This is a genomic window from Kitasatospora sp. NPDC042419, assembly GCF_056437345.1.
In genome coordinates this window covers 1-55275 of record NZ_JBWKAW010000004.1, presented here as the reverse complement: position 1 = coordinate 55275, position 55275 = coordinate 1, and the positions used below count along the sequence as shown (strand labels likewise).

The following is a 55275-nucleotide window of genomic DNA, read 5'->3' as shown; positions in this document are numbered from 1 at the left end:
GTTCCCCTTCCTGCCCGGCGACCGGCTGCTGATCTACACCGACGGCGTGATCGAGGCCCGGGACACCGAGCGTCGGTTCTACCCGCTCACCGAACGGGTCACGGACCGGTGCGCCGACCGCCCGACCGCCCTGCTGCACCACCTGCGCCACGACCTGCTCGCCCACGTCGGCGGCCGGCTGGACGACGACGCGGCGATGGTCGTCGTGGAGCGGGTCGACTGAGATCCGGGCGGGCGGCGGGCGGGCGGGCGGCAGGCGGGCGGCGACAGGCGCCCCGGCCGGGGCGCCGCTCACGGCCGGTACGGCAGCTGCGGCACCTCGAAGCAGGTGGTGGTCATCGACTCCACCTGGGTGACCCAGCCGCCACGCCCGTCCTCGGCGGAGTCCTGCCACCGGGCGGCGTCCAGGCAGGCCCGGGTGAGCCCGGTCGGCGGGGGCTTCGGGACGAACGAGGCGGGCAGGAGCAGCCCGTTCGCGTCGTACGGCTCGGCGCGGTTCATGAACCGTTCGACGCAGACGCGGGTGAGGTCGGCGCCGCAGGAGTCCATGGCGTCGGTGAGCCACTGGGCGCCCGCCCAGCCCTCCAGCTCCCAGGCCGACAGCAGCGGCTCCCGGTCGGGGAGGTAGCGCGCCATCGCCGCCCGGAACGCGGCCACCGCCGGGTACCGCACGTCCTCGTAGTTCAGGGAGGAGGAGGTCGCCCAGAGCACGTTCCGGCAGGTGGGCGAGGCCCGGTAGTCGGTGCGGACGCTCTCCGACCAGTTCTGCACGTTGGTCACCTTGGCGGTGACGCGGGTGCCCGCCTCGTCGAGCGCCCGGCAGAGTGCGGCGTTGCCCCGGCTGTCCATGGCGTCGAAGAGCAGCTGCGAGCCGTCGGCCCGGACGGCGGCGGCCACCGCCTGGAAGTTGGGCAGCGCGAAGTCCACCGTCTGGGTGAGGACCCGGTACCCCTCGGCCTCCAGGCCGGCCCGCAACTGGGCGGCGTAGCGGGCGGAGTCGGCCTGGTTGTAGGCGACCACGGCGGCGCTGTCCGCACCCAGCCGCTCCTTGAAGAAGCGGAACACCTCGGTGGTCTGGTAGAGCGTGCCGTTCCAGCCGACGGCGTTCCCGTCGCGGGGCGCGCTGCTGCCGTAGATCCCGTACAGGTGCGGCCAGCGCTCGTACGCCGTGCCGATCGGCTGGCCCCCGACGTCCGGCACGCCCTTGCCGCTGACGTACGGGGCCCCGGCGTAGTCGAGGACGCTGCCGGAGACGAAGGCGAAGACGTGGGACTGGTCGATCAGCCGGTGGACGCAGTCCTGGTTGCCGATGCCGCTGCCGCCGTCGTCGCAGGTGACGAGCTTGACGGTGCGGCCGTGCAGGCCGCCGCGGTCGTTGAGGTCCTGGAAGAAGGCCTGGGCGCCGTAGCGCGGTCCGCTGAACACCTCGCTGCCGACCGGGCTGGTGAGCGAGGTGACGATGCCGATCCGGATCTCGGTCGGGGTGACACCGGTGTCGGAGGCCGGATTGCCGGTGCCGGAGGTGCCGGAGGTACCGCCGGACGTACCGCCGGATGCGCCGCCCGGGGTGGGGCGCGCACTGAACGCCTGGTCCGGCAGGCGGGTGCCGCAGCCGGTCGCCAGGATGAGGCCGAGGACGACGGCGAGCACGAGGGCGAGGGTCCGGGGCGGGGTCGGGGTCCGGGGCTGGGTCGGGGCGACGGCCGGTGCCCGGGCCGTGACGGCCGGCGCGCGTCGGCGGCGGGCGGGCCGCCGACGGGTGGAGCCGTCGGCGGCCCGGGACCGCGGGACCGGGGTCAGCTGCATCCGGGGATCGGGCTGCCGCCGGCGCCGGCGGCCTGGACGAGCAGACCGCACATGGTGGAGCGGGAGACCTTCCAGGTGCCGTTGTCCAGCACGGCCTGGCCGGTGGCGGCCGGCTCGACCACGTTGCCCTGGAGCGACAGCTCGTAGGTGACGGTGGCCTCGGTCGGCGAGGTGAACGCCACGTTCGTCACCTTGGCCTGCACCTGGCCGAGGCGCGGGTCCTGCGAGAAGCCCTCCAGCACGGGGAGCAGCACGTCACCGTTCTGGAGCAGCGTGACCTTCTCCGGGATCGGCGTGCTGGGGTCGAAGAACTTCTGCCAGTTGGCGGTGACCTCGTTCGTCGCCGTCGCCGGGTCGGCGGGCGCGGTGCCGCCGGCGGTGGCGCTCGCGCTCCCGGACGCCGAGGCCGAAGCCGACGGCGACGCCGAGGCGGATGCCGTACCGGAGGCCGAGGCGGACGGCGACGAGGTGCTCCCGGACCCGGAATCACTGCTGCTGCACCCCGCGACCGTGCCGGCCAGCAGCAGCGCGAGCAGGATGCCCGCCGACCGCAGGACCGGGCCGCCGCCCCGACGGGTGCCGCTCTGCCACACGTGCATGGTGTTCCTCTCGGCTGCCGGGCGGCGTCCGCTGCTGGGGTCGGTCCGCCGGTCTCCGGATGCTGTTCCAGGCCGATCCTGGAAACGTCGCAAGTGACACCATGAAGGCGGATCCATGGACGAATCGCAATCCGGGGAACAAAACGCCCGGTCCGTCACGGACGGAGCACCGCCCGGCCGTCACGGCTTCGGCATGCCGGACGCCGCGTCCCGGGCGGTGCGCACCGCCCGGGAGAACCGCGAGTGGCCGGGCTGGGTCCTCGCGGTGGTCGGAACGGCGCTCTGCGTGCTGGGCTGGTACGGGGTCTCCGGCGAGAGCTTCGCCGAGCAGCAGATCCCGTACCTGGCCTCGGCGACCATCCCCGGTGCGGCGCTGATCGTGGCGGGCGTCGTCCTGGTCGCACTGCGCTCGCCCGGGCGGTCCGGAGCGCCACCTCCGCCGGGCGCCGCGCCGCCCGTGGGCGGGGACGGTGGCGATGCCGGTGGCGGCGCCGGCTCGGGCTCCGGACCACCGGTGGCGGGGACGGAGACGGACCGCCGGATCGAGCAGCTCTACACCCTTCTGGTCGAGCCCGCCCCGGCCGAACGGGCCGCACGGACTGCGGGGGCCGAAGCCGGCACCCCCGGCTCCCCGGCCGCGGGCCCGGGCCCGGGGCCGGGTCCGGGTCCGGGCCCGGGTGCCACCGGGCGCCTGCTGGCCGTACCCGCCGGAACGCTCTACCACCGCCCGGACTGCGTGCTGCTCGTCGGCAAACCCGCCGTCACGCCCGTCGACGCGGCCGCCGTCCGGGCCCGCGGCCTCACCCCCTGTCGCCTCTGCGACCCGCCCGCCCCCGCCGGAGCCACCACTGCCCCCGCCGTAGCCACCACCGACGAGCCCGATGAGTCCGCCGGCCCCGACGGCCCCGACAGCCCCCACGAGTCCGGCGCCTCGGGCGGTCCCACCCGTCCGGATACCCCTGCACCGCCGACCGGCTGACGGGAGCTGCCCCGGTGCTCACCCCCGCCTTCCCCGCGTCCGTCACCGACGCCCTCGACCGCACCCACCTCGTCCACCTCGTCCACCTCGCCGAGTCGACCGGCCCGACCGGCCCGACCGATCCGACCGGCCTCACGATCGACCTGGCCCTCGCCGGCCTCACCGTCGGCAGTGCCGCCGCGCTGAGCGGCATCGGCCTGGTCGTCTGCCACCGCGCCACCGGTGTGCTCAACCTCGCCCAGGGCGCCCAGGCGATGCTCATCGCCTACCTGGTGCGCGACCTCGTCGTGGTGCGGCACTGGCCGGTCTGGCCGGCCCTGGCGTGCTGCCTGCTGCTGGTCGCGCCGGCCCTCGGGGTCCTGCTGGACCTGCTGGTCTACCGCCCGCTGCAACGGCGCGGCGCCGGGCCGGCCGAGACCATGGTGGCCGGGCTCGGCGTGTTCGTGCTGCTCATCGGGGTGGTGGTGATGGTCTGGGGCTCCGCGCCGCTGGCCGGGGCACCGTCCCCGTTCGGCGGCACCCCGATCGGGCTTCCCGGCGGGCACACGCTGCGGCCGGACGCGGTCGCGCAGCTGGTCGCCATCCTGGTCCTCACCGTGACGGTGGGCGCGACCACCCGGTTCACGTCGTTCGGCCTCCACGTACGGGCGGTGGTGGACGACCGGCGGCTCGCCGAACTGGCCGGGGTCGACGCCGACCGCGTGTCGGCGGCCGGCTGGGCGTTCGGCTCGTTCACGGCCGGACTCGTCGGGGTGGCTCTCGCGCCGTACCTGTTGCTGGACCCGTACGGGTTGCCGCTGCTGGTGATGGAGACGATGGCGGTGGCGGTGGCGGCGCGGCTGCGGAGCATCCCGGTGGCGGTGGTGACCGGGCTCGGCCTGGGCATCGTGCAGGCCGAGATGACCAGGCTGCGGCCGGCCGGGCAGTTGCTGCCGCTGGTCCAGGCGGTGCAGGCGAACCTGTTCGTGGTGGCGCTGCTGGTCGCCGCGCTGTTGGCCGGGCCACGGATCACGGGTGGCCGAAGCGGTCCCGGGCTGCCACCGGGGGCGTGGGTCCCGGCAGGGGGCCGCGGCGTGAAGGCCAAGGGTGCCGGGGCCGGGGGTGCCGGGGGCGGGCGGGCGGCGCGGGCGGTCTGTCTGGTGCTGCTCCTGCTGCCGCTCGGCTTCCGCGAGGACGACCTCCGCGGCGCGCTGCTGGTGCCCGCACTGGCGCTGGTACTGCTGTCGATCGTGGTGGTGACCGGGTACGGCGGCCAGATCTCGCTCGGCCAGGCCGGGTACGCGGGCCTGGGGTCGCTGGGCACGGCGCTGCTGATGTCCGGACGGATCCCGGGGTTGCCGGCGCTGCCCGCCGTACCCGCGCTGCTGCTCGCCGTGCTCGCGACCGCGCCGCTCGGGCTGCTGACCGGCTGGCCGGCCATCCGTCGGCGCGGGCTGGCGCTGGCGCTGGTCACCTTCGCGGTCGGGACGACGCTGAGCCGGTTCGTCTTCCAGCAGCCCTACGCGACCACGGGGCTGACCCTCGACCGACCCGCTTTCCTGTCCGGGGACCGGGCCTTCTACGTCGCCGAACTCCTGCTGCTGGGAGTGGGGCTCGCGGTGGTGCAGGCCCTGCACGGCGGGCGCCTCGGGCGTGCGCTGAGCGCGTTGCGCGACCACGAGCCGGGCGCGGCCGCGGCGGGGATCGACGTCGCGGGGCTGAAGCTGTTCGCGTTCGTGGCGGGGGCGGCGCTGGCCGCGCTCGGCGGCGGGCTGATGGGGATGGCCGGGCGGGCGTTCGACGCGGCCTCGTTCGACCCGGTGCGCGGGCTGCTCTGGTTCGCGGCCGTGGTGGTGGCGGGTGCGGACAGCGCGCTCGGGGCGGTACTGGCGGCAGCCCTGCTGATCGGCCTGGACGCGGGGACGGTGGCGGGGGTGTCGGCGGTCGCGGTCGGCGTGCTGGCCGCCGCGATCGGCCGGCTGCCGGGCGGCCTCGCGGGCACGGCGGCCCGGTGGACCGCGTCCGGGACGGCGTCGTGGCGGGCCGCACGTCCCTCCGGAACCGGGCGGCCGAGCGGGCCGGTGGCCCCCGGGTTGCCTCCCGGCCGGCTCACGCCGGCGGGACGGCGGGTGCGTGCGCGGCTCGCCAAGCGCCGAGCCGCCGGCCCCGCGCCCGCCGCTGCGCCCGTACCCACACCCGCACCCGCCGCCACGCCCACCGCCTCGCCCGCCACTGCGCCCGCCGCCACGCCCGAGGAGGCGGGCTCATGAGCGGGCCTCCCCGGGCCCGGCTGACGGCCCGTGGGGTGATCCGCCGCTACGGGGGGATCGAGGCGGTGGCCGGGGTGGACCTGGCCGCACCACCGGGCCGGGTCACGGCGCTGATCGGGCCGAACGGCGCGGGCAAGAGCACACTCTTCGACTGCCTCGCCGGCACCGTCCGACCCGACTCCGGCCGGGTGCTCCTCGGCGGCCGCGACGTCACCCGGCTCCCCGTGCACCGCCGGGTACGGCTGGGCCTGGCCCGCACCTTCCAGCAGATCGCCGTCTTCCCGACCCTGTCGGTGGCGGACAACGTCCGGGTCGGCGCCGAGCAGCCCGCCGGCCCGCACCGACGCGACTCCCGTGCGACAGCCGAACGGACGGCCCGGCTGACCACGGAGCGGACGGAGCGGGCCCTGGGCCTGCTCGGCCTGCGCGAGGTGGCGGCGGAACCGGCCGGCGGACAGCCGACCGGCGTGCTGCGCCTGGTCGAACTCGCCCGGGCACTGGCCGGCGAACCCCGTGTCCTGCTGCTGGACGAACCGGCAGCGGGTCTGGACACCGCACAGACCGCACGACTCATCGCCGTCCTGCGCGGCCTCGCCGACCGGGGCATGGCGCTGCTGCTGGTCGAGCACGACCCCGGCCTGGTCGCCGAGCTCGCCGACACCGTCTACGCCATGGCGGACGGCCGGGTGGTGACGGCCGGCCCGACGGCTGCGGTCCTGGGCGACCCCCGGGTTGCCCGGGCATGGGGTGGCGGGAGGAATGACAGCTGACAACTTTCAGATGGCAGATGGCAGATGACAGCTGACGGATTTCCAACTCCCAGCCCTTCCCCCGACCGCTCCCGATCCCCCTCCTCCCCCGATCCCCTCCTCCCCCGACTCCCCCACCGCCCGGAGCACCCCATGCCCGCCGAAGCCGCCCTCCTCTCGGCCCGCGTGCAGTACGGACCGCTGGAAGCCCTTCACGGCGTGGACCTGGCGATTCCCCCCGGCCAGGTCACCGTGCTGCTCGGGCGCAACGGCGCCGGGCGGACCAGCGCGCTGCACGCGCTCGCCGGGGTCGTGCGGCTGTCCGCCGGGCGGGTCGTCTGGCGGGGGCGGGACGTCACCGGGCTCGGCGTCCACCGGCGGGCCCGGCTCGGGCTGGCGCTGGTACCCGCGGAGCGGGCGGTGTTCGGATCGCTCACCGTCGCCGAGCACCTGGCGCTCGGCCGGGCCGGAACCTCCACCGGCGAGGTGCCGGCCCTGTTCCCCGAACTGTCCGGGCTGCTCCCCCGCCGGGCCGGCGAGCTCTCCGGCGGCCAGCAGCAACTCGTAGCCGTGGCACGGGCGCTGAGCGCGTCACCCCGGCTCCTCCTGCTCGACGAGCCGGACCGCGGCCTGGCTCCCGCGATGGCCGCCCGGCTGTACGCGCACCTGCTGGCCACCGCCGCCGAGGAGGGCCGGGCGGTGGTGGTGACCGCACAGGCACTGCCGCACACGCTGGACCGGCCGGGAGTCGTCGTGCACGTGCTGCACCGGGGAGAGGTCAGCTTCTCCGGGGAGCCCGCCGAGCTGAGAACGGTTCCGGACGCGGGGTGGTGATCAGTTCGCCGGGCGCCGCTGCCGCCATGATCTCGTCCAACAGGATCCGCGCGGCGTCGAGTTCACGGATGGTGTCGGTGATGCGGGCGTGCTCCCGGGCCAGGCCGGTGAGGAGTTCGGGGCAGGTCGGCCCGGGCCGCCGTTCGCCCGGGGCCGGCAGGCCGTGCAGGATCTCGCCGATCACCGCGGAGTTGAGGCCCGCCGCGAGCAGGGTGCGGATGCCGTGGACGGTGCGGACGTCCCGCTCGCCGTACTCGCGGTAGCCGCTGGGGCGGCGTTCGGGGGTGAGCAGCCCCTGTTCCTCGTAGTAGCGCAGCGCCCGGGTGCTCACCCCGGTCCTCCGGGCCAGTTCTCCGATCCGCACCGCCTGCCACCTCCTGGTCCCCCGCGCCGGGCCCGACGGTTGACTCTCACGTCGACGTGAAGCTCTAGCGTAACCGCCGTGACAGAGAACCAGTCGTACCCGACCGTCCCCCCCAACCAGCCCTTCCCCCGGCCCTGTTACCGTGCTCGGCCTCGGCCCGATGGGTCGGGCGCTGGCCGGTGCCCTGCTCGCGGCCGGCCACCCGGTGACGGCGTGGAACCGCACGCCCGGCCGGGCCGGCGACCTCACCGCACGGGGCGCGACGACGGCCGCGAGCGCCGCCGAGGCCGTCGCGGCCGGTCCGCTCACCCTGCTCTGCGTCCGCGACGACGACGCCGTGCAGGCCGTGCTCGACGCGGCCGGGCCCGCACTGCGCGGCCGGGCACTGGTCAACGCCACCTCGGTCGGCCCGGACCGGGCCCGCGCCACCGCGGACCGGGCCGCCGCGAGCGGGGTGCGGCTCCTCAACGCCGCGATCCTCAGCCCTGTTTCGACCATCGGCGGCCCGGCCGGGGTGATCGTGTGCAGCGGCGAGGAGGAGGTGTTCCGCGCCCACCGCCCCGTACTCGCCGCGCTCGCCGGGACGGTGAACCACCTGGGCGCCGACCCCGGCCGGGCGGCCGCGTACGACACGGCCCTGCTCGACCTGTTCTGGACCACCGCGCACGGCTGTCTGCACGCCTTCGCGCTGGCCCGGGCCGAGGGCATCGCCGCCGCCGAACTCGCCCCGTACGCGCAGGGGTTGTCCCAGATGCTGCCGACCCTGCTGGACGATTGGGCGAGGTCCGTGGACGAGGGCCGGCACCTCGGCGACCGGAGCACCGTGGCCTCCGCCGCCGCGGGCCTGGCGCACGTCGCCCACACCGCCCGCGCCCGGGGTCTGGACACCGGCGTGCTGGACGCCGCCCTGGCCCTGACCGGGCGCGCGGTCGCGGCGGGGCACGGACAGGCCGGGGTCTCCGCCCTGGTGGAGGCCGTCACGGGGACGGCGGCCTCCGCGCCTGCGCTTTCCCCCGCCCCTGCCCCTGCCCCTGCCCCTGCCCCTGCGGACGCCGCGGCGGGCTGACGGTCACTGGGCGAGGTAGCCGCCGTCCACCGGGAGCACGGCACCGGTGATGAACGAGGCCTCGTCGGAGGCGAGGAAGAGCACGGCGGCGGCCACCTCCCCGGGCACGCCGAGGCGGCGCATGGGGTGGAGCTGTTCGATGGCGGCGAGGTACTCGGGGCCGCCGGGTTCGTGCCGCAGGCGGGCGACCCGTTCGGTGGCGATCGTGCCGGGCGCGACCGCGTTCACCCGGATGCCCCGGTCGGCCCACTCCACCGCGAGGTGCTTGGTGAGCCCGGAGGCGACGAACTTGGCGGGCCCGTAGACGGCTTGGCCCCGCTGCCCCGCCTCGCCGGAGATCGAGGAGACGCAGACGATGGCACCGCCGGCCGCCGCGGTCATCGCCTCGACGGCGTACTTGCAGGTGAGGAACATGCCCCGGCCGTCGACGGCCATCACCCGGTCCCAGTCCTCGGCGCCGGCCTCGGTGATCTCCATCATCGGGATCACTCCGGCGTTGGCCACCAGGACGTCGAGCCGGCCGTGGCGTTCGACGGCGGCACGGACCATCCGGCGGGCGTCCTCGTCCCGGGAGACGTCGCCGACCACCGTGGTGACGGCCTGCGGCAGCCGTTCGGCCAGCCGCCGCAGGCCGTCGGCGTCGATGTCGGTCGCGACGACCGACGCACCCTCCTCGGCGAAGCGCTCGGCGACGGCTCGGCCGATGCCGTTGGCCGCGCCCGTCACCACGCACGACTTCCCGGCCAGCCGGCCGCCGGGTCCACGCGTCTCAGTCATGGGCCGGACTGTAGCGGCGCCGGACACCGCAGCCCGGCCTCCCGTCAACGCAACGCCCGGCGCGTTCACCCCTGCGGGAGCACCCGCACCGGCGGCCCGGCCGTCCGGACGTCCGGACGGCCGGGCCGCCGGGCACGGCCTCCGGGCGAACAAGCGGTCAGCCACCCTGGCGTCAGCCACCCCGGCGGTCAGCCGACGGTGAGCACGATCTTGCCGCGCACGTGACCGCGCTCGCTCTCGCGCTGGGCCTCGACCGCCTCCGCCAGCGGGTAAACCCGGTGCAGCGGCAGGTTCAGCCCGGACTCCTCGTGCAGGGCGAGCGCACCCGCCAGGGCCGGCCCCTGGTAGTCGGCCGGCTCCGCGCCACCGGTGAACCGCACACCGTGCTCGGCGGATCCCTGGATGTCGGCGATGGTCAGCACGTTCTCCGCTCCCCCCGCCAGCTCGATGGAGAGCGGCAGGACGTCGCCGAGCCCGGCCACGTCCAGGACCCGGTCCACGCCCTCCGGGGCGGCGGCCCGGACCCGCTCGGCCAGGCCGTCCCCGTAGACGACCGGGACGGCGCCCAGCTCGCGCAGGTGCGGGTGGTTGGCCTCGCTCGCGGTGCCGATCACCCGGATCCCGCGCTGCCGGGCGAACTGCAGCAGCACCGTGCCGACCCCGCCCGCCGCGCCGTGGACCAGCAGGGTCTGGCCGGCTTCGAGGTTCAGCAGGTCGAGCGAGCGCCACGCGGTCTCGGCGGCCACCGGGATCGCCGCGGCCTGCTCCCAGCCCAGTGCGGCGGGCTTGCGGGCCAGCTTGTCCGCCGACGCGAGGACGTGCTCCGCGTAGCCGCCGCCGTGGACCGCGCCGAACACCTCGTCCCCGACCTGCCACGCGGTGACGCCCTCGCCGACCGCCTCCACGACGCCCGCCACCTCGTAGCCGGTGACGGCCGGGAAGACGACCGGGAAGAACTCGGTGATCGAACCCGAACGCACCTTGTGGTCCAGCGGGTTGACGCCCGCGGCGCGGACGGCGACCCGCACCTGGCCGGCGCCGGGCGCGGGCAGCTCGATCTCGATCGGGCCGAGCACGTCGAGGCCGCCGTACTCGGCGAAGCCGATGGCCTTGGTCGGAAGGGTGCCGGGGGTGGCGTCGGTCATGGGGATCCCGTTCTCTCGCTCTGTCTCTGCCGGGGATGGCCGGGGATGGCCTGATCGGCCGGAAGGTGTCGCCGCCCCGACGACCGGATCGGCGCCGGGGTGACGGTTCAAGCCTGGTCCCCGCAGTGGCGATCTCCGGCCCGCCGTTCGGCCGGTTCCGCCTGGCCGTTCGGACAGGCCACGCCGGACAGGCCCGGACTACGCTGGACGGCATGGTGGAACAGGCACGTGTGACGGACCGGGCCCGCACGACGGCGCATGCCCGCAGAGCGGAGCAGCCCCGCACGGCGGACCAGGTCCGTGGCGGAGGCGAGCCGGCCGCGTCGGCCTGGGACCGGCCCGAAGGTGCGCTGGCCCGCGTCGTGGAGGTGCTGCGCACACCCCGCCCGGCGATCATGACGAGGCTCTCGGAAGTGCTCGCCGACCTCGTCCCCCACGTCGCGCTCGCCCAGCTCAGCGGCGTCTGCACCTATTCCCCGGCGAGCGCCTTCGGCGCCGAGGAGCTCTCCGCCCGGATCACCAGCCTGGAACTCGCCCAGCTCGCCGAGTCGGTGTCGCCCGGCCGGCCGTGGCAGGGCGAGGCGGTCCTCGCCGGACGGGCCCGGCCGGCGGTCGCGGTGGCGTCGGCACCGGCCGGCAGCAACGGCGCGCTGCTGGTGCTGGTGCGGGCGACGACCGGGCCGCTCGCTCCGCTGCCCGACCTGCCGCTCGCCCTCCTCCAGCAACTGTGGGAGCTGGTGACCACCCACTCCCACCACCGGGCCATCGACGCCGCCCCCGCGCACGCCGCCGCCTCCCGCGCCTCGGCCGGCGCCCGGGCCCGCGCGATCGCCGAACTGAGCGGCGCGCACGCCTCCGCGCTCTCGGCGATCCTCGCGCCGCTGCGCTCCGCCGCCCTGGACGACGCCACCGCCCGGCGGAACGCCACCGAGCTGGCCGTCACCGCCCTGCTCGACCTGCGCGGCGCCGCCGACCTCGACCGTGAGCTGAGCGAGGAGCCCGCGGCCACCGCGTTCGCCCGACTCGCCGACGTGCTAAGGCCCTTGCTCCGGCACAGCCCCGTCCGCCTGGACCTGCTGGCGCCGACCGCCGGCGACCGGTCCGTCCCCGCCGACACCGCGCACACCGCGCGGGCGGCCGTCCGCTCCACCGTGCTGGCCATGCTGGAGCAGGACGGACTGGGCCGCCTGCACGTGAGTTGGCAGTTCGTGGACGGCACGCTGCGCGCCGTCGTCCGGGACGACGGCCCGGGCCTGCTCACCCCCGACGCGCTCGCCGTCCACCGCACCGCCGACCGGATCGCCGCGCTGGCGGGCCGGCTGACGGTCGACGCCGTCCCCGGCTGGGGCACCACGGTGACCGTCGACCTGCCGCTCCACGTGGCAGCGGCGCCGGCCACCTCGGTGGATCCACTGGAGGGCCTTCAGCCGCGGGAGTTGGAGGTCCTCGACCAGCTCGCCCAGGGGCGCCGCAACCGGGAGATCGCGCAGGCCCTGCACATCAGCGAGTCGACGGTGAAGTTCCATGTGGCCAACATCCTGGCCAAGTTGGGCGTCACCTCCCGCGGCGAGGCCGCCGCCCTCGCCCACCGGGCGGGCCTGCCCGCGACGCCGCCGTCCCTCTACGCGGCGTCCTGACCCACGCGGCGTCCTGCCCCGGCCGGCGGACGCGGACGCGGTGGCGACGACGGGACGGGGCCGTGGGCGGTGGGCCGACCGGGCGGGGTCACGACCTCTCGACGGCGGCCTTGATCCGGCGGCCGAAGTCGGGGGCGTCCTTGCGGGCCGCCCGGAGCGCCGGGGACACGAGGAGCTTGCCGATACCGTGGCCCTCCAGGACGTTGAAGATCCGGACCCGGGTACCGCCGCCCGGGAGCGGTTCGAGGTCGTAGCCGCCCTCGGCGGTGATCAGGTTCTTGCTCTGCTCGGTCCAGCGGACGGTGCGCGGGGCGTCCAGCGCGGTGATGCGGAACTCCCGGGAGGTCTTCATCCCGGCGTCCTTCACCGTGCTGCGGAAGACCGTTCCGACGGCGGTCGGACCGTCCGGGGTCTTCTCGATCGACTGGACCCGGGGGCTGAAGTCCGGGTCGTTGCGGCCGTCGGCCAGGTAGGCGAAGACCTGCTCCACCGGGCGGTCGACCTCGACGCTCGCATCGAACATTCCGGACATGCCGACTCCTCACGGGGTGCGGTCGGGCGCCGTGACACCGTGGCGCCGTGACGCTGTGGCACTGCACGGCCAGGATTTCAGAGAGGCGGCCGCCCCGCCTCCCGGGCGGCCGCCCGGCGGAATCCGCCGAAGCCCCGCACCCCGCACCCCGCACCCCGCGCGTCCGCGCCCCCGTGCCCCGTAGACCCCCTACCGGCCGAGCCTCCGGCGGGGCAGGGCCAGGAGGTGGTGCAGGGCCAGGCCTCGGGCGGCCCAGCTCTCCAGGCGGGCGCGGTCGATCCAGTGGATCCCGTACTCGTCCCCCCAGGCCATCGCGTCGCGGGTGAGGCCGCCGTTGGTCACGACCACGGCGACGTCCGCGCCGTGCACCGGACCGGCCGTGCCCTTGACCTCGTACATGACGTGGACGCCGACCTTGGCGCCGACGGCGGTGTGCTTGGCCTGGAGGACGATCCGGCCGTGCCTGGGGTGCAGGCCGATCACGTCGGCCGCCCGGTCGCCCTGCCGGCCGACCTTGTCGGCCGTCCAGCCGTCCCGGACCAGCAGGTCGCGCAGCGCGTACTCGAAGGCCTGGTCGCCCATCGCGTCCACCTCGGCGAGGCTCAGCCGCAGGCCGGCGAGCCGTTCGGTGCGGGTGCGGTCCAGCATCGGGCGGAAGGCCGCGCCCGCCAGCGCGAGTGCCGCGACGGCGGCCAGGAAGATCCAGGACCGCAGCAGCGCCTGGGCCGCGGCGAGTACCGCCACCGCCACGGCGACGCCGACGAGCGCCGCCGCCAGCTGCTCGACCGGTCCGCGCGGCCGCCGGAACCGGGCCGCCATCACGGCGTCCCGGCGGTGGCCGGGGTGGGAGCCTGCGGCGGCGGCGCGGCGGCCTCGTCGGAGAAGCCGACGAAGTGCCCGTAGAGGTAGAACACCGCGAACGCGCCCGCGATCACCCACCCGCCGGCCCTCTTCCCACCGCCACCGCCGGACGCGGGGCGGCGCCGGTAGTGCGCCCGCACCCGGACGGGTCCCCGGTCGTCGTTGCTCGCCACATTGCCTCCCGATCGGGCCGTCGACGCCCTGTGCGCCCCGGCTCGCCCCTCGGTGTAGCAGCGGCGACCGACAGCGGACGGGCGGTATTCGGTACACGGACCACCGGGTGGTCCGGAACCGGCCAGGTGCGCCGGAGGTGTGCGCCGGTGCCCCGGTGGCGTGCGCCCGCCGTCCGGCCTGGACCGTCGCCCCGGGCGCGGGGCCGGCGTGCTGCGCGGCGCGGGAACCGGGCGCGGGAACCGGGCAGTGCCGTCGCGGCCGACCTGCGGTGACGTGCACGAACGGCGGGCGGGAGCAGCTTGGCAGGATCCACCCGGCGTGCGGACGGGCGGTGTGCGCCGTCTTCCGGCGGACACGCGCCGCCCGCGCCGAGGTCGCGCCCCTCCCACAGCCCCTCCCACAGCCCCCTCTCGCAGCCCCTCAGGCCACCGTGCCCTCCTCGGCGGCGGCCAGGATGTGCTCGGGATCGGTGAGGACGGCCCACCAGGTGCTCATGTCGTCCTCGGCGTCGTCCGGTCGCGGGGTGCGCCAGCCGACGGCGGCGTGGAGGAGGACGTGGTCCCCGGTGGCGAGGGGCGGGAGGGTCCAGCGCAGGCCCCGGTGGTCGTCGAGGTACTCGACACCCCAGTCGGGGCGGGGACGGCGGGCGTACACCTCGTCCAGTCGAGCCGCCCAGGCGCGCGGGAAGCCGGAGCCGGACGCGGCGCGGCCGCAGATCTCCTCCTCGTCGGAGCCGCCGAGATGGAGGACGGTGCCGGGGTTCCGGAGCTCGACGGCGGCGAGGCACTCGCCGCCGTCGTAGCCGCTCTCGACGTCGGCCGGCACGGCGCGGAAGGACGCGGTCAGCCGGACGCGGTCGAGCGCCGTGCGGGCGTCGAGGCTCCAGACCGCGCCCCAGCCGTTGTCGACCGCGAGGGAGACCTCGGAGGCCGGCGTCCGGACCGGGCAGAGCAGCAGTTCCAGGTCGGCGCCCGGCTGCTCCCACCGGTACAGCAGCCCGCCGGCCGGGAGCCGGTGGAGCCGCGTCGGCCTCGGCGGGACGGGCCTGCCACCGAGCTCCGCGCGCAGGGCGAGCACGCCGAGCGGTGTGGTCACCGACGGTTCGGCGGGCACGAACGGTCCGGGGAGCCGGGGGACGTGGGGCAGCAGGGCGGGCATGCCGGAAGTCTAGGCAGCGCCGGGAAGGGCCAGGCCGGACGAGGCCCGGGGCGGGAACCCGTGACCCGGAGGCCGGAAGTCCGAGGCCGGAACCCGGAACCCGGAGGCCGGAACCCGGAACCCGGAAGTCGGCGGACCAGACGTCCCGTGCGGACGGCTGTCACATTCCGGCGGGCTGCTCCGTCCTCTTGCCGACGGCGGCCGGAAGCGGCGGCCCGGCACCTGGAGGGGCGAGGACATGGCGCAGCACATCACCGTCATCGGCGGCGGTTTCGGCGGGCTGACGGCGGCGGTCTCGGCGGCCGAGGCGGGGGCGGCGGTCACCCTGTACGAGGCGCACGGGCGGCTCGGCGGGCGGGCCCGGACCGCGGAGGCGCCGTACCGGACCAACGAGGGCCCGCACGCGTTCTACCGGCGCGGGCCGCACTGGGCGTGGCTGCGGCAGCGCGGGCTGGTCGGGCCGCTGGCGCGGATCCCGGTGGCCGAGGCGCTGCGGACCCGCTACCACCGGGAGGGCCGGCTGCTCCGGCTGCCGCCGCTCGGGGTCGTGCGGCTGGCGCAGCGGCGCGGCGCCCCGGTGGGCCGGACCTTCCTGGGCTGGGCGAGCGAGGTGGCCGGCGAGCGGACCGCCCGGGAGGCGGCGAACTTCGTGGCCGTCTCGACGTTCCACCACGACCCCGGGCTGCTGTCGGCCGCGTTCGTCCAGGAGCGGCTGCGCCGGTCCGCGAGCTTCCCTCCCGAGGCGCAGTACCCGGTGGGCGGCTGGCAGTCGGTGGTCGACCGGATGGCGGAGCGGGCGCGGGAGCTCGGTGTGCGGATCGAGACGGGCGCGCGGGTCGACGAACTGCCGCGGAGCGGCGGGCCGGTGGTCGTGGCGACCTCGCTGGACGCGGCGCGGCGGCTGCTCGGGGACGAGGGCCTGGTGTGGGCGAGCGGCCGCACGCTGCTGTTCGACCTGGCCGTCCGGTCGCGGCGCGGTGACGCGTTCTTCGTCTCGGACCTCGACGGCCCGGGGTGGGTGGAGCGGTTCACCGCGCAGGACGTGAGCCTGGCGCCCGACGGGGAGCAGCTGATCCAGGCTCAGCTCCCGCTCGCCCCGAAGGAGCGGAGGGAGGACGGGATCGCCCGGGCCGAGCGGCTGCTGGACCTGGGCTTCCCGGGCTGGCGCGAGCGCGTGGTGTGGCGGCGCACGGCGGTGGCCGCCGGCCGGACCGGCGCGGTGGACCTCCCGGGCACCACCTGGCGCGACCGTCCGGCGGTCGACCGGGGCGACGGCGTGTACCTGGTCGGCGACCAGGTGGCGGCGCCGGGGGTGCTGAGCGAGGTGTCGTTCACCAGCGCGCTGGAGGCGGTGTCGCTGGCCGTGGCGCAGCGGCCGGCGGTGAGCCGGGTCGCCCGCTAGGAGAACGCCGGGGAAGGCCCCGGGAAGCCGCCGGGGAGGCCGTCGGAGAGTCGCCGGGAGGGTTCCCGGGGAAGCCGCCGGGGAGGTCGTCGAGGAGGGCAGCTGAGGAGGGCGCCGCACAGAACCGCCGCACAGAACCGCCCACGGCAGGCCGCGCGGAAAGCCGCGCAGAGACCCGCACAGAGCGCCGAGGAGGAGCGGCCGCACGCACGGGACGTCGGACCGGTCGGCTCCCCCTGCGCGATTCGACGCCGCCTACGATGGTGCGATGTCCGTAGACCCCGTGCGTTTCCCGCCCGAGCCCGTGCGCGAGGTGGAGACCTGGGTCCTCCGTCAGGCCGGCGGGTGCGGTGGCGGGGCCGCCGTCGCGACGGTCGACTTCGAGCCGGGCACCGGACCGGCCGGTTTCGAACTCGTCCTGCCGGGCGACGTCCGGTTCCGTTTCGGTGCCGCCGGCGGTGACGAGGACTACCGCCAGGTCTTCGCGCTCCTCGTCGCGTTCGACGAGGGCATGCGCGAGGTGCTGGCCGGGGACGAGCGGATCGCCGTCCACTGCCGGGCGGTCCTGCGGCGCATGGTCGTCCACCCCGTGGACTCCCATGACCGCGCGTTCCGCGAGGCCGGCAGGGTCGCGGCGCGGAGGGCCCTGGCCAGGGTCTTCGGCGCGTCCTGAGCCCGGCCCGCCCGCGCGAACCGCCACGACGCACCGCCACGGCGCACCGTCCGCGACGCACCACCCGGCAGCCCGTCGCACCGGCCGGAAATCCGTGTGCCCCGGCTCCGCAGCGCGTGTTACGGTCGTTCGTCCGGGCTCGGCCGAGCTCGGCCAGGGACCGTTCAGAGACAGGGAAGGTGAATTGTGGCCACGGTGACAGCGGCTGCGCACGTGCTGCGCGGCACCCCGAGTGTCCTCACCTCCCGGGTCCCGGTCTGACGTTCTCGCACGCTGGGACCCCTTCATCCCAAGGGTTTCCCCCATGTCTTCCTTCTCCTCCCCGTGGCACACCCGTGTCGAGGCGTCCTCCGACGTCCCGGCCGTCCGTGAGCTGACGCTGGCCGCGTTCGGCCGGCCGACGGAGGCCGACCTCCTCGACGCCCTGCGGGCCGACGAGGCGTGGATCGGCGATCTCTCCACCGTGGCCACCGACTCGTCCGGCACCGTGGTCGGCCACGTGGCCTTCACCCGTGCCTTCATCGGTGACGTCCCCGCCCTGGCCCTCGCCCCGGTCTCGGTCAGCCCCGACCGTCAGCGGTCCGGTGCCGGATCCGCCGTCGTCCGGGCCGCGCTGGACGCCGCCCGTGCGAAGGGCGAGCGGTTCGTGATCCTGCTCGGCCACCCGTCGTACTACCCGCGGTTCGGGTTCGGCCGGGCCTCGGCGCACGGGATCGTGCTCACCGTCGACGCGCCGGACGAGGCGTGGATGGCGCTGAGCCTGGACGCGGACCGCGACCCGCTGCCGTCCGGGACGGCCCGCTGGGCGGCGCCGTTCGGCATCGCCTAGCCGAGAACAATCGCCCCGGCACGTTTTCCCTCCAGATAGTTGGGATGGAAACCGTGCCGGGGCGCCACCGAGGATTCCGGTAGTCAGCTCGGGACCATTCCCCCTACCGGAGGGATCTCTCCTCGTGACAACAGCACGTACCGCACGCACTCTCCCCCGCCGGCGAGCCGCTCTCGGCACCGGCTTCGCCGCACTCCTCGCAGTCACCGGCCTCGGGCTCGGCGCGGCTCCCGCGCACGCGACTCCCCCGCCGGTGACCTGCAACCCGGATGTCGAGCACATCTGGGACGACATCACCACGGCCGTCATCACGCCGGTGATCACCGAGTTCTCCTCCTTCAACGTCGCTCCCGGAACGACCGGCCAGCAGACCAAGAAGCTCACCGAGATGACCTCGGTCACCACGAGCATCAACAACTCCGCGGAGTTCAGCGCCACCTACACGTCCACCCTGTCGAGCGTCGGCGCCAAGGTCGGGTTCCAGGTCGCCAACCAGCGGGCCAGCACCCGGACGACGGAGCTCACCCGGGTCGTCAACCTCAACGCGCCCGGCTTCTACGGGATCTACCGGGGCGTCCTGCGGGTCGACGGCGAGTGGTCCCGGTACCTCTGCGCCCGCTCCGGCCCGGGCAAGGGCTACTGGATCAACGCCAGCCAGTCCGGCACCGGCCAGTACACGACCTTCAGCTTCCCCGAGGAGGGGACGATCACCTGCGCACCGGCCGCGCCCGCGCGCACCGTCCGGGAGGCCGCCCAGAAGGAGCTCTGCAAGTAGGTGAGTTCCGCACGTCGTCGACCACCACGTTCGACCAGGAGGGGATGAACCATGGCACAGCACAGGAGCAGGGCCGCCCGCCGCATCGGCGCCGTCCTCGGCGCCACCGTCACCGTCGGCGCGCTGCTGACGGTCGGGGCTCCCGCCGCGTCAGCGGCGGACCCGATGGACGGCTACAGCTGCGAGGGCGGCGGGTACCGGATCCTCACCCCGCACACGTACGGCGACGACCGGATGGTGCTGCAGGTGTCGATGGAGCGGGGCGAGCACGGTTCGATCATCCAGGCGCCGTGGGACGGAGAGGCCGTCCAGCAGTGGCAGCTCTGCAGCCGGCCCGACCCCGCCCACCCGGGCAGCAGGTTCTACAAGCTGAAGGACCACGCACGCTGGTGGTGCCTGGCCGTCGACCGGGGCTACACCGACGACGGCACCTGGCTCCTCACCGAGGAGTGCAACTGGGAGTCGCGGGAGGTGTTCTGGAGCAAGCCGGTCCCGGGCACCGACCTGGTCGCGCTCCAGGCGCAGAACAGCAAGAGCTGGGTGACCGTCCAGGGCGGCTGGTGGTCGGCGCACGCCGTCCAGATGCAGTTCCAGGCCGACCTGTTCACCCTGCAGAAGGTCTGGTAGCCGAAGGGGGGAGCGAGGGACAGCGAGGGACAGCGAGGTCCTCCCGGCGCCGGGCAGCCGCCGGGAGGACCTCGCGCGAGGGACGGGTCCCTACTCGGGCGTGACCTCGGCCGGGGTCGCGGGCGCGACCTCGGCCGGGGTGCCGCCGGTCAGCTTGAGCAGCTCGTCGTAGCTCATCGGGACGACGGTGTGCGGGTGGCCGGCGGCGGCCCACAGCACCTCGTGGGCGGCGAGCGCGGTGTCGACGACGGTGCGCAGCGGCGCCGGGTGGCCGACGGGGGCGACGCCGCCGATGGCCTGGCCGGTGGCCTCGCGGACCTCGGCCGCGCCGGCCCGCTCGATCGGGCCGGTGCCGAGCTGCCGGGCCAGGTGCGCGGTGTCGACGCGGTGGGAGCCGCTGGTCATGACCAGCAGGGGCGCGCCGTCGCAGCGGAAGACGAGGCTGTTGGCGATGGCGCCGACCTCGCAGCCGAGGGCGGCGGCGGCCTCGGCTGCGGTGCGGGCGGAGTCGGGCAGGACACGGATCCCGCCGGGCAGGCCGGCTGCCGCGAGGGCGTCGGCGACCACCTGGCTGCGGGCGGGGAGGGAGGACGTCATCGCGCCATCCTGCCGGACGGCGGCTGGGCGTGCCCGCCCGCGCCCGACGGCGCCGAGGACGGCCCGGACGCCGGCGGTCAGGACGGAGGTGTCCCGCCCGACTCCCCAGACCACGTCGCCCCCCACCCGGGCCTCCACGTACGCGACGGCGTCGCTGTCGGGCCCGGTGCGGACGGCGTGCTCGGTGAAGCGGAGGATGTCGACGGGGTGTCCGGCCGCGCGGAGGGCCGCGGACACCGCGTCGAGCGGCCCGTTGCCCGTGCCCCGGTGCGTCGTGCCGTCGAGGGTGACCTCGGCCCAGTGCGCGCCGCCGTCCTCCCCCGTCCGCCATTCGGCGGGCAGCGCCCGGTCCAGGTAGGTGGCGCGGAACAGCGCGTACAGCTCGTCGGCGGTCACCTCGCGTCCGCTGTCGTCCGTGGACTCCTGGACCACCCGGGAGAACTCGATCTGGAGGCGGCGCGGCAGGTCGAGGCCGTGGCCGGCCTGGAGCAGGTAGGCGATGCCGCCCTTGCCGGACTGGCTGTTGACGCGGATCACCGCCTCGTAGTCGCGGCCGAGGTCGGCCGGGTCGATCGGCAGGTAGGGGACGTCCCACGGTGCCTCGCCGGGCGGGACGCCGAGGTCGGCGGCCGTCCTGGCGTGGTGGGCGAAGCCCTTCTTGATGGCGTCCTGGTGGGTGCCGGAGAAGGCGGTGTGGACGAGGTCGCCGACGTAGGGGTGGCGTTCGTGGACGGGCAGCCGGTTGCAGTGTTCGACGGTGCGCCGGATCTCGTCGATGTCGGAGAAGTCGACCATCGGGTCGACGCCCTGGGTGTACAGGTTCAGCGCGAGGGTCGACAGGTCGACATTGCCGGTCCGTTCGCCGTTGCCGAAGAGGCAGCCCTCGACCCGCTGGGCTCCGGCCAGGACGGCCAGTTCGGCGCAGGCGACGCCGGTGCCCCGGTCGTTGTGCGGGTGGACGGAGAGGATCACCGAGTCCCGCCGGGCCAGGTGCCGGTGCAGGTACTCGATCTGGTCGGCGTAGACGTTGGGGGTGGCGATCTCGACGGTGGCGGGCAGGTTGTGGATCACCGAGCGGTCGGGGCTCGCGTCCCAGAGCTCGGTGAGGCCGTCGCAGAGCTCCAGGACGTAGTCCGGCTCGGTCAGGTTGAAGACCTCGGGCGAGAACTGGAACCGCAGGCCGGGTCGGTCGCCGGCGCGCCGGGCCATGTGTTCGGCGGCGCCGGTGACCAGCGCCCGGACCTCCTCGCGGCTGCGGCCGAGGACGACGTCGCGCCAGACGGGGGCGGTCGCGGTGTAGAGGTGGACGACGACCCGCGGCAGTCCTTCGACGGACTCGAAGGTGCGGTCGATGAGGTCGGCGCGGGCGGCGGTGAAGACGACGACGGTCACGTCCTCGGGCACCGCGCCGGGGGTGGTGGCGAGGCGGCGGACGAAGTCGAAGTCGGTCCGGCTGGCGGAGGGGTAGCCGACCTCGATCTCCTTGAAGCCCATGGCCAGGAACAGGTCGAACATCCGCTGCTTGCGTGCCGGGTCCATCGGCTCGGCGAGTGCCTGGTTGCCGTCCCGCAGGTCGACGGGCACCCAGAGCGGGGCCTGTTCGATCCGCCGCGACGGCCAGGCGCGGTCGGCCGCCTCGGGCAGCGGGACGCGCTGGTGGGCGGGGCGGTAGCGGTGGAACGGCATGGCGCTGCCGCGCTGCGGGTTCCAGGCGGGGGATCCGGCCGGGACGGGGCCGGCGGGGGTGCGGAGGCCGGGGAACTGCGGGGCGGCGCTTGCGGCGTTGCCCGCTGCGTCGGCTACTGCGTCGGCTGTTTCGGTGCCTGCTGCGGTCACGGGAGGTGGTCCTTCGCTGCGCGGTCTCCGCGCGGTCGGTACCGGACGACGACCGGCAGCACGGCGACCCGCAGCGGGGTGCCGGTCTGGTCAGACCCCGCTGCGGCCCACGAGAAGGAGACTCCACGACTGCATGGCGGGTACCGTAACCACGATCCGGCGCGCGGGACAACTCGGTTCCGTGGAGCGGACATCGGGTCCCGGCCGGCGCGGCAGGCATCCCAGGGGCGCACCGAGGAGCGCACCGGGGGGCGCACTCGGGGGCGCACCGGGGGCACGATCGGGCACATCCCGGCCGGATCGGGGGCACGTTCGCGGACAGGACGCGGACGGCACGCGGACGGGAGGCGGACAGGTCACGGCCGGGCCACGAGCGGGTCGCGGGCGGTCCGCAGGAGCCGGTCGGCAGCCGTCCGCGGTGTTAACCGCACACTGACGCAATGTTAAGGACGTGTGTGTACGTCGTCCGAAGATCGAACGCGCTTTCACTCCTAACACACCGTATGACTAGTATCGCCTCGTCAAAAGCCCGTGCCCCGGACGGCCCGGCCCTCACGGTCCGGCCGCCAGCCCCAAGGAGTCAGCTCTGCGCGCGCGTGCGAATCGGCGGCCCCCGACGCCGAAGGCCCCCCGCAGGCGTCCGCGCCTGTCACTGCGGACGGCACTGCTCGTCCTCGCCCTCGTCCCCAGCCTCGCCATGGCCGTCCTCTGGGCGGTCACCAGCGGCGTGACCTTCTTCGACTTCCAGCGCCTGGCGGCCCAGGGACTGCTGGCGCAGAAGGCGGGACAGCCGTCCAACATCGTCTACTACAACCTCCAGGAGGAGCGCCGACTCAGCGCCGAGGCGCTCGCCAGGCCGGGCACCGTCACCGACCAGCTGAAGCGCCAGCGGCTGCTGACCGACGAGGCCGTCACGAAGTTCCAGACCCTGTCCGGCGAGACCGCCGACAGCGCGCCCACCGAGGTCCGCAACGCCGTCGCCGAAGCCCGCCGCGCGCTCGGCAGGCTGGCCGAGCAGCGGTCCGCGATCGACCGCGCCGCCGTCGACCAGCAGAGCGTCTACGCGTACTACACCGACCTGATCGCCGTCGACCTCCGGCTGTTCACCGCGCTCAGCCACGTCGACACCGGCGAGGTCACCTGGATCTCCAAGACCCTGGTCAACGCCTTCTGGGCCAAGGAGATGCTGGCCCGCGAGGACGCCATCCTGGCCCGCGGCTGGCCCTCCGGGAAGCTCAGCACCGCCGACTACCAGCTGCTCCAGCAGGCCATCGGCGCCCAGGACCACCTGTTCACCGTGCAGGTCGTCCCGTACGTGCCGGCCGGCGAGCAGGGCCTCTGGCAGCAGCTCGCCAACAGCGCCGCCTGGCAGGCCAAGGCCACCGTCGAGCAGGCGCTCAGCCGGCCGGCCGCCGCCGACGCCAGCGGCAGCATCCGGCTCCCGCAGCTCCAGGACCAGTGGCGGCAGGCCCTCGACCAGGTGAACCCGCAGCTGGTGAACGCCATCGAGGCGCGCACGGACGGCGTGGTGGAGGTCGGCAAGGGCTCGATCATCTCGCTGCTCACCCGCGTCGCGCTGACCGCCGTGATCGGCCTGGTCGCGGTCGTCGCGGTGGTCCTCACCAGCTGGCGGCTGACCCGCTCGCTGCGCCGCCGGATCAAGGAGCTCCAGGTCCAGGCCCAGGACCTGGAGCTGACCCTGCCCCAGGTGGTGGAGCGGCTGGCGCGGGGCGAGCTGGTGGACGTCGAGGCGGAGAGCCGGGCCATCACGGCCGGACCGCACTCCAACGGCACCGACGAGCTGGCGCAGCTCGGCCAGGCGCTCAACATGGCCCGCACCTCCGCGCTGGAGACCTCCGTCCAGCAGGCCGAGCAGCACCGCGGGTTCGAGCGGCTGCTCCAGCGGATCGCCCGCCGCACCCAGCTGCTGATCGGCCAGCAGCTGCGCAAGCTCGACGAGCTGGAGCGCAAGCACGAGGACCCGGAGGTCCTGGAGGGGCTGTTCGACCTCGACCACCTCACCGCGCGCCTGCGCCGCTACGAGGAGAACCTGGTCATCCTGGCCGGCGGGCAGCCGCAGCGGAAGTGGCGCAAGCCCGTCCCGCTGCTGGACGTGCTCCGCTCCGCCCAGGGCGAGGTGCAGGACTACCGCCGGATCATGCTGGACGTGGAGGGCCACCCGTGGCTCTCCGAGCGGGCGGTCGGGCCGGTGGCCCACGTGGTCGCCGAGCTGATGGAGAACGCGGCGACCTTCTCGAAGCCGCCCACGCCGGTCGACGTGCGGGCAGCCGTCGTCGGGCGCGGCCTGGCCATCGAGATCGAGGACCGCGGGCTCGGCATGGACCCGGACCAGTACGACGCGGCCAACGAACTGATGGTCAGCCCGCCCCGGATGGACGTGCTGGCCCGGGCCGACGACATCCGGCTCGGCTTCTACGTGGTCGCCCGGCTGGCGGCGAGCACCGGGATCAGGGTGGAGTTCCGGCCGTCGGCGTTCGGCGGCACCCGGGTGGTCGTGCTCGTCCCCGGCGAGCTGGTCATCGACGGGGACCCGGACCTGCCGGACGCCGCGCCGGTCGAGCCGATCCCGCTCGCGCGGCGCCAGCGCGGCGCGCACGGGAAGGCGGTGCTCGCCTCGGTGACGGAGATGCCGACCCAGCCGACCGCGGGGCCGGTGGTCCTGGTCGACGCGGAGGAGGAGCACGGGGCCGGCGACCCGGCGTTCGCCGGGGGCGACGCCTTCGGCGACGGCGGCGCCGCCGGGACCGGCACGGCCGGGAGCACCGCTCCCGCCGAGGACGGCGACTTCGCCGGCGACGGCGGCTTCACCGGGGGCCACGGCTACTCCGGCGGTCCGGCGTTCACCGACGACGACGTCCCGCCGGACACCGACTGGTTCACCGGCAACCCCCGGCCGGAGCCGGCCGAGGCGTTCGCGCTCGTCGAGTACGTGGCGCCGGCGGCCGAGACGGAGCAGCCGGTCGAGCACGGTTCGCCCGGCTACCCCGCCCCGGGGTACGGCACGCCCGGGTACGACGGCACCCAGGCCCACGGCACCCCGACCCACGGCACCCACGGCACCCACGACGGCTCCGTCCACGGCGCCCCCGAGGCCGCGGCCGCGCCGTACGACGCCCCCGCGTACCCGGACATCGCCTACGCGACCGTCACGCCCGACGAGGCCCCGTACGCCGACGAGCAGTACCGGCCGGCCGACCACTACCGGCTCGCCGAGCGCCGGGAGCGGCGCGAGTACACCTCGGCGATCCCGCTGAGCGCCCCGGAGGGCGGCCAGCCGCCGCTGCCGCAGCGCGTCCGGCAGGCCAGCCTGGCCGCCGAGCTGAGGGTCCCGCCGCAGCCCCCGTCCGGCCGCACCGACGGCCTTCCCGGCCTTCCCGGCCTCCCGGGCGGTACCGGCCAGGCCGAGCAGGCCGGGCAGGGCGCCCAGACCGGGCAGGGCGGTGCGGCGGGCCCGTTCCAGCGGCCGCCCCACCGGTCGGGCGCGACCATCGGCGCCTTCCAGCGCCAGTCCCGCGCCTCACGCGGCCACGCACCGGACCCGGACGGCGCCGCCCCCGAGTACCCGAACCCCCCGGCACCCCCCACCCCCGCCGGCCCCACCACTCCCGCACCGGGCCCGTCCCCCTGGGCCCTCCCCGCCGCGGATCCCCGAACCACGAGGACGGAAGAGCAGCCATGAACCGTACGATCGCCACCCACCAGGACCTGGACTGGCTGCTGGACGGACTCGTCGACTCGGTGGCCGGGACCAGAAGCGCCGTCCTGCTCTCCGACGACGGCCTGGTCGTCAGCCACTCGCGGACCATCGAGCGGTCGGACGCCGAGCGGCTGGCCGCCGTCGCCACCGGCCAGCAGAGCCTGGCCCGCGGCGTCGGCCAGCTCTTCGACGGCGGGCCGGTGCACCAGGTGATCGTCGAGCTGGCCGAGGTCTGGCTGTTCATCATCGCCGCCGCCCAGGGCACCCACCTGGCCGTGGTCGCCTCCCAGGAGGTGGACGCCGAGGTGATGTCGGTGGCCATGCACACGCTGGTGCAGCAGGTCGGCCAGAAGATGAGCACCCCCGCCCGCAACGAGTTCGACGCCTTCGCGGCCCGGAACCGGGGCTGAACCGCCGGTGAGCCCCCACTGGAGCGAGCCCGACGAGGACGACGACGAGGACTACGGCGCGGGCACGATGGTGCGCCCCTACACCATCACCCGCGGCCGGGTCGCGCCCGAGCGCGACGACCTCACCCTGATCACCCTGCTGACCACCGTCGACGACCCGGCGGCCGAGGCGCTGACCCGGGGCTCCCGGTCCGGGCCGCGCGCGCTGCAGCCCGAGCACCGGATGATCCTGGAGCGCTGCCGCCGCCCGGCCGCCGTCGCCGAGGTGTCCGCCGGTCTCGACCTGCCGGTCTCGGTCACCAAGATCCTGCTGGGCGATCTCATCTCGCAGGGCCTGCTGCTGGCCCGGCCGCCGCTCTCGGTGGCCCGGGCCAGCGGGGGCGTGGACCTCGGACTGCTGACGGCCGTACGCGAAGGACTCCGGAGACTCTGAACCATGGCACCGACCGCACCCCTCCCCTTCCCCGGACCGCACGCGGCGGGGCCGAACGGCCTCGCCGCCGGCGGCCCGGCCGCCCACGGCCCGGCGGCGGTCGCCCCCGCCGCCGTCAAGATCCTGATCGCCGGCGGCTTCGGCGTCGGCAAGACCACCCTGGTCGGCTCGGTCAGTGAGGTCGCGCCGCTGCGCACCGAGGAGCTGCTGACCCGCGCCAGCGTCGGCGTGGACGACCTGTCGGGCGTCGACAGCAAGGACACCACCACCGTCGCCCTGGACTTCGGCCGGATCACGGTCAATCCGGAGCTGGTGGTCTACCTGTTCGGCACGCCCGGCCAGGAACGGTTCTGGTTCATGTGGAACGACCTGGTGAACGGCGCGCTCGGCGGGATCGTCATCGCCGACACCCGCCGGCTGGACACCAGTTTCGCCTCGATCGACTTCTTCGAGAGCCGGGGCATCCCGTTCGTGGTGGCGATCAACTGCTTCCACGGTCACAACACCCGCAGCCCGGAGGAGATCCGGGCCGCCCTGGACCTCGACCCGCAGGTGCCGATGCTGCTCGGCGACGTCCGGGAGCGCGCGTACGGGCGGGACCTGCTGCTGGCCCTGGTCGACCATCTGATGGACCTCTCGGCGGCCGCACCGGTCAGCTGAAACGTTTCTCCGCCCCTCCACCCCTCCGCCCCTCCGGCCGGCAGCTCCGGCCCCTCCCCCGGCACCCCTGCCCGGCCCGGGCTCCGCGCCCCTCCTCCCGCTTCCCGTCCCCGCCCCCTCCCGCTTCCCCTTCCGCTTGGAGAACCCCGTCATGACCCCACCCCTGCGCGTACTCGTCCACGGCGGCGGCATCGGCGGCCTGACCGCGGCCATCGCCCTCACCCGGCGCGGCCACCGGGTCGACGTCGTGGAGCTGCGCGACGAGCTGGAGGCGCTCGGCGTCGGCATCATCCAGCCGTCCAACGCGCTGCACGTGATGCGCGAGATCGGCGTCCTGGACCAGTGCCTCGCGGCCGGATTCGAGTGGGAGGTGCTGACCATCTGCGACCCGGCCGGCGCCACCGTCGCGAAGATCCCGCAGCCCCGGATGGGCGACGCGCCGTCCAACAACGGCATCCCCCGGCCCGCCCTCGCCCGGCTGCTCGGCGAGGCCGCCACCGCCGCCGGGGTCGGCATCCGGTTCGGCACCACCATCACCGAACTCACCGACGAGGGCGAGGAGGTGGCGGTCACCCTGTCCGACGGGCAGAGCGGCCGCTACGACCTCGTGGTCGGCTTCGACGGCATCGGCTCGCCGCTGCGCAAGCGGCTCTACGGCGAGGCGTACGCGCCCGAGTACACCGGCTTCGCCAACTGGCGGGTCACCCTGCCGCGTTCGCCCGAGGTGCAGGGCGTGGTGATGTCGGCCGGCAACCTCAAGGCCAAGGCGCTGCTCACGCCGATCAGCGAGGACCTGATGTACCTGGGCTCGGTGTTCGCCGAGGCCGAGGACTTCCGGCCGGACGAGGAGCTCGCCCACGAGCAGCTGCGCGAGCGGCTGGCCGGCTTCGGCGGGCCGATCGCCGAGGCGCTGTCGCAGGTCACCGACCCGGCCGCGGTGGTCTACACCCGGATCTCCCAGGTCACCGTCGAGGAGCCCTGGCACGTCGGCCGGGTGGTGCTGGCCGGTGACGCCGCGCACGCGTCCACCCCGCACCTGGCCCAGGGCGCGGCGATGGCCGTCGAGGACGCGCTGGTGCTCGCCCAGAGCCTGGACGCCGCCGAGACCGTGCCGGCCGCGCTGGCCGCCTGGGAGGAGCGCCGCCGGCCGCGCGCGATGTGGGTGCAGGCGCTGTCCCGCGCCATCCTCAAGCAGGAGACCGGCACGCCGACCACCCCGGAGGAGGACGAGCTGCTGAAGGTCGGCATCCCGGGCGCCGCGCACGTCCTCGTCCAGCCGTACTGAGCGCCCCCGGTGCGGCCGGGCCCGGCCGCCTCGGCGTGAACGGCCCGTGAACTCCTGCCGCACGGCGGGCCCGTGGGCCGGCCCCGGGCGGACCCCTGAGCGGCCCGCGAGCGCCCGATGAGCGGCCGGCGGACGACCCGGCGTGAACGACCCCGGCCCGGCGCGGACTTGTGTCCGTGCCGGGCCGGGGACAGACTTGACGCCCGTCCGACAAAGAGGCCGACCGCCCGAGGGGTGACGGATGACGTCGTCGTCGCTGTTCCACATGCTCGACCTGCACGAGGCCGTGGAACGGGCCCGGCAACAGCCGGACGGGCGGCTGTTCGTCTCCGACTACAACGGCGGCCACCCCTTCGTCGCCGACTACCTCGGCGACCTCGCCCACACCCCGCCGTACCGGCTCGGCGACGTCACCCGCTACCCGGCGATCGACGAGGACCACGTGCTGCGCGCCAAGATCGCCCGGCTGCACGAGAGTTACGACGGTGAGCCGTGCTCCCCCGCCCAGGTCGTCCCGGCCGGCGGCTCCAGCGCCCTGCTCGCCACCTTCTGCACCTGGCTGCGGCTCACCGGCCACACCCGCGTCCACTACCTGCCGCCGGTCTACTACAAGTTCGCCTACCTCTTCCGGCGGTTCGGCATCGAGCCGGTCAAGCTCACCGAGGCACACGCCCACCAGCCCGGGTTCGACCTCCGGCTGCCCGACGAGCGGACCGTCCTGCTGCTCACCGACCCGGTCTGGTACACCGGCCGGCGCGTCCCCGCGCTCGTGCTCAAGCAACTCGCCGAATGGCAACTCGCCACCGGATCACTGGTGTTCGTCGACGGCACCTTCCAGTACATGCGCTGGGACGGCGGCCGCCGGGAGGACTCCGCCGCGCTGCCCGCCGACCACACGCTGCGGATGGTCTGCCCGACCAAGTACCTCTCCATCCACGGCTACCGCTGCGCCCACCTGCTCGTCCCCGAACCGCTGCGCGAACCGCTCGCCGAACTCCACCTCAACCTGCACGGCGACGTGACCATGGCCGACCGGCTGTTCGCCCACCGGGCCGCCGACCTGATGCTGATCGAGGGCAACCACCGGCTGCTCGACCACGTCCGCACCAGCCACCAGCGGCTCACCGCGGCGGGCGCCCTGGCCGCGCAGGAGCCCATCGACACCGGCTACTTCCTGTTCGCCCGGCCGAACGCCCCCGCCGGGCGGCTGCTCGCCCTGGACGGCCGGTACTTCGAACTCGCCGGCCTCCCCGGGTTCGTCCGGATCAACCTGCTCAACGAGGCGGCGCTGGAGGGCCTGGAGGCACTGGCGCGACCGGCCGCCCGGGAACTGCCGGAGAGGCCGGACGGGCTGAACGGATCGGACGGACCGGACGGACCGCCGGCCGTGTGACGGCCCGCCCGCCGGCGGCCTACCCGCCGACGGCGCGACCGGTGACGGCGTGCCGGCGCGTCCAGACCGCCGCCGAGATCCGGGCCACCAGCCGCGCCGCCGGATCGGCCTCCGCCTCGTCCGCCCCGGAGGCCAGCGGGCCGGTGTAGCAGACGGCCAGCAGGTACGGCGGGCAGTCGTCCGGGTGGACCAGGCCGACGCTGTGGCGCACCCCGGGGAACCAGCCGTTCTTGAACGCCACCCGGGTGCCGGGCGGCAGGCCGGCCGCGAGGTCGACCCGGAAGGCGTTGCGTTCCAGCAGGGCGAGCAACTCCGGTTCGCCGTCGAGGGACTGGAGGAGGCGGACCAGGTCGCGGGCGGTCACCCGGTTGTGCAGCCCGGCGTCGCGCGCCCGGTAGTCCTCGATGCCGCGCGGGCTGGAGCTGTGCGTGGCTCCCGCGCGGCGCCAGGCCTCCGCGACGGCGGCGTGGCCGGTGCGGGCGAGGCAGAGGTTGGTGGCGAGGTTGGAGGAGTGGGTGATCATCCGCTCGGCGAGCAGCCGGAGCGGGGCCGTCCGGCCGAGCAGGCTCCACGGGACGGGGTCGCTGTCCCAGTCCGGGTCGTTGCCGAACCCGCCGCCCACCGCGGAGGCGAAGGCGTTCTCGACCGGGACGTGGGCGTCCAGGTCCGCCCCGCTGCGGTGGAGCGCGGCCAGCACGGCCACCTTCATCGTGCTCGCCGCGTCGTGCGGCTCGTCCCCGGCCCGCACGAACACCGGATCACCGCCCCAGGGGGCCACCACCACGGACAACATGGTCGGCTCCGTTCCCGGCCGCGGGGGCCGCGAAACCGGAGTCGCGCCGGGGCGACCCGGGCGGCGGCGGTGTCGGCGTCCGCCGGTCCGGGCCCGGCGCAGCGCCGGACCGGTCAGGTCGCGCCGGGCCGGTCACGCCGGTCGGGCCCGGGTCAGCCCCGGTGGTGGTGGCCGTGCCGGGGCAGCTTCGGAGTCAGCCGGGCCGCCGGGTGGGCGCCGGTGTCGAGCGCTTCCGTCCGTGTCTGGTGGGCGAGTTCGGCGAGGTAGTGGGCGCGGGGGGCGGGGGTGGCGCCGAGGGTGCGGACGTGCGGGGAGTCCCACTGGGCGTCGAGCAGGCGACCGCCGGCGGCGGCGAAGCGGGCGGCGAGGTCGGCGACGGCGACGCGGGCGGCGTCGGGGCGGCGGTGGAACATCGAGTCGAGGCTGAGCACGGGGCCGGTCACGATGCCGAAGACGCCGCCGACCAGTTCCTCCCCCTCCCACACCTCGGCGCTGTGGGCCGCGCCGAGCCGGTGCAGCCGGGCCAGGGCGTCCTGCAGCCCCGCGGTGAGCCAGGGGGGTTCGCGTCCCTCGGCGCAGGCGGCGAGGACCTCCTCGAAGGCCCGGTCGGCGGTGGTCCACCAGCCCAGGCGGTTGCGGAGCAGCCGGGCGAGCTTGCGCCCGAGGCGGACCTGCTGCGGGGCGATCACCGGGCGCGGGTCGGGCGACCACCAGGCGAGCGCGTACGGGTCCTGGTGGTCGGGGCCCGGCAGCAGCGCCACCTCCCCGGCCGCGACCGCGTCCTCGTACCGGGCCTCGTTGAAGGCGCTCGCGTACTCGTCGGCGGCCGGCAGCGGGAACAGCCCGCGCCGGTAGGCGGCCAGGACCGTCTCCGGTTCCAGCGTGCCGCCGAACGCGGCCGGGCCGTCGGCGGGCGCCCGCTCGACGTCGACGGCGTCGAACGGGCCCGTCTCCGCCGGGAGTCCGGTTCCCCGGCCGGGGTCCGCCGCCGTCACCGCGCCGCCCCCAGCGGCGGGGTCAGGAAGCCTTCGGCGGTCAGCTGCGCCAGGTAGAGGTCCAGCAGTTCGGCGTCCACCGCGGGCAGCCGGATGCCGCTGCCGGCGAGGGCGTGGTCGGTGTTGGCCCGGTCGAAGAGCGGGAAGGTCGGGCGGAAGTACATCTCGCTGATGGAGAGTTCGGTGCCCGGGGCGCGGTCGACGAAGAGCGGCACGAACGGGGTGATCGGGTGGGTCGGGTGGCCGGCGGCGAACCGGACGAGTTCCTGGACCCACTCGTCGTAGGGGACCTCGTCCACCGGGTAGCCGCGCGCGCGGAGCCGGTCGGCGAGGTCGGCGAGGCCTGCCGGCCGGGGTGAAGTGATGTGGTAGACCTCGCCGTTGGCGGGCGCGTGGGCGACGATGTGGGCGACGGCACGGCTGAACCGGTCGGCCGGGACGAAGTCGAGCGGCAGCCGGACGTCCGGGTAGCTCCCGCTCTCCGCGAAGTACTTGATCAGCGCGCAGAGTTCGGTGCCGGTGTTCATCACGCCGCCCGCGAGGTCCCCGGTGACGTCGTTGGTGCGCATCACGGTGACCGGCAGCCCGGCCGCCGCGGCGTTGTGCAGCAGCCGTTCGGCCACCCACTTGCTCTCCACGTAGCCGACCGCGAGCTTGTCGGGGTGGGCCAGCGGGGTCCGTTCGGTGACCTCGCGGACGCCGGCCGGGCCGAATCCGGCGAGCACGGCGAGGGTGGAGAGGTAGTGGACGGGTACGCCGCGCGAGTGCCCGGCGAGCCGGACCACCTCGCGGGTGCCGCCGACGTTGGGGCCGCGCAACTGGTGGTACGGATAGATGAAGTTGACCTGCCCGCCGAGGTGGTGGATCGCGTCGAGGCTGCCGGCCAGCTCCTCGAACCGGTGCTGGGTGAGGCCGAGCAGCGGTTCGGCGAGGTCGCCGACGAGCGGGACCACCCGGCGGTCGGCGAGGTCGTGCCGGAGGAAGCGTTGCTGGGCGGCGCGGATGCGTTCCAGGGCGTGTTCCTCGTCCGGGGCGCGGACGAGGCAGTGGATGCGGGCTCCGGTGGCGTGCAGCAGCGTGTCGAGGAGGTGGGCGCCGCAGAAGCCGGTGGCGCCGGTGAGCAGGATCTCGGCGGGTTCGGCGCGGGAGGGCGCAGGGTGCCAGGACTGGCGGACGGGCGTGTCGAGCCGGGCTTCGGCGGTCCAGTCCACGGTGGTGCGGCCGGTGCCGCTCCCGGGCCGGCCGTCGCTCCCGCCGGTCCCGCCGGGGCCGCCGGGGTCGTCGTGGCCGGCGCGGGCGGCCCGGGTGGCGTCGGCGAAGGCGCGCAGGGTGGCGTCGCGGAGCAGCGAGCGGGTGAGCCGGCGGATCCGGGTGACCTCGATGCCGAACATGATGCGGGCCCGGGCGAGCATCTCCATGGCGAGCAGGGAGTTGCCGCCGAGGTCGAAGAAGTCGTCGCCGGGGCCGACCTGTTCGACGCGCAGGAGTTCGGACCAGAGGTGGGCGATGCCGGTCTCGACGGCGTCGGCGGCGCCACCGCCCGCCGCGGTTCCGCCGTTCGCGCGGCGGCCGTTCACGCCGCCGCCCGCACTGCCGTCCGTACCTCCGGTCGCGCGGCCGCCGTCGGCGGACACCTGCGGTCCCTCGGCGGGCTCCTCCGGGCCTTCGCCGTCGCGGCGCTGCAACTGCGGCCGGGTGTGCGGAAGTCGGCGCCGGTCGATCTTTCCGGCGGGGGTGAGCGGCATGGAGTCGAGCAGCACGAACTCGGCGGGGACCATGAAGTCCGGGAGCCGTTCGGCCAGGTAGGCGCGGATCTCGCGGCGCCGGGCGCGGGCGCCGGACGCGCCGCGGTCGCCGAGCGTGTAGTAGGCGGTGAGGACGTGGGCGCCGTCGTCGCTGTCGTCGGCGGCTACCCGGGCCTGCCGGACGTCGGGGTGGGCGGCGAGGACGGACTCGATCTCGGTGGGGTCGACGCGGTAGCCGCGGACCTTCACCTGGTCGTCGAAGCGGCCGAGGATCTCCAGCAGGCCGTCGGCGCGCCAGCGGCCCGCGTCGCCGGTGCGGTACATGCGTTCGCCGGGGACGGCCGCGTAGGGGTCGGGCAGGAAGGCCTCGGCGGTGAGGCCGGGTGACTTCCAGTAGCCGCGGGCGAGTCCGGGCCCGCCGAGGTAGATCGCGCCCTTCTCACCGGGCCGGACGGGGCTGAGCCGGGCGTCCAGGACGTGCACCCGCACGCCGGGCAGCGGCCGGCCGATCGGGACGGGCGCGGCGACGCCGCCGGGGTGCCGGACGGACGGCGCCTGCCTGCCCGAAGGCGGCTGCCGGTCGGACCGCGCCTGCCCGTCGGGGGCCGGGGACCCGTCCGCCGTCGGGGACCCGTCCGCCACCGGGGGCCGGGCCGGTACCGGGGGCCGGGCCGACGACGGGTGGGGGGCGGCCCCGTGGATGCCGGCGGCCAGCACCTCGGGGGTGACCTCGCAGAGGGTGGAGGTGACCGCGGCCTCGGTCACGCCGTACGCGTTGACCAGCCGGACGCCGGGCAGCCGGTCCAGGCAGGTCCGGCAGTCGTCGGCGTGCACGGTGTCGCCGCCGACGACGACCAGGCGCAGCCCTTCGGGCGCGGGCCCGCCGGCGGGGAGCAGCCCGAGCACGTGGTGCCAGTAGGCGGGGGTGAGGTCGGCGACGGTGAGGGCCAGTTCGCGCATCCGGTGGACGAGTTCGGTGGGTGCCCAGGTGCGGGCGCCGCCGAGGACGAGGGTGGAGCCGGCGGCGAGGGCGGCGAAGACCTGTTCCAGCGAGGTGTCGAAGCCGATGGCGGCGAGCTGCAGCACGCGGTCCCGGGGGGTGAGTCCGTAGGCGTCGATGACCCGGTCCAGGGTGAAGACCAGGGAGCGGTGGGTGACCGGGACGCCCTTGGGGGTACCGGTGGTCCCGGAGGTGTAGATCAGGTAGGCGAGGTCGTCCGGGACGGTGAGGTCCTCGGGTACGGCCGGGCCCTCGGGCCCCGCGACCTCCCCGGGCCCCGCCGAGCCGGTGGCGTCGGCCCCCAGCACCTGCACGCCGGGGAACTCCCGCCCCTCCTCCGCGACGACCACGTCCGCCCCGCAGTCCTCGACCAGCGCGGCCAGCCGCCGCTCCGGGTGGACCGGGTCCAGGGGCAGGAACGCGCCGCCGGCCTTGAGGACGCCGAGCCAGGCGGTCACCAGGTCGGCGCCGCGCTCCAGGCAGACGGGGACGACCCGCTCGGCCCGCACGCCTCGGGCGCGCAGGGCGGCGGCCAGCCGGTCGCTGCGGTGGTCGAGCTCACGGTAGGTGAGGGTGTCGCCCTCGTCGGTGAGGAGGGCGAGGGCGTCGGGATCGTGCGCGGCGCGGGCCCGGAACAGTCCGTGCACGGTGTCGGTGAAGCCCGCGCGGGCCGGTGCGCGGGCGGCGTCGGGGCCGTCCGCCCGGTGACCGTCCGCCCCGGTTCCGGCGGAACCGGCCCCGGCGGAGCCCTCCCCGGCGCCCTCCGGCCCGGAACCCTCCGGCCCGGAACCGTCCGGCCCGTGGCCGGCCAGGCCGAGCCCGGCCCAGCGCCACTCGCGTTCGACGTAGGCGCGGCACTCCTCATGCCGGGCGGGCCCGAACACGGTGCGCCATCCGCTGGGTACCGTGAAGTCACCGGGCCAGATCGTATACTGACCGTCTTGATTGCAGAGCACGGCGTGACGCCCGGAGTTCGCCTCCGAGCGCGCGCCCCGCGCGCTGTCTGCTGCATCATCCACCGGCTTGACCTCGTGCTGTGGCGGCAGAATGCTGGGAGGTGCGACATTTCCGACTATACGCACTCACGGCTCATTTCAAACGTCCGACCGAATGCCGCTCGGACGCTCGTGAGCCCCTGCCCGAAAGACCGGAAAGGCCCCGAAGACCCTCCGCCCGTCACCGCGGGTGACCGCTCACGGGCGGCCCGACCGCCCCGTCCTCGCCCGAACTCCCCCGCCCGACCGGCGGGGTGATGTCGTGGAGGAGGTAGCCCCGTTGACTCGTCGGCGACAACGCCTGATGGCCTGTTACCTGGCGTGGATGGTGGTGTTCACCGCCGTCTACTACACCAACCCCTCGCAGCGGATCATCTGGTGGACCGGCATCGGCCTCGGCGGCGTCGCCGCCATCGTCGTCGGCGTCCGTCTCAACCGCCCGTCCCACGCGCTGTTCTGGTACCTGCTGGCGCTCGCCAACCTCAGCTTCACCGCGGGCGAGGTGGTGCAGGTCATCCAGATGCAGTTCCTGCACCTGGGAAGCCCGTTCCCGTCCGTCGCCGACGGCTTCTACCTGGCCGAGTACCTGCTGTACGCGGCAGGCGTGTTGGGCTTCATCCGCTGGCGGACGGCGCATCAGGACCGCGCGAGCCTGCTCGACGCGCTCATCCTCACCATGGGCCTGGCGCTGCTCGCCTGGATCTACCTGATCCTCCCGTACACCCGGAACCCGGACCTCACCTGGTTCCAGAAGGCCGTGGCCATCGCCTACCCGCTCGGCGACGTGGTCGTCCTCGCCCTGCTGCTGCGGCTGGTGGTGCCGCGCGGCGGGTTCAGCCGCTCGCTCCAGCTGCTCGCCGTCGGCACCGTCGGCCTGCTGCTCTCCGACGTCGCGTACGGCCTGATCCTGCTACACGGCAACTGGCACATCGGCACCCCCGTCGACCTCGGCTGGGCCGCCTTCTACACCGCCTGGGGCGCGGCGGCGCTGCACCCGTCGATGGTCGAACTGACCAGACCCATCCCCAGCCAGCAGCCCGACCTCAGCCCCGGGCGGCTCGCCCTGCTCACCCTGGCCTCGCTGATCGCGCCGACCATCCTGATCGTCGAGTCGCTGAGCGGGAACACCAGCAACGCCGGTGTCATCGGCGCCTTCTCCGCGGTCATCTACCTGCTCGTCCTGGCCCGGCTGGCCGTGGTGGTCCGGGCCCGGCGGCAGGCCGTCGCGCGCGAACGCGCGCTGCGCGTGGCCGGCTCCTCGCTCACCGCGGCGGTCACCGTCGAGGAGGTCGCCGACGCCGTGCAGGCCGCCGCCGCCACGCTGATGCCGACCGAGGACGGCCACGTCGCCCTGCTCGCCGTCACCGAGGGCGGCGTGCTGCACGTCCGGCACGCCCAGCGCGGCGCCGGCCACCACCCGATCGACGGCGGCGACTCCGACGAGGTGCTCGCCCTGGCCGCCTACCGGGAGACCAGGCTGCTGCCCGTCGAGGCCGTCGGCACCGACCTCGCCGCCCGGTTCGACGGCATGCCCAGTGCCCTGCTCTGCCCGCTCACGCTCGCCGAACGCCCCTCCGGGGACCCGCTGATCGGCGCGCTCATCGTCACCGGCACCGAACAGGAGCTGACCAGCCTCTGGGGCTCGCTGGAGATCCTGGCCGCCCAGGCCGCCCTGGCCGTCGAACGCGTCACGCTGAGCCAGGAGATCAACCGCCGCAACAGCGAGGCCTACTTCCGGACCCTGGTTCAGAGCGCCAGCGACGTCATCCTGATCCTCAACTCCGACGACTCCGTCCGCTACGCCTCGTCCTCCTCCGCCGAACGCGTCCTCGGCTACCCGGACCTCAACGGCACCCTGATCACCGACCTCGTCCCGCCCGAGGACAGCCGCGCCGTCGGCGGCGCGCTGGCCCGGATGCGCGGCCCGGACGGCGCCGGCAGCCGGTCCGGCGGCGACACGCAGCGTGAGCACTGGCGGCTGCTGCGCTCCGACCGCACCCTGATCGAGGCCGAGGTCCGCTGCAACGACCTGCGCGACGACCCGACCGTCGGCGGTCTGGTGCTCACCCTGCGCGACGTCACCGACCAGCGGCAGATGGAGCGCGAGCTCACCCACCGCGCCTTCCACGACTCGCTCACCGGCCTGGCCAACCGCGTGCTCTTCCTGGACCGGGTCGGCCACGCGCTCTCCCGGGGCGAGCGCAGCGGCGCCGTCACGGGCGTGCTCTTCATCGACCTGGACGACTTCAAGATGGTCAACGACACCCAGGGGCACGCGGTCGGCGACGAACTGCTGGTCGCCGTCTCGCTGCGGGTCTCCACCGCGCTGCGCACCTCCGACACGGCGGCCCGGCTGGGCGGCGACGAGTTCGCGGTGCTGGTCGAGGACGCGGTGCGCCCGGCCGACGTGGGCAGGATCGCGGACACCGTGCTGGCCGCGTTCGGGGAGCCGTTCAAGCTGAGCGCGGGCGCGGTCCGGGTGACCGCCAGCATCGGGGTGGCGACCACGGAGGACAGCGTGGACACCACCGAGCTACTCAGCCACGCCGACCTGGCGCTGTACTCGGCGAAGGCGGCCGGAAAGCGGCAGTGGTGCCCGTACCAGCCCGCGCTGCAGGCCGGGATGGTGGAGCGGCACGAGCTGAACGAGAACCTGGACACCGCGATCGCCGAATCCGCGTTCCGGCTGTACTACCAGCCGATCGTCGACCTGGCGACGGGCGACCTGGTCGCCTTCGAGGCGCTCGTCCGGTGGCCGCACGACCGGCGCGGCATGGTCCTGCCCGACGAGTTCATCGCCCTCGCCGAGGAGAGCGGACAGATCGTGCCGCTCGGCGCCTGGGTACTGGAGCGCGCCGCCCAGGAGGCCGCCGCCTGGCACCGGCAGAGCTCCTCCGACCGCGCCGTCGGCGGCCGGCCCCCGCTGCGGGTCAACGTCAACGTCTCCGCCCGGCAGTTCCGCGACGCGGGCTTCGTCGACGTGGTGCGCGGCGCCGTCCGGACCTCCGGGATCCCCGCCGAGTCGCTGGTGCTGGAGCTCACCGAGTCCGTGCTGATGCGCCGCGACGGGCGCGTCCACACCGACATGCGGACGCTGGCCGAGCTCGGCGTCGGCATCGCCATCGACGACTTCGGCACCGGGTACTCCTCGCTGTCGTACCTGCGGGAGTTCCCGATCTCCATCCTCAAGATCGACAAGTCCTTCATCGACGGCCTCGGCAGCTCCCCGCAGCAGTACGCGCTGGTGGAGGGCATCACCCGGATCGCGGACACGCTCGACGTCCAGGTCATCGCGGAGGGCATCGAGAACCCCGAGCAGCGCGACCTGCTCGCCGCCATGGGCTGCCCGCTCGGCCAGGGCTACCTCTTCGCCCACCCGCTCACGCCCGACCAGGCCCGCGCCTTCATCGCCGAGTGGCCCGCCCCGGCCTCCGCCGCTTCCCCGGTCGCCCCGGCCGACGCGGCCGCCCCGCCCGAGCCCGAGCCGGTCCGCCGCACCGAGTGACGGCGGCCTCGGACCGCCGCCCCCGCGCGGGCTCAGGGCCGGTGCGCGAGCACGTCCAGTTCGGCCGCGAAGAGCACGGCGGGATCGAAGCCCATCCCGGCGAAGTGGCCGGCGAGCTCCAGGGACAGCACTCCGTGCAGGCGGGTCCAGAAGGTCAGGAACCGGTGCAGCGCCCCGGGTGCGGCGGGGTGGCCGCCCGCCCAGCCCCGGTGGTCCTCCAGGTAGGTGCCGAACGGCGTCGCCGGGCCGTCCGGGACGAGCGCCGCGCACGCGTCGAGCAGGGTCGTCATGATCTCGTTCGAGACGGCGGTGACGTCCTCGGGCGCCCGGTAGCCGGGGACGGGCGTGCCGTAGATCAGGAGGTACCGCTGGGGGTCGGCCAGGGCCCAGCCGCGCAGGGCGTGGGCCAGTCCGGCCAGGTCGGCCCCGGTCGCGGCGGCCGTGCGGAGGGTGTCGGCGAGGCTCCGGTACGCCTCGCGGACCAGTTCGGTGATCAGGTCGTCCCGGCTGGCGAAGTAGCGGTAGAGCGCCGGCCCGCTCATGCCCATCTGCTTGGCGATCGCGTTGAGGGAGAGCGCGGACGCCCCCGCCGTGGCGATCTGCTCCCAGGCGCGTTCGGTGATCTCCGCGCGCACCTGGGCCCGGTAGCGCTCCCGGGGGGTGTCCGCGCCCGCCTTCGCCATGACCTGCCGCCTTCCCGTCCCTGCACAGCTAGATGCTCAAGGATTGGTTAGAAGCTATCACGCAACCCGTTGACTCCGCCCTCCGCATTGCGTTACAACTTCTAACGAACGCATGAGCATCTAGCTCAGCACGGGAGCGCGGGGTCCGGGCCCAGCACTCCCCCGACCACCCGAGGGGAATCCCATGTCCGGCATCCGCAGCACCGGCACCCGCAGCACCGGCACCCACGTCACCCGCACCCATGTCACCCGCCTCCGCACCGCTCTGGTCACCGTTCCGCTCGCCGCCGCGCTGCTCGGCACCGCCGCCGCACCCGCCGGCGCCGCCACCCCGGCGCACGCACGGTCCCTCACCTGCCAGGGCAGGGGCGTCGACCCCGACGCCCTCGTCCGCCACCGGACCGGGATCGTGATCGACGCGCCGCTGCGCACCGTCTGGAAGCTCCAGACCGACGTCGAGCGCTGGCCCGCGTGGCAGGCCCCCGTCCGGAGCGTCGAGCGGCTCGACCACGGCCCCTTCCACAAGGGCTCGGCCTTCCGGTGGACGACCCCGCTGCCGCCCAACCCCGCGACCCCCGCCACCAGCCTGGAGATCACCTCCACCGTCCGGCAGATCGCGCCGGGTTCGTGCATCCGCTGGACCGGCCCCGCCCTCGCCGAGGGGCTGCGCGTCGACGGCGTGCACGTGTGGACCTTCACCGCGCTCCGGGGCGGCGGTGTCCGCGTCACCACCGAGGAGACCCACAGCGGCCCCCAGGTCGAGGCGAACGTCCCGTTCGCGACCGAGGTCCTCCGCCAGGGCCTGGAGTCGTGGCTGCTCGACCTGAAGACCACCGCCGAGGCCCGCTCCCACGGCGGAGCGCACTGAGCCCCGCCGTCCACCGCCCCGGCCCTCCCCCCGGGGAGGCGTCCGGGGCGGTGCCGCTGACCAGCAGGTTAGGCTCTGCGGCATGCCTGCCGACCCTGCCGACCACCACCACACGTGCGCCTGCTGCGCGGAACAGCTGGACGGCCCGCCGCTGTCCTACGGAGCTCCGGCTCCGGAGGGCTGGAAGCCCCGCTACGCACGGCGCCGCGACAGCGAGCTGACCGCCGACCAGTGCATGATCAAGGGCCGGGACTTCTTCGTCCACGGCCTGATCGAGATACCGGTGCGCGACAGCGGCGACACCTTCTCCTGGGGCGTCTGGGTCTCCCTCAGCGAGGCGAACTTCGCCCGGACGCACGACCTGTGGGAGGACCCGGCACGCGAGCAGGAGCCCCCGTACTTCGGCTGGCTCTTCACCGAGCTGCCGGCCTATCCGGACTCCACCCTCATGCTCAAGACCCACGTCCGCACCCGCGCCGTCGGCCGGCGCCCGCTGATCGAGCTGGAGCCCACCGACCACCCCCTCGCGGTCGAGCAGCGCGAGGGCATCACCACCGCCCGCGTGCAGGAGTTCGCGGACCTCCTCCTCCGGGGCTGACACCCCGGAGGAGGCCCCCGTGCGCGGTGCCGGGCACTACCGCCCGGCGGCCCGGAACGGCTCGGCCGCGGCCAGCACCCGCGGCGGCAGGTACGGGGACTCGACCCGGATCCGCCAGCCCCGGCGCCGGGCGTGGCAGGCGAGCCCCAGCACCCGGAGATCGAGCGCCGAATCGCAGCTGTCCGCGCGGTCGGCGACCAGGTAGTGGTCGCGGTGGGCCTCCAGCGCGTCCGCCAGGGCCAGGTTGAAACTCTCCTCGTCGCCGTCGACCAGCTGCGAGAAGAGCGTCACGGGCGGCGGGAAGAAGCCCCAGTCCTTCCCCTGCTCGACCTCCGCCAGGGCCCGCTCCGTCGCCGGGACGGGGTCCTCGCCCCGGAGGTAGTCGTGCAGGGCCCCCGGGAAGGAGGCGAACGCCGAGCGGGGGGCGCCGTCCGGGCGGGCCACGTCGGGGCCCGCGACGACCAGCGGGGCGAGGTCCTCGCGCGCGCCGGAGATCAGGGCGAGGGCGACCGCGTCGCACCAGGCCCAGGGGCCGGCCTCCTCCTCGCGACAGGTGGCGGGGTAGCGCAGCGTCCGGCCGTCGATCACCACCTCCACCTCGCTGCCCGGCTCGGCGAGCGCCGTCCGGAACACGGCCGCGCTCATCCGGGAGGCCCGGCGCAGCGCAGCGAGGTCGTCCTCCGTGACGTCGGCCGCCTGCGAGGCGCGGGTCTTGAGGAAGATCTCCTCGTAGCGGGCCGCGCTCGCCAGCCGCCACACGGCGAGCGGCTTCCCGTCGACCGGGGTGAACGCCTCCTCGATCTGCCGGGTGACGAACTCCGCGCCGTCCGGGGAGACGGGCAGCGGCTCGCCCGGCCGGTCGATCGTCAGGGGCCGGGCGGCCAGGGCGGCGACCGCGTCCGGGCGGCGGTCCCGGCCGAACGGCCCGACGCGCGGGCCGGGCGTCTCGAAGCCGGTGACCAGGGCGCGCGGGAGGTAGTCGGTGTCGGCGGCCGGCCACCAGCCCGGGCCCCGGTACGCGAGCGCGGCGAGGGCGAGCGGGACCAGCGGGAGGAGGCTGCCGGGCTGGGCGTGGACGGGGTTCGTCCGGCTCTGCCGGAGCAGGAGCCCGGTCAGTCCGGCGTCGAACGCCTCGCGGTCCCCGGCGACGAGGGCGCGCAGCGTGCGCAGGGCGACGGCGTGCGGCCGGTCGAGCAGGTCCTCGCCGGTCGCCTCGCCGCGCCTGCGGACCCGCTCCAGCGCGGTGTCGACGGCGGCGAGCCGCTCCCGCCGGCTCGGCGGGTAGGACGCGTCCTCGTCGTCGAGGACGCCGACGGCCTGGGCGAGGAGGCCGGTGGCGAGTTCGGCGACGGGGTCGCCCTCCCGGGCCGGGCCGAACTTCTGCCGGGCGAAGCAGAAGGCCTCGCCGTGGTACTCGGCCTTGCCCGAGAGGATCGCGAGGCAGAACGCGTCGACCCATTCGTGGGGGGCGACCTCGTTGCGGCCCTGCCCATGGTCCTCCTCGCGCGGCTCGTAGCTCATCCCGAAGTTCACGTAGTCGAGGAAGACGTGGAAGTCGACGTGCGGGAAGTACGCCGCGTACGCGACGGCGCCGGCGGCGGCCTCGGTGGCGTCCTTGAGGACGGCCCTGGCCTCCGGGTCGTCCAGGGCGGGCCGCTCGGCGGAGAGGGCGCCCAGGTACTCCAGGAACTCCTCGGCGAGGTACTGCCATTCGCCGGTGGTGATCGGCCCGGCCTTCGACATGGAGCGGACCTCCCGCCCGATCCGGTTCGTGAAGTCCTCGCGCGTCGCCGAAAGCAACGCCTCGCCCACCTGGTGACGCTCTATCCGCACAGCCCTGCTCCTTGCTCACTGAACTGCCCGTCAGCCTACGGGCGCCGTCCGACACCGGCCGGGCCGGGCCGGTCACGGAGGCCGGGACCGGCGGGGCACGGCCGGGCCGGCGGCGGCTACGCCTGCGGCCGCAGGTAGGCGCCCGCGCGGGCGGCGGCCTCGGCGGCGTCGGCGGCGCGGTCGGCGGCGGCCTCGTCGAGGGGGTCGCCGGTGGTCAGCATCCGGTAGTAGAGCGGGGCGGAGACGGCGCGGACCACCTCGGCCGGGTCGGTGCCGGGCGGGAGTTCGCCGCGCTCGACCGCTTCGGCCACGCAGGGCGCCCACTCGGCGACCCGGACGCGGTAGAAGCGGTGCAGCGCCTCGGCGGCCGCCTCGTCGCAGGTGGCGGCGGTGAGCACGGCGCGGAACAGCGCGCCTTGGCGCGGGTCGGCGAGGGTCCGGGCGACGAGCCGGGCGTTGGTCCGCAGGTCCTCGCGGAGCGAGCCGGTGCGGGCGCGGGGCAGGGACTGCTCGGCCATGTCCGCGAGCAGGTCGGCCATCAGCGCGCCGGTGGAGCCCCAGCGGCGGTAGACGGTGGTCCGGCCGACCTCGGCCCGGCGGGCGACGTCGCCGAGGTCGAGGCCGGCGAAGCCGGTCTCGACGAGCGCGTCCTCGGCGGCCCGCAGCACGGCGGTGCGGACCCGGGCGGTCCGGCCGCCGGGCCTCTGGGTGCCGGGGGTACCGGCGGTGCCGGGGGCGGTCGGGGTGTCCGGGGCGTCGGGGGTGTCGGGTGCGCCCGGGGCGTCGGGGGTGGCGTTCTCCGGGTTCATTAACGGGACTCCTGTTCCGTTAGTGGCTGGCATGGTGCTAGGGTCAAGGCATCTTAACGGAACCACAGTCCCGTTAGCGGTCGCCAGCCGAACAGGCGCGCCGCCGGGGCGCGGAGGGAGCACCACCATGGAGTACCGCCAGCTCGGGGCGTCCGGTCTCAAGGTCCCCGCACTCTCGCTCGGCACCGGCACCTTCGGCGGCCGCGGCCCGCTCTTCGGGGCCTGGGGCACCACCGACGCGCAGGAGGCGCGCCGCCTGCTCGACGTCGCCATCGACGCCGGCCTGACCATGTTCGACACCGCCGACGTCTACTCCGACGGCGCCTCCGAGGAGGTGCTCGGCCAGGCGGTCAAGGGCCGCCGGGACCAGGTGCTGATCTCCACCAAGGCCGGACTGCCCACCGGCGACGGCCCCAACGACGCCGGCACCTCCCGCGCCCGCCTGATCACCAGCGTCGACACCGCCCTGCGCCGCCTCGGCACCGACTACCTCGACCTCTTCCAGCTGCACGCCTTCGACGCCGCCACCCCCGTCGAGGAGGTGCTCGCCACCCTGGACGACCTGGTCCGCGCCGGGAAGGTCCGCTACACCGGCGTCTCCAACTTCTCCGGCTGGGAGCTGATGAAGTCGCTCGCCGCCGCCGACACCCACAGCCGCCCCCGCTACGCCGCCCACCAGGTCTACTACTCGCTGGTCGGCCGCGACTACGAGTGGGAGCTGATGCCGCTCGGCCACGACCAGGGCGTCGGCGCCCTGGTCTGGAGCCCGCTCGGCTGGGGCCGGCTCACCGGCAAGATCCGCCGGGGCGCCCCGATCCCGGCCGGCAGCCGCCTGCACGACACCGCCGACTACGGCCCGCCGGTGGACGACGAGCTGCTGTTCGACGTCGTGGACGCGCTCGACGACGTCGCGAAGGAGACCGGGCGCAGCATCCCGCAGGTGGCGATCAACTGGCTGCTGCGGCGGCCGACCGTCTCGTCCGTCATCATCGGCGCCCGCAACGAGGAACAGCTCCGGCAGAACCTCGGCGCGGTCGGCTGGGAGCTGACGGAGGAGCAGGTCGCCCGCCTCGACACCGCGAGCGCCCGCACCGCCCCGTACCCCTACTTCCCGTACCGCCGCCAGGAGGGCTTCGCCCGCCTGAACCCGCCGCTGGCCGGCTGAGGGACCGGGGAGCGGGCGGGCCCGCCGGTGCCACTGCCCGCCGAAACCCGGTTGTCGGAGGGCCGTCACCTCGGGCAGAGTCGCCCGCATGATCGAACTGCGTGCACTGACCTCCGACGACTGGCCGCTCTGGCGTGAACTGCGCCTGGCCGCCCTGGCCGAGGCGCCCTACGCCTTCGGCTCCACCCTCGCCGACTGGCAGGGCGAGGGCGACCGCGAGGAGCGGTGGCGCTCCCGCCTGGAGATCCCCGGCGCCCGCGACCTGGTCGCGTTCGTCGACGGCGTGCCGGCCGGGATGGCGAGCGGCGTGCCGGGCGAGGACGCGGACGGGAAGCCGGACCCGGCGAGCGCCGAGCTGATCTCGATGTGGGTCGGCCCGGCGGCGCGCGGGCGGGGCGTCGGCGAGCTGCTGGTCGCCGAGGTCGAGGCCTGGGCGGCCGCGCAGGGCCGCACCTCCCTGCGGCTGGCCGTGATGCCGGACAACGAACGCGCCATCGCCCTCTACGAGCGGCGCGGCTTCACCGACACCGGTGAGGAGGGCGACCTCCTCCCGGACGGCGTCAGCCGCGAGCGCGTCCTCGCGAAGCCGGTGAGCGCCGGATGAGCGTCCCCGCGCCGCGACCGGCGCGACCGGCACCGAGCGTCCACGTCATCGACGTGGACGCCGTGGACGCGGACCACCTCGCGGTCGTCGTGCGGTGCGTGGAGCCCACGCGCCTCGGTGCGCGGTTCCACTGCACGAACCGGCGGGGTGACGCGGTCGAGCTCTCCCTCGTGGAGATCCGGCGCTACCCCGCCCTCGCCGTCGACGAGCTGGATCCGCCGCACGGCGCCCGCCTGCTCCTCGCCGGGGCGGGCGCGGGGCTCGGCACCGGTCCGGACGGTGTCGACGTACGGGCCGGGGACGTCCTCCTCGGCGTCCAGCCGGCCGCCTGACCGGAGACGCGGGACCCGACCGCCGGAGCGGGCCGGCGCCGCACAGCGCCGGCCCGCTCCGGTGCGACCGCGGTCGCGCACCCCGACGCTCAGCCGAGCGGCAGGTCCAGGTAGGCGGCCGCGCCGTCGGCCGCCGAGGTGACGGTGGTGGTGCTGCCCTCCTTGCCCGCGAAGGAGTACAGCTGGTCGCGGCTGTTGACCACCAGGGCCAGGCGGTGGCCGTTCGGCAGGTCGTAGGCCGTGGGCTGGAGCCGCCAGCGGACGGTGCGGTCCTCGCCGGTCTGCAGCTCCGACACGGTGAACGGCTCGTGCGTGATGATCCGTGCGGTGCCGTCCGGAGCGACGTCGAACAGGTAGGCCACCAGAGTGGTGGCCTTCCCGGTGCCGCGGACGGTGAGGCGTACCTCCGCTGCGCCGCGGATGGGCCGGGCGACGCCGTCCCGGCCGGTCAGCGGCTCGCTCGACCAGACCAGCAGCTGCTGCCGCTCGAACTTCGCGAGGTCGTAGGTCTTGGGGTTGCCGTACCACTCCTTCTGGCCGGTCTGCAGGAGGGCGTCCACCGCGGTGGCGGTGGTCAGCTCACCGGCCGCGAAGTCCCGCTCCCAGTCCCCCGCCGGGGTCGTGGTCAGCGCACCGTCGCCGGACCCGCCGGTGGCGGTGGGGTACCACCGCTCGCTGCCGGAGCTGACGTCCTCCCACGTCGCGTGCTCCTCGCGGCGGGCCGGGGCGACGATCAGGTTGTTTCCGCCCGGGAGCGGGGTGGTCCGGTAGGTGAACATGACCTGGGTGCTCACCTGCGGCCAGGTCGGCACCTCGTTGGCGACACCGAGCAGGTGGTGGTCCAGCCAGTCGTACGCCTCCCGGATCGGCTCCCGCAGGCCCGGGAAGGGCAGGCCGGTCGGGAGGCCGGCCAGGCCGGGGCCCTCGGGGGCACCGTGGTCGCCGATCCACAGGTTCAGCCGCTTCGGCACCGTGAGCCGGGTGAAGAGGTCGATCGTCTGGCCGGCCGGGAAGAGGGTCTCGTGCCAGGTGTTGGAGAAGAAGGTCGGTACGTGCCGCCCGTTGGTGAGCTCCAGGTAGGCCTCCGGGGACCGGACCGTGCCCCACTCCACGACGCTGTCGAGGTTCTCGCCGTTCAGGAAGTCCGTGAGGATCCGCCGGGCCTCCTCGTCGAACTTCTCCTCCAGCGTGCCTCCGGTGAAGTCGATCAGCGCCTCGACGGCCTTGAGGTGCTGGGTGCCGTTGTCGTACAGGCTGGTGGCGAGGTTCCCCCAGGTGCTCAGCGCGACGACGGCGGCGACCCGCTGGTCGTGGGCGGCGACCAGCTGGCTGATCCCGGAGCCGTAGGACTCGCCGAGGAACCCGATCCGCTGCGGGTCGACAGCGTCGCCGAACTGCGAGAGCGCGTAGTCGATCACCGCCGACCCGTCGGCCACGTCCTTGGGCCCGGCGACGTCGATGAAGCCCTCGGACGTCGAGACGAGCCCCGGGGTGCCGAGCCCCCGGGGCGTGTAGGCCAGCACGTGGTAACCGCGCTGCGCCAGCGTGAGGTACGCGTACAGGAACGGCAGCCAGCCGAACGGGTTCCACCCGGCGGGCAGGACCACGAGCGGACGCGGCTCCGTGCCGCTCAGCTTGATGGAGAAGGCCGACAGCCGGACCTCTTCCGAGACGGCGATCTGCGGCAGGCCGATCGCGGACCGCTGCCGGACCTCGTCCACCAGGCTCGACAGTCCCGCCGGGAGTGTCCCGCCCGCCTCGCCCTGAAGGGCGGCGAGCAGGGCCCTGGCCGTGTCGACGGCGGCCTGGTTGACCTTCAGGTCGGGGCCCCAGAAGCCGTTGGCCGCGATGTCGTCGAGCGTCGCGTCGGTGATCGACGGAGTCGGCTCTCCACCGGATGCAGTCATGCGGAACCACCCTCGGTTCGGTAACGGATACGGGTTCCCGGGGGCAGACCCCCGGAGGCGGCGCGGGACGCTCCGGCCCGGGCGGGCACGGCCCCGCAGGCGCCGAACGACATCCTTGTCACCCTGGGCGCGCGGAAACTGATGCCGCTTCATATTCACTGGGAGGAGTGAAAATACGACTGACCCCGCGGCGATTCCCCCACGCGACGGCGTGAGCATGCTAAGAAGACACCTCATTTGGGCGGGTTGAGCAGACGCCGCGTGTGCTGATCGTTGAGCGGCTGGTGCCGGACGAGCTGTGGGAGTTGTTCCAGTTGGTGGTGCCGGACGCTCCGGTGCGCCCGCAGGGTGGTGGCCGGCAGCGCCACGGGGATCGCGAGGTGCTGGCGGCGATCGTGTTCCCAGGCCCTGCTCTATCAGGTGGTCCGCCGGCTGGGACGGTGCTGAGCGGAGCCGTTCGAGGTGGGTGCCGCCAGGCGCACCGTGCGACGGCGAGGGCGAGTTGAGGCAAGTCTCCTGGAGTCGAACGGCAGCTTCGTCTGACCGGGCGCCGCGGTCGGGCACTTGGCGGTGTCCTCGGGCACGAGCCTGGGGTAGCCGACCAGGACACGCTTCGCAATGGGGGCGAAGTAGCCGATGCGGTCGAGCAGCTCCTCCAGCTCCCCACCGACCCGCTCGAACTGATCGTCCAGCCACCGCTTTCCGTCCCCGGTCTCGAAGAACTCACCGCACTTGGCGGCCGGCTCGTCCTTGTCCACCGGGTCTCCCGGCAGCAGAGAGGGGTTCCGGAGCTCGTCGGAGCACTGCTTCAGGATGCGGTTGAAGCCCACCGTGTTGCCGCCCAGGCTTCCCACGGTCAGCTGGGTGTCCTGCTTGAGCGCGTCCTGCTGCGGCGGGAGCTCGCCGGCGCCGAAGGGCAGCTCCTGCTTCTCCCAGAAGTGGTGGACGAGGGAGCCTCCGCAGGAGACGTCCACCTGGACGTCGAGCGTGATGTTCTTGTCGGCCAGACTCCGGGTGGCGACGGCGGGATAGTTCTCCTTCGCCTGGAAGCACCAGCCCCTCTCGCTGTCCATCGCAGACGTGCGCAGCAGTCGACTACGCGCGGTTCGCACGAGAGGAATACGCCCTGTCTCCCCGCACCCGCAGCGGGCGGGTCGGGCGAGTCCGTGGCCGGCCAGCACCGGGCCTGGGAACCCGGATCGCTTTCAGGACCGGCTCGAACTGAGGACTGTCGCCCCGCCGGCCTGCCGTGACCAGCAGCGACAACGGTTTCCGGCCTGCTCGCACGCCAGATGGATCTTCGTGGTGAACCCGCCCCGGGACCTGCCCAGACGGGTAGGCTCGTAGGTATGGGAATTGACTGGGAGAACATACTCGGCGCAAGCGGTAACGGCCTCGACGATGCCTACGACAGCGCGGTCTCCGCGGCCATCTACAGCGATGACCCGGGGGAGGACCGTCTGCCACTCCCAGTCGGCGAAGAGCACGACGACACAGACGGCTTGCGCTGAACCGAGCGCACGCACGAAACGCCCCGGCATGCCGCGGCGTTTCGCCGTCTCAGAGATTCGTGTCAGGTCAGGGGTCGGTTTCCTGACCTGACACCGCCGACAGCAACGCGCACATGCGACGGGTCAACGACGGTCCCGGCTACACACCCACGCACACGACACACCAGTATCAGCTCGACCTTTAGCAGAGAGCGGACGGGCCGGACCGGGACTTCACCCCGCCCGGCCTGTCCGTGCTTTCGATACACGCCCCAAAACACGGCCTAGCAACGTCGGGGTGCACGTGGCCGCCTTCGCCAGCATCGCCGCAGCCCTCATTTGCACCCGACGACCATCCAAATGAGATGTCTTCTAAAGCTTGTTGCAGAAGTCTGGGTGTGGGCAGGTCGGTGTGGTCCGGCCTGCTGGTTTCATGCGGTTCGGGCGAGGTTGTGCATGTGTGCGACGGCCTGCACGGCCACCGGCAGGACCCGATCGGGCGGCGGCAGGCACCACGCCCTGCCGCCGCCCGGCCCGTTGCCACCCCGCTCCCGCACCACCCGCACCGCCTCACCGCAGCGGGCCGTCGAGTAGTTGCGCGCGCTCACCGGTAGCGTTTGAGCGCGGACGCGAGCCTGCGGCGCGCCTCCGGCCCGAACAGCGCCATCTCGGAGTAGTCGGCGAACGCCTGCGCGTAGACGCCGATCTCGTGGGGCTGGGTCAACCGCAGGTAGCCGCTGACCAGTTCGACGGAGGTCTGCGTGTCGTCGAACATGTAGAAGTCCTCTGCCGGTGAGCGTCGCCGACCGGCGTGGAAGGGGATGATGCCCAGGCTCACGGCGGGCCGGGTGCTGAACTCGATGAGGTTGCCGAGCTGGCCCGCCATCGTCGCGGTGTCGGCGACGCCGGTGTAGAGCACCGACTCCTCGATCAGGATCGCGAAGGTGCGCCGGCGGCTGCGGTGGAGCATCGCCTGCCGGTCCATGCGGGAGTCGAGTGCGGCGTCCACGTCGCCTTCCGTGCCGCGGGCGCGTTGTACGGCGGTGAGCACCGCCCGGGTGTACTCGCGGGTCTGGAGCATGCCGGGTACTACGCGGTGGGCGTAGACGCGGAAGTGGCGTGTGCGGCGGTACAGGTCGAGGGCGCCGGGGAGCTCAGGCCGGCAACCGGTACTTCGAGACCGGCCGCTTCGACACCACCGAAACGAGCTACTGCCGCGTGTCGCGGCAGGCCCTCGTGGTCGCCCTGTCCGATACCGTCCGAGAGGAACAGGCCGCATGACCCTGCTCGAACTGCTGGAGGCGTCCGGCGCCCCCGTGATCACCGACCTCATCGACGCCTCCGCCGCCGGCCCGACCGTCGCCAAGTTCGACAACCGGCCGACGTGGGACAACGCCAACGCCGCACCGTTCGACAACCGGCCGACCTGGGACAACTGGGACAAGCAGGGCAAGAAGTAGCCGCCCGCCGGTGCCGGGCCCGCACCGCGCGGGCCCGGCACCCGGCCCGAGTGAGAGCAGCACCGTGACCGACCGCACCTTCCGCCGTATCACCGTCAACCTGCCCGGCATCGACGACGGCTACCTGTCCAACATCACCACCCTCGACAACCCGCGCGGCATCGTCCAGGAGTTCCGCTACGCCGACGCGGACCTGCGCTCCCTGGAGCTGGCCGACGCCACCCTCGGCACCGGCCGCATCTCCGCCCTGCGCGCCGAACGCCTGCGCCTGGACCAGGTCCGGGCGGACTCCGTGGAGTTCGAGGACTGCAACCTCGCATCCGCCCAGTGGAGCGACAGCAAGCTCTCCCGCGTCGTCTTCCGCAACTGCAAGCTCATGGGCTCGACCTGGAGCGGCATCGTGCTCGACAACGTCATCTTCGACAGCTGCAAGCTCGACTTCTCCTCCTTCACCCAGGTCCGGGCGACCGGGCCGGTCGTCTTCTCCAAGTGCACCCTCACCGAGGCCGCCTTCACCGGCTGCGACCTGAGCCGAGCCGTCATCGACGCCACCGAGCTGCGCCAGGCCGAGTTCGAGCGCGGCTCCTACCAGGAACTCGACCTGCGGGGCAACGACCTGTCCGAGCTGCGGGGAGCAGCGCATCTGGCGAAGGTCATCATCGACCGCGGTCAGGAGGTCGAACTCGCACGCGCCCTGGCCACCGAGCTGGAAGTCGTCTTCGGAGACCAGCTGGACGACCCCCCGGCGGGCGGTCGCCGGTGAGCCTGAGCATCGCCCTGCCCGCCGACGAGCTCCGCCGACGCTGCGAGTCCGCAGCCGTCCGCATCAGCACCGGCGAAGCCGACCACGAGGACGGCGCGGTGGTCCCGGCCGGCCCCTGGCAGCCGCTCAGCGACGCCCTGTGCCGGCACCTGGCACCCGGGGCCGACGCGGCCGGCGCCGCCCTGGTCGAGCTGGTCCGCGCCGCCGACATCCGCCCGGCCCTGCTCACCGAGCCGCACGTCACCGCGCTCGGCCGCGCCGACAGCCCCGCCCTCGCCCTCACCACGACCCCGAACTACCGTGACGGCCGCCGCATCGGCCTGCACGTCGACAACTGGGACAAACTCGACTACCGGCACCGGGCGACCGGCAGGCGGCGCCTGTGCGTGAACCCGGTTCCCGGCACCCGATACCTCCTGATCTGCGACACCGACATCCGGGCCATCTGCCGCGCCACCCGACCCGACTACGCGACGTGCTACCCCCACACCGACGACCTTCGCGCGTACGTGGCCGCAGCTCTGCCCCTGACATGCCTGCGCATCCGCCTCGGGCCGGGCGACGGCTACCTCGCCCCCACGGAGTACCTGCCTCACGACGGCTCCACCGAGGACTGCGTCGAACCGTCAGCAGCAGCGTTCTGGCTCGGCCGCTGGTCCCGTGGCACCTTCGGGCCCGGCGCCCGGACTGGCGACCCCGAACAAGGGAATGCCGCGTATAAGAGTTGACGCGGAAGCGCGCCGAAATCACCTTGGTACTGCAACGGTGCTTACCGTCATGAGGCATCAGCTCTCTGGCTGGTGCCTCGTCTCTTGTAGTGGCTGGTGCGGGCCTGATGCCGGCGTCGGCGACGCCAGCGGGACCAGTGCAGGACGTGGTCGACATTGCGGCGAACAGGTCGAACGAGGTGGGCGATCAGCCGGCGGATCTCGGGGGCGGTGAGCGGGATCAGGTCTGGCGTTCGAGCAGGTCCGGCCCCTTTTCGAGGTGCTTGGCCCGGTACGCCTGGGACTCTTGCACCGGCTCGCCCAGGAGCTTCCGGGTCCGGCGGGTCTTCCACTGCGCGTGGTTCACGGGCTCTCCTCCTCGGTCCGGTCGTAGACGTGCTCGGCCGGACCGTGGCCCGCTTCCGGCAGGTGATCCCGACGGCGCCACCGCCCATGGAAAACGCCTGGATGCGAGCATATCGAGGGCCCGGACGGCAGCCGTGAGGAGCGGAACTCGAAGCCCTGGAAGCCCACTTGCCGATTCGCCGCCACCCCGTGCACACAGCGGTGCCGCCCGACCGGGTGGACGGGCGGCAGCGGGCGGGTGGAGGCGGCTAGCGGGCCGGGTGGGGGTGGCCGAGGTGGGGGAAGACGGGGAGCAGGTCGGCGTGCGGGGGGATGTGGTCGGAGGTGATCTTGCCGCCCGAGACCAGGGCGAGGCGCGCCGAGGTCACGTCGTCGGTGAGCGTGCGGCCGTTGGGGTAGGCGGCCGGGCGGGAGCGGTCGTAGCGGAGGACGTCGGGCAGGACGAGCTTCAGCGTCTCCGTCGCGGCCTCGGTCGTGTAGTCGCCGGTGTGCTGGAGGACCGCCGTCCACGGCTCCCGGTACTTCTCCCAGTCGTCGGCGGGCTCGCCCGCGTTGTACGCGTCCTTCACCTCCTCCGCGTTGAAGTACGCGGTGAGGGAAGGGTGGGCGCCCCGGTCGACGGAGAGCAGTTGCCCGTCGACGTGCAGGCTCACCCGCGCCCAGACGCCGAACTCGGGATCGGTGCCGAGGTCCGAGTCCGGGACTTCGAGGGCGATGCCGAGGACGTTGGCCTCCGCCATGGCGTCCTTGCCCGTCCAGGTGAAGTTGTCGACGATCCCTTCGAGGTCGGCGAAGAACGGGTCGCTGCGCAGGCCGACGGAGAGTCGCCGCCCGTCCGCCTCGGCGATGTGCGGGGTACCGCCGAAGGCCACCGGGACGTCGGCGAACAGGACGTCGCCGCCCGCCTCGTGCTTCTGGGCGGCCGCGCCCGTCGCCCGCCGGACGGTGACGGTCTGGCCGCCCGGGGAGTCGGGGGCGGAGAAGGTGAACGAGTAGGCGACGTCGGCACGGTGGTCGCCGTCGGTGTCGACGTTGAGGCGGTAGACGGCGTCGGGGTGGAACGCGGCGCCGGGGACCGTCGCGTACGGGTGCGCGTCCAGGATGAGGACGGTCCGGCCGAGGGCGCCGGCCGCGGGGAAGGCGAACAGGTCGGTGAGGTCGAGCCGGGCGTCGCCGCGCGGCGAGCGGAGGTTCGGACCGCTGAGGTGGTGGGACATGGCCGCAGTGCTACCAGGACGGCTGGTACAGGACGGGGAGGACACCCGTACAGACCGCGGCCGTCCGCCTGATGGCGGACGGCCGAGGGTGTGGTGAGGGTAGGTCAGGCGGTGGCGCGGGCGAACGAGACGAACGCCTGCCAGGCCGCCGGGGAGAAGGTGAGATGGGGACCGGACTTGTCCTTGGAGTCACGCACGAGGACAGCGGCCGTCACACCAGCGACCTCGACGCAGGCGGCGCCCTCATTGGTGCTGTAGCTGCTCTTGTGCCAAGCGATCTCTACGCAGTTCGCGTCTTCATTGGTGCTGTGACTGCTCTTGAACCACTCCAGCTCGGCCATGCTCACTGCTCTCCCAGAATCTGCTCGATCAGGGCCAGGGACTCACTCAGCCCCAAGGCCTGAGCCCGGATGCTGCTGTACCGTGCGGCCATATTACGGACTTCCTCGGGATCCGTGATCAGTCTATTGACGTGCTGAGCGGCGACGTATCCAATCTGCGGACGCCCGGGCGGAGTGAGGAGCGTAAACGAGCCGCCCATTCCGGCATGCCGAACCCTGCCCAGCGGCATCACCTGAAGCTCCAGACCTCGCATCTGTCCGACCTTCAGCAGATGGGCAAGCTGTTCCTGCTGTACCTCCAGCCCGCCCAACGGTCGACGCAACACGCTCTCGTCGATGACCCAACTGATCACCGGGAGAGGCCAGCGATTGAGAATCTCCCGTCGGGCCAACCTGGCCGCCACCCACTGATCGACCTGCTCCGGGGACAGAAGTGGCCTGCGCATCTCGTACAACTCCCGAATGTACGCCTCAGTCTGCAAGAGCCCAGGCAAAACCATGGTGCTGTAGTCGTGGATCTCGATCGCCTTCGCTTCCTCCGTTGTGAAGGCCTTCGACCACGCAGGATGCCGCGTACTCACCCGGATCTTAGCCTTCATGACGTCGTCCGCGACGGCCTTCAACAGCCCGCTCGCGCCCAGGAGTTCATCAGCAGCCGCAAGGAACTCCACCCGCGGGGTCCGCCGGCCCCGCTCGATCGACCCGATGAGGTCCTCGCCGTAGCCGAGCCTTTCGGCCATCTCACGCTGCGTCAGCCCAGCGCGCTCCCTCAGGAGTTTGATCTGCTTGCCGACCGCGCTGTAGAACTCCGCAACGCCCTCGGAGCCCTCCGGCAGGTCGCCATCCTCGAAAACGATCCGCTCGCCCGCACCCACTGCGACCACCCCGTTCCGGTACTACCGCGTCTTTGATCGGTTATCCCGAGGCCAACCGACAGGCCGACAATCCGCTTCCGCACAGGCACCCTCCGTACTCACCGGGTGCCTGGTCAGCGTACTTCCAGGCCCGCACGATTTACCTCATGAAGTCCGAATTCCCCCTCGACAACGACGCCCCGCGCGCCCACTCCGCGCTCCTCTCCTCCACCCCCAAGGGGGCGGCGATCGGCCGCCGGATCGCCAGACAGCAACTGACCGCCTGGGGCGTCAACTCCCTCTCCCCGGAGGGCTATCACTCCGCTCTCCTGATCGTCGCCGAGCTGGCCGCGAACGCGTCCGTGCACGGGCGCACCCCGGGGCGCGGGTTCGAACTGGCGCTCACCCTCACCACCGTGCGCCGGTCGCGCACCACCGTGCTCCGCATCGAGGTCTCCGACTGCCGGGGCGACCGCCACCCCGTCCTCCCCGCCACCTGCTCCGCCGACTCCCAGTCGGGCCGTGGCCTCACGCTCGTCGACGCCCTCGCCGACCGCTGGGGCACCCTCCCCCGCCACCCCAGCGCCAAGACCGTGTGGGCCGAGTGCGCTCTGGAAGCGCCTGTCTGTATTCCCGGTGCAACCGGGAGGAATTCGGAGGATATTCCTGGGTCAAAT

52 protein-coding genes and 5 pseudogenes (1 of these 57 only partly in view) are annotated in these 55275 nt (G+C 74.2%); 31 read left to right on the top strand and 26 right to left on the bottom strand.

Features of this window, described 5'->3' with window-relative positions; all coding sequences use genetic code 11:
- Window positions 1-223: the 3' end of a PP2C family protein-serine/threonine phosphatase gene (locus AC067J_RS10120; RefSeq protein WP_478297478.1), read on the top strand. 932 nt of this gene lie to the left of the window's left edge; 223 of the gene's 1155 nt are visible here — the last part of the coding sequence; its start codon lies beyond the left edge, outside the window; it ends in the stop codon at window positions 221-223.
- A gap of 68 nt (window positions 224-291) precedes the next feature.
- Here the strand turns inward: AC067J_RS10120 and AC067J_RS10115 are convergent, their stop codons facing one another.
- Window positions 292-1806: an ABC transporter substrate-binding protein gene (locus AC067J_RS10115; RefSeq protein WP_478297477.1), complete on the bottom strand. Its 1515-nt coding sequence runs from the start codon at window positions 1804-1806 to the stop codon at window positions 292-294.
- Window positions 1797-2405 carry an MTB12 C-terminal domain-containing protein gene (locus AC067J_RS10110; RefSeq protein ID WP_478297475.1) on the bottom strand — a complete coding sequence of 203 codons (609 nt, stop codon included), beginning with the start codon at window positions 2403-2405 and terminating at the stop codon, window positions 1797-1799. Before AC067J_RS10110 ends, AC067J_RS10115 begins: the two co-directional genes overlap by 10 nt.
- A 193-nt stretch (window positions 2406-2598) precedes the next feature.
- On the opposite strand from AC067J_RS10110, the gene AC067J_RS10105 reads away from it, so the two are divergent.
- The 4 genes from AC067J_RS10105 (at window position 2599) to AC067J_RS10090 (ending at window position 7216) form a co-directional block, all read left to right on the top strand.
- Entirely contained in the window at window positions 2599-3384 is a 786-nt protein-coding gene (locus AC067J_RS10105) for a hypothetical protein (RefSeq protein ID WP_478297473.1), read from the top strand.
- Window positions 3385-3398: 14 nt separating this feature from the next.
- Window positions 3399-5633: a branched-chain amino acid ABC transporter permease gene (locus AC067J_RS10100; RefSeq protein WP_478297471.1), complete on the top strand. Its 2235-nt coding sequence runs from the start codon at window positions 3399-3401 to the stop codon at window positions 5631-5633.
- Window positions 5630-6403, top strand: a complete 774-nt coding sequence (locus tag AC067J_RS10095; protein ID WP_478297469.1) for an ABC transporter ATP-binding protein — start codon at window positions 5630-5632, stop codon at window positions 6401-6403. The genes AC067J_RS10100 and AC067J_RS10095 overlap by 4 nt, the downstream gene beginning before the upstream one ends.
- A 132-nt stretch (window positions 6404-6535) precedes the next feature.
- Complete coding sequence (locus AC067J_RS10090) at window positions 6536-7216, top strand: ABC transporter ATP-binding protein (RefSeq protein ID WP_478297467.1); 681 nt, start codon at window positions 6536-6538, stop codon at window positions 7214-7216.
- On the opposite strand, the gene AC067J_RS10085 is transcribed toward AC067J_RS10090, so the two are convergent.
- Window positions 7161-7580, bottom strand: coding sequence for a MerR family transcriptional regulator (locus tag AC067J_RS10085; RefSeq protein ID WP_478297465.1), 420 nt, complete (start codon window positions 7578-7580; stop codon window positions 7161-7163). The two genes, AC067J_RS10090 and AC067J_RS10085, sit on opposite strands and share 56 nt — an antisense overlap.
- A gap of 142 nt (window positions 7581-7722) precedes the next feature.
- Here AC067J_RS10085 and AC067J_RS10080 point away from each other — a divergent pair, with 142 nt between their 5' ends.
- Window positions 7723-8646, top strand: coding sequence for an imine reductase family protein (locus tag AC067J_RS10080; RefSeq protein WP_478297463.1), 924 nt, complete (start codon window positions 7723-7725; stop codon window positions 8644-8646).
- 3 nt (window positions 8647-8649) lie between these two features.
- Here AC067J_RS10080 and AC067J_RS10075 read toward each other — a convergent pair whose 3' ends face one another.
- Together AC067J_RS10075 and AC067J_RS10070 are read right to left on the bottom strand one after the other, a co-directional pair.
- A complete protein-coding gene (locus AC067J_RS10075) occupies window positions 8650-9423 on the bottom strand; it encodes an SDR family NAD(P)-dependent oxidoreductase (RefSeq protein WP_478297461.1) in 774 nt (257 codons plus the stop codon).
- Between the two features lie 188 nt (window positions 9424-9611).
- Window positions 9612-10568: a quinone oxidoreductase family protein gene (locus AC067J_RS10070; RefSeq protein ID WP_478297459.1), complete on the bottom strand. Its 957-nt coding sequence runs from the start codon at window positions 10566-10568 to the stop codon at window positions 9612-9614.
- Window positions 10569-10780: 212 nt separating this feature from the next.
- On the opposite strand from AC067J_RS10070, the gene AC067J_RS10065 reads away from it, so the two are divergent.
- Complete coding sequence (locus AC067J_RS10065; RefSeq protein ID WP_478297457.1) at window positions 10781-12205, top strand: helix-turn-helix transcriptional regulator; 1425 nt, start codon at window positions 10781-10783, stop codon at window positions 12203-12205.
- Window positions 12206-12293: 88 nt separating this feature from the next.
- On the opposite strand, the gene AC067J_RS10060 is transcribed toward AC067J_RS10065, so the two are convergent.
- From AC067J_RS10060 to AC067J_RS10045, 4 genes are all read right to left on the bottom strand, one after another.
- Window positions 12294-12737: an SRPBCC family protein gene (locus AC067J_RS10060; RefSeq protein WP_478297455.1), complete on the bottom strand. Its 444-nt coding sequence runs from the start codon at window positions 12735-12737 to the stop codon at window positions 12294-12296.
- Window positions 12738-12926: 189 nt separating this feature from the next.
- Window positions 12927-13556 (bottom strand): restriction endonuclease, encoded by a 630-nt coding sequence (locus tag AC067J_RS10055; protein WP_478297453.1) that lies wholly within the window; start codon window positions 13554-13556, stop codon window positions 12927-12929.
- The gene (locus AC067J_RS10050; protein WP_478297451.1) at window positions 13556-13771 is read right to left on the bottom strand and encodes a hypothetical protein; all 216 of its coding nucleotides are present in this window, start codon (window positions 13769-13771) and stop codon (window positions 13556-13558) included. Before AC067J_RS10050 ends, AC067J_RS10055 begins: the two co-directional genes overlap by 1 nt.
- Window positions 13772-14192: 421 nt before the next feature.
- Window positions 14193-14930, bottom strand: a complete 738-nt coding sequence (locus AC067J_RS10045; protein WP_478297449.1) for a hypothetical protein — start codon at window positions 14928-14930, stop codon at window positions 14193-14195.
- Between the two features lie 238 nt (window positions 14931-15168).
- Between AC067J_RS10045 and AC067J_RS10040 the strand changes: the two genes are divergently transcribed.
- The 5 genes from AC067J_RS10040 to AC067J_RS10020 all read left to right on the top strand — a co-directional run bounded on the left by AC067J_RS10040 (window position 15169) and on the right by AC067J_RS10020 (window position 19236).
- Window positions 15169-16332: an FAD-dependent oxidoreductase gene (locus AC067J_RS10040; RefSeq protein WP_478297447.1), complete on the top strand. Its 1164-nt coding sequence runs from the start codon at window positions 15169-15171 to the stop codon at window positions 16330-16332.
- Between the two features lie 268 nt (window positions 16333-16600).
- A complete protein-coding gene (locus AC067J_RS10035) occupies window positions 16601-17005 on the top strand; it encodes a hypothetical protein (protein ID WP_478297445.1) in 405 nt (134 codons plus the stop codon).
- 304 nt (window positions 17006-17309) lie between these two features.
- A complete protein-coding gene (locus AC067J_RS10030; RefSeq protein ID WP_478297443.1) occupies window positions 17310-17834 on the top strand; it encodes a GNAT family N-acetyltransferase in 525 nt (174 codons plus the stop codon).
- Between the two features lie 124 nt (window positions 17835-17958).
- Window positions 17959-18609: a hypothetical protein gene (locus tag AC067J_RS10025; RefSeq protein ID WP_478297441.1), complete on the top strand. Its 651-nt coding sequence runs from the start codon at window positions 17959-17961 to the stop codon at window positions 18607-18609.
- A 51-nt stretch (window positions 18610-18660) separates the two neighbouring features.
- Window positions 18661-19236 (top strand): RICIN domain-containing protein, encoded by a 576-nt coding sequence (locus tag AC067J_RS10020; RefSeq protein ID WP_478297439.1) that lies wholly within the window; start codon window positions 18661-18663, stop codon window positions 19234-19236.
- 90 nt (window positions 19237-19326) lie between these two features.
- On the opposite strand, the gene AC067J_RS10015 is transcribed toward AC067J_RS10020, so the two are convergent.
- Window positions 19327-19833, bottom strand: coding sequence for a YbaK/EbsC family protein (locus AC067J_RS10015; RefSeq protein WP_478298155.1), 507 nt, complete (start codon window positions 19831-19833; stop codon window positions 19327-19329).
- A 30-nt stretch (window positions 19834-19863) separates the two neighbouring features.
- Window positions 19864-21519: pseudogene (locus tag AC067J_RS10010) on the bottom strand (2-isopropylmalate synthase); the annotation flags it as partial.
- 847 nt (window positions 21520-22366) lie between these two features.
- Here AC067J_RS10010 and AC067J_RS10005 point away from each other — a divergent pair.
- The 6 genes from AC067J_RS10005 to AC067J_RS09980 all read left to right on the top strand — a co-directional run bounded on the left by AC067J_RS10005 (window position 22367) and on the right by AC067J_RS09980 (window position 29568).
- Window positions 22367-25369 (top strand): sensor histidine kinase, encoded by a 3003-nt coding sequence (locus AC067J_RS10005; RefSeq protein ID WP_478297437.1) that lies wholly within the window; start codon window positions 22367-22369, stop codon window positions 25367-25369.
- Complete coding sequence (locus tag AC067J_RS10000; RefSeq protein ID WP_329878284.1) at window positions 25366-25797, top strand: roadblock/LC7 domain-containing protein; 432 nt, start codon at window positions 25366-25368, stop codon at window positions 25795-25797. The genes AC067J_RS10005 and AC067J_RS10000 overlap by 4 nt, the downstream gene beginning before the upstream one ends.
- A 7-nt stretch (window positions 25798-25804) precedes the next feature.
- Complete coding sequence (locus AC067J_RS09995; protein WP_478297435.1) at window positions 25805-26230, top strand: DUF742 domain-containing protein; 426 nt, start codon at window positions 25805-25807, stop codon at window positions 26228-26230.
- Between the two features lie 3 nt (window positions 26231-26233).
- Window positions 26234-26890 (top strand): GTP-binding protein, encoded by a 657-nt coding sequence (locus tag AC067J_RS09990; RefSeq protein ID WP_478297433.1) that lies wholly within the window; start codon window positions 26234-26236, stop codon window positions 26888-26890.
- Between the two features lie 151 nt (window positions 26891-27041).
- Window positions 27042-28175, top strand: a complete 1134-nt coding sequence (locus tag AC067J_RS09985) for an FAD-dependent monooxygenase (protein WP_478297431.1) — start codon at window positions 27042-27044, stop codon at window positions 28173-28175.
- Window positions 28176-28416: 241 nt separating this feature from the next.
- On the top strand, window positions 28417-29568 hold the full coding sequence (locus tag AC067J_RS09980; protein ID WP_478297429.1) for an aminotransferase class I/II-fold pyridoxal phosphate-dependent enzyme: 1152 nt from the start codon (window positions 28417-28419) through the stop codon (window positions 29566-29568).
- Between the two features lie 19 nt (window positions 29569-29587).
- On the opposite strand, the gene AC067J_RS09975 is transcribed toward AC067J_RS09980, so the two are convergent.
- The 3 genes from AC067J_RS09975 to AC067J_RS09965 form a co-directional block, all read right to left on the bottom strand.
- A complete protein-coding gene (locus tag AC067J_RS09975) occupies window positions 29588-30361 on the bottom strand; it encodes a serine hydrolase (protein WP_478297427.1) in 774 nt (257 codons plus the stop codon).
- Window positions 30362-30513: 152 nt separating this feature from the next.
- Complete coding sequence (locus tag AC067J_RS09970) at window positions 30514-31356, bottom strand: leucyl/phenylalanyl-tRNA--protein transferase (RefSeq protein ID WP_478297425.1); 843 nt, start codon at window positions 31354-31356, stop codon at window positions 30514-30516.
- Window positions 31353-35120 (bottom strand): thioester reductase domain-containing protein, encoded by a 3768-nt coding sequence (locus AC067J_RS09965; protein ID WP_478297423.1) that lies wholly within the window; start codon window positions 35118-35120, stop codon window positions 31353-31355. Before AC067J_RS09965 ends, AC067J_RS09970 begins: the two co-directional genes overlap by 4 nt.
- Before the next feature lie 256 nt (window positions 35121-35376).
- On the opposite strand from AC067J_RS09965, the gene AC067J_RS09960 reads away from it, so the two are divergent.
- On the top strand, window positions 35377-38601 hold the full coding sequence (locus AC067J_RS09960; protein ID WP_478297421.1) for a putative bifunctional diguanylate cyclase/phosphodiesterase: 3225 nt from the start codon (window positions 35377-35379) through the stop codon (window positions 38599-38601).
- Window positions 38602-38633: 32 nt separating this feature from the next.
- Here AC067J_RS09960 and AC067J_RS09955 read toward each other — a convergent pair whose 3' ends face one another.
- Window positions 38634-39284: a TetR/AcrR family transcriptional regulator gene (locus tag AC067J_RS09955; protein WP_478297419.1), complete on the bottom strand. Its 651-nt coding sequence runs from the start codon at window positions 39282-39284 to the stop codon at window positions 38634-38636.
- Between the two features lie 184 nt (window positions 39285-39468).
- Here AC067J_RS09955 and AC067J_RS09950 point away from each other — a divergent pair, with 184 nt between their 5' ends.
- Window positions 39469-40152 carry an SRPBCC family protein gene (locus tag AC067J_RS09950; protein ID WP_478297417.1) on the top strand — a complete coding sequence of 228 codons (684 nt, stop codon included), beginning with the start codon at window positions 39469-39471 and terminating at the stop codon, window positions 40150-40152.
- Between the two features lie 82 nt (window positions 40153-40234).
- Entirely contained in the window at window positions 40235-40750 is a 516-nt protein-coding gene (locus tag AC067J_RS09945; protein WP_478297415.1) for a DUF2199 domain-containing protein, read from the top strand.
- Window positions 40751-40786: 36 nt separating this feature from the next.
- On the opposite strand, the gene AC067J_RS09940 is transcribed toward AC067J_RS09945, so the two are convergent.
- Both AC067J_RS09940 and AC067J_RS09935 read right to left on the bottom strand, forming a co-directional pair.
- Window positions 40787-42583 (bottom strand): immunity 49 family protein, encoded by a 1797-nt coding sequence (locus tag AC067J_RS09940; protein WP_478297413.1) that lies wholly within the window; start codon window positions 42581-42583, stop codon window positions 40787-40789.
- A gap of 116 nt (window positions 42584-42699) precedes the next feature.
- Window positions 42700-43392, bottom strand: coding sequence for a TetR/AcrR family transcriptional regulator (locus AC067J_RS09935; protein ID WP_478297411.1), 693 nt, complete (start codon window positions 43390-43392; stop codon window positions 42700-42702).
- Window positions 43393-43519: 127 nt separating this feature from the next.
- Between AC067J_RS09935 and AC067J_RS09930 the strand changes: the two genes are divergently transcribed.
- From AC067J_RS09930 to AC067J_RS09920, 3 genes are all read left to right on the top strand, one after another.
- Window positions 43520-44557, top strand: coding sequence for an aldo/keto reductase (locus tag AC067J_RS09930; RefSeq protein WP_478297409.1), 1038 nt, complete (start codon window positions 43520-43522; stop codon window positions 44555-44557).
- Between the two features lie 88 nt (window positions 44558-44645).
- Window positions 44646-45161, top strand: coding sequence for an N-acetyltransferase family protein (locus tag AC067J_RS09925; RefSeq protein WP_478297407.1), 516 nt, complete (start codon window positions 44646-44648; stop codon window positions 45159-45161).
- Window positions 45158-45493 (top strand): hypothetical protein, encoded by a 336-nt coding sequence (locus tag AC067J_RS09920; RefSeq protein WP_478297405.1) that lies wholly within the window; start codon window positions 45158-45160, stop codon window positions 45491-45493. The genes AC067J_RS09925 and AC067J_RS09920 overlap by 4 nt, the downstream gene beginning before the upstream one ends.
- An 89-nt stretch (window positions 45494-45582) precedes the next feature.
- Here the strand turns inward: AC067J_RS09920 and AC067J_RS09915 are convergent, their stop codons facing one another.
- A complete protein-coding gene (locus AC067J_RS09915; protein WP_478297403.1) occupies window positions 45583-47400 on the bottom strand; it encodes a CocE/NonD family hydrolase C-terminal non-catalytic domain-containing protein in 1818 nt (605 codons plus the stop codon).
- Between the two features lie 263 nt (window positions 47401-47663).
- On the opposite strand from AC067J_RS09915, the pseudogene AC067J_RS09910 reads away from it, so the two are divergent.
- Window positions 47664-47801, top strand: a pseudogene (locus AC067J_RS09910) (IS5/IS1182 family transposase); the annotation flags it as partial.
- Window positions 47802-47816: 15 nt separating this feature from the next.
- Here the strand turns inward: AC067J_RS09910 and AC067J_RS09905 are convergent.
- Window positions 47817-48473 carry an SGNH/GDSL hydrolase family protein gene (locus AC067J_RS09905; RefSeq protein WP_478297401.1) on the bottom strand — a complete coding sequence of 219 codons (657 nt, stop codon included), beginning with the start codon at window positions 48471-48473 and terminating at the stop codon, window positions 47817-47819.
- A 25-nt stretch (window positions 48474-48498) separates the two neighbouring features.
- A pseudogene (locus AC067J_RS09900) lies at window positions 48499-48731 on the bottom strand (transposase); the annotation flags it as partial.
- An 18-nt stretch (window positions 48732-48749) separates the two neighbouring features.
- Between AC067J_RS09900 and AC067J_RS09895 the strand changes: the two are divergent.
- Both AC067J_RS09895 and AC067J_RS09890 read left to right on the top strand, forming a co-directional pair.
- On the top strand, window positions 48750-48911 hold the full coding sequence (locus tag AC067J_RS09895; RefSeq protein ID WP_478297399.1) for a hypothetical protein: 162 nt from the start codon (window positions 48750-48752) through the stop codon (window positions 48909-48911).
- 89 nt (window positions 48912-49000) lie between these two features.
- Window positions 49001-49096: pseudogene (locus tag AC067J_RS09890) on the top strand (GNAT family N-acetyltransferase); the annotation flags it as partial.
- Window positions 49097-49363: 267 nt separating this feature from the next.
- Here AC067J_RS09890 and AC067J_RS09885 read toward each other — a convergent pair.
- Both AC067J_RS09885 and AC067J_RS09880 read right to left on the bottom strand, forming a co-directional pair.
- Window positions 49364-49456: pseudogene (locus AC067J_RS09885) on the bottom strand (IS5/IS1182 family transposase); the annotation flags it as partial.
- Between the two features lie 38 nt (window positions 49457-49494).
- On the bottom strand, window positions 49495-50169 hold the full coding sequence (locus tag AC067J_RS09880) for a DUF5753 domain-containing protein (RefSeq protein ID WP_478297398.1): 675 nt from the start codon (window positions 50167-50169) through the stop codon (window positions 49495-49497).
- On the opposite strand from AC067J_RS09880, the gene amcA reads away from it, so the two are divergent.
- The 3 genes from amcA (at window position 50168) to AC067J_RS09865 (ending at window position 51841) form a co-directional block, all read left to right on the top strand.
- On the top strand, window positions 50168-50350 hold the full coding sequence (amcA, locus tag AC067J_RS09875; RefSeq protein WP_478297396.1) for a multiple cyclophane-containing RiPP AmcA: 183 nt from the start codon (window positions 50168-50170) through the stop codon (window positions 50348-50350). The genes AC067J_RS09880 and amcA overlap by 2 nt on opposite strands.
- A gap of 64 nt (window positions 50351-50414) precedes the next feature.
- Window positions 50415-51113 (top strand): pentapeptide repeat-containing protein, encoded by a 699-nt coding sequence (locus AC067J_RS09870; RefSeq protein ID WP_478297394.1) that lies wholly within the window; start codon window positions 50415-50417, stop codon window positions 51111-51113.
- Window positions 51110-51841 (top strand): hypothetical protein, encoded by a 732-nt coding sequence (locus AC067J_RS09865; RefSeq protein ID WP_478297392.1) that lies wholly within the window; start codon window positions 51110-51112, stop codon window positions 51839-51841. The genes AC067J_RS09870 and AC067J_RS09865 overlap by 4 nt, the downstream gene beginning before the upstream one ends.
- 220 nt (window positions 51842-52061) lie before the next feature.
- Here the strand turns inward: AC067J_RS09865 and AC067J_RS09860 are convergent, their stop codons facing one another.
- From AC067J_RS09860 to AC067J_RS09845, 4 genes are all read right to left on the bottom strand, one after another.
- The gene (locus tag AC067J_RS09860; RefSeq protein ID WP_478297391.1) at window positions 52062-52187 is read right to left on the bottom strand and encodes a hypothetical protein; all 126 of its coding nucleotides are present in this window, start codon (window positions 52185-52187) and stop codon (window positions 52062-52064) included.
- Between the two features lie 247 nt (window positions 52188-52434).
- Window positions 52435-53403, bottom strand: coding sequence for a DUF4331 family protein (locus AC067J_RS09855; protein WP_478297389.1), 969 nt, complete (start codon window positions 53401-53403; stop codon window positions 52435-52437).
- A 104-nt stretch (window positions 53404-53507) separates the two neighbouring features.
- Window positions 53508-53744 (bottom strand): DUF397 domain-containing protein, encoded by a 237-nt coding sequence (locus tag AC067J_RS09850; protein ID WP_478297388.1) that lies wholly within the window; start codon window positions 53742-53744, stop codon window positions 53508-53510.
- Between the two features lie 2 nt (window positions 53745-53746).
- On the bottom strand, window positions 53747-54628 hold the full coding sequence (locus tag AC067J_RS09845) for a helix-turn-helix domain-containing protein (protein WP_478297387.1): 882 nt from the start codon (window positions 54626-54628) through the stop codon (window positions 53747-53749).
- A 137-nt stretch (window positions 54629-54765) separates the two neighbouring features.
- Between AC067J_RS09845 and AC067J_RS09840 the strand changes: the two genes are divergently transcribed.
- The coding region (locus AC067J_RS09840) for an ATP-binding protein (protein ID WP_478297386.1) at window positions 54766-55275 on the top strand (510 nt) is incomplete at its 3' end.

Coding starts and splice junctions, on each gene's coding strand:
- AC067J_RS09880 (WP_478297398.1), bottom strand. CDS start 50,169: ATGCGGCCTGTTCCTCTCGGACGGTATCGGACAGGGCGACCACGAGGG.
- AC067J_RS09855 (WP_478297389.1), bottom strand. CDS start 53,403: ATGTCCCACCACCTCAGCGGTCCGAACCTCCGCTCGCCGCGCGGCGAC.
- amcA (WP_478297396.1), top strand. CDS start 50,168: ATGACCCTGCTCGAACTGCTGGAGGCGTCCGGCGCCCCCGTGATCACC.
- AC067J_RS10095 (WP_478297469.1), top strand. CDS start 5,630: ATGAGCGGGCCTCCCCGGGCCCGGCTGACGGCCCGTGGGGTGATCCGC.
- AC067J_RS09915 (WP_478297403.1), bottom strand. CDS start 47,400: ATGACTGCATCCGGTGGAGAGCCGACTCCGTCGATCACCGACGCGACG.
- AC067J_RS10015 (WP_478298155.1), bottom strand. CDS start 19,833: ATGACGTCCTCCCTCCCCGCCCGCAGCCAGGTGGTCGCCGACGCCCTC.
- AC067J_RS09895 (WP_478297399.1), top strand. CDS start 48,750: ATGGGAATTGACTGGGAGAACATACTCGGCGCAAGCGGTAACGGCCTC.
- AC067J_RS10065 (WP_478297457.1), top strand. CDS start 10,781: ATGGTGGAACAGGCACGTGTGACGGACCGGGCCCGCACGACGGCGCAT.
- AC067J_RS09935 (WP_478297411.1), bottom strand. CDS start 43,392: ATGAACCCGGAGAACGCCACCCCCGACGCCCCGGGCGCACCCGACACC.
- AC067J_RS09920 (WP_478297405.1), top strand. CDS start 45,158: ATGAGCGTCCCCGCGCCGCGACCGGCGCGACCGGCACCGAGCGTCCAC.
- AC067J_RS10040 (WP_478297447.1), top strand. CDS start 15,169: ATGGCGCAGCACATCACCGTCATCGGCGGCGGTTTCGGCGGGCTGACG.
- AC067J_RS10045 (WP_478297449.1), bottom strand. CDS start 14,930: ATGCCCGCCCTGCTGCCCCACGTCCCCCGGCTCCCCGGACCGTTCGTG.
- AC067J_RS09850 (WP_478297388.1), bottom strand. CDS start 53,744: ATGGCCGAGCTGGAGTGGTTCAAGAGCAGTCACAGCACCAATGAAGAC.
- AC067J_RS10000 (WP_329878284.1), top strand. CDS start 25,366: ATGAACCGTACGATCGCCACCCACCAGGACCTGGACTGGCTGCTGGAC.
- AC067J_RS10005 (WP_478297437.1), top strand. CDS start 22,367: ATGGCCGTCCTCTGGGCGGTCACCAGCGGCGTGACCTTCTTCGACTTC.
- AC067J_RS10055 (WP_478297453.1), bottom strand. CDS start 13,556: ATGGCGGCCCGGTTCCGGCGGCCGCGCGGACCGGTCGAGCAGCTGGCG.
- AC067J_RS09980 (WP_478297429.1), top strand. CDS start 28,417: ATGACGTCGTCGTCGCTGTTCCACATGCTCGACCTGCACGAGGCCGTG.
- AC067J_RS10030 (WP_478297443.1), top strand. CDS start 17,310: ATGTCTTCCTTCTCCTCCCCGTGGCACACCCGTGTCGAGGCGTCCTCC.
- AC067J_RS09975 (WP_478297427.1), bottom strand. CDS start 30,361: ATGTTGTCCGTGGTGGTGGCCCCCTGGGGCGGTGATCCGGTGTTCGTG.
- AC067J_RS10020 (WP_478297439.1), top strand. CDS start 18,661: ATGGCACAGCACAGGAGCAGGGCCGCCCGCCGCATCGGCGCCGTCCTC.
- AC067J_RS10035 (WP_478297445.1), top strand. CDS start 16,601: ATGTCCGTAGACCCCGTGCGTTTCCCGCCCGAGCCCGTGCGCGAGGTG.
- AC067J_RS10060 (WP_478297455.1), bottom strand. CDS start 12,737: ATGTCCGGAATGTTCGATGCGAGCGTCGAGGTCGACCGCCCGGTGGAG.
- AC067J_RS09985 (WP_478297431.1), top strand. CDS start 27,042: ATGACCCCACCCCTGCGCGTACTCGTCCACGGCGGCGGCATCGGCGGC.
- AC067J_RS09905 (WP_478297401.1), bottom strand. CDS start 48,473: ATGGACAGCGAGAGGGGCTGGTGCTTCCAGGCGAAGGAGAACTATCCC.
- AC067J_RS10115 (WP_478297477.1), bottom strand. CDS start 1,806: ATGCAGCTGACCCCGGTCCCGCGGTCCCGGGCCGCCGACGGCTCCACC.
- AC067J_RS09955 (WP_478297419.1), bottom strand. CDS start 39,284: ATGGCGAAGGCGGGCGCGGACACCCCCCGGGAGCGCTACCGGGCCCAG.
- AC067J_RS09930 (WP_478297409.1), top strand. CDS start 43,520: ATGGAGTACCGCCAGCTCGGGGCGTCCGGTCTCAAGGTCCCCGCACTC.
- AC067J_RS10070 (WP_478297459.1), bottom strand. CDS start 10,568: ATGACCGACGCCACCCCCGGCACCCTTCCGACCAAGGCCATCGGCTTC.
- AC067J_RS10110 (WP_478297475.1), bottom strand. CDS start 2,405: ATGCACGTGTGGCAGAGCGGCACCCGTCGGGGCGGCGGCCCGGTCCTG.
- AC067J_RS10090 (WP_478297467.1), top strand. CDS start 6,536: ATGCCCGCCGAAGCCGCCCTCCTCTCGGCCCGCGTGCAGTACGGACCG.
- AC067J_RS09945 (WP_478297415.1), top strand. CDS start 40,235: ATGCCTGCCGACCCTGCCGACCACCACCACACGTGCGCCTGCTGCGCG.
- AC067J_RS10075 (WP_478297461.1), bottom strand. CDS start 9,423: ATGACTGAGACGCGTGGACCCGGCGGCCGGCTGGCCGGGAAGTCGTGC.
- AC067J_RS09990 (WP_478297433.1), top strand. CDS start 26,234: ATGGCACCGACCGCACCCCTCCCCTTCCCCGGACCGCACGCGGCGGGG.
- AC067J_RS09925 (WP_478297407.1), top strand. CDS start 44,646: ATGATCGAACTGCGTGCACTGACCTCCGACGACTGGCCGCTCTGGCGT.
- AC067J_RS10105 (WP_478297473.1), top strand. CDS start 2,599: ATGCCGGACGCCGCGTCCCGGGCGGTGCGCACCGCCCGGGAGAACCGC.
- AC067J_RS09950 (WP_478297417.1), top strand. CDS start 39,469: ATGTCCGGCATCCGCAGCACCGGCACCCGCAGCACCGGCACCCACGTC.